Below are 57,671 nucleotides of genomic sequence, written 5' to 3'. Positions count from 1 at the left end.
CCCAGTGACACGCGGGTTTGATTTTCAGCATTCGTTATTAATGTAAACTGCACCCGATTTCCATCAGCGTCTAACAACTGACCTTGATTATTATATTTAAACCCTGCGCTTAATAGTAATTTCTTAGATTTTTCGGGATTATATTCGTATACTTTCAGACCTTCTGCCGAAGTTATATAGTAAGAGCTTTGTACAGAAATTGGTGAATTTTGCATTTCACCCAGACCGCGCAAAGTGTTGTTAATCATCGCTTGCCGATCGATGGCATAAGCAACCGCTTGTCTGAATGATAGATTATTGAACCAGCGAGATTTAACTGGATCGATCAAAGGGCGTCCGTTCCGGCGTCCTTTATTTAGATTAAAAGAAATAAAAGTCGTGCCCGATCGCGGTCCACCTGTATAAACTGTAAATTTTCCGCGCTTTTCTTCTTGCTTTAAAAGTGGAAAATCTTCAGGACGCAATCGCCCCCACCCGTCAGTCGTATCTAAACCATTAGAGCGGAACTGAAGCAGCTGAGTATCCATATTTTCCGTAATTTGCCACACGATCCGATCGATGTAAGGCAACTGATTGCCTTGTACATCTCGTCGCCAGTAATACGGGTTACGCCGAAATACGACCCGTTCGCTAGTGGTGTAACTTTCTATTTTATAAGGGCCATTAACAATTATTTCCGCTGGATTGGTATCCACTCCCCAGATAGACATCAACCTGGGTTTTCCCTCTGAGTTTTTCGACTTTACCGCGTCCTCAAGGGCGTGTTTTGGCAAAATCACGATCGCATCGCTTTTTGAGCCGGTCGTAGTTCGCAAAAAAGGAGCAAAGGGTTCTGGCAAAATAAATTCAACCCGCCGTGCATCTAGCTTTCTGACTTGCGGAAAAGCACCAGATGTACCAATTTTTAGACTATCTCTGGCATCGGTAAGAATCTCTTTATTAAGAACCACATCTTCATACGTGAAGACAACATCATCCGCTGTCAGTGAATGACCATCTGACCATTTCAATCCTTCTCGGAGGGTAAAAACGATTCGCCGTTTATCCTCTGATATTTCCCAAGATTCAGCTAATGCAGGCTCAATTTCACCCGTAACGCTATTTTCAGACGTTAATCCTTCGTAAGTGAATAGAAAAACATGGGGAAATTCTTGATTAAGTACCCAATTAAAAGTTTTGGGATCGCTTAATGTGGCTGTCACCAACTGGGATACTTTCTCAGTTGCCTGAGATTTAAGTAAAGTTGGGTGACAGCCGAATAAAGCAAAAGGGAAAAGCAAAAAGCAAAAAGATAGAAAAAGAGGAAGCAGGAAATTAATCTTTCTTTTCCCTGCGCCCAATTGTTTTTTGCCTTGTTTACGGAATGTTTTTGTTTTCTGCGACTTTGAGTTCATAAAGATTCCAGAAGGCTCCACCAAGGGCAGAGAATTTAACGCCCTGAACGCGATCGCGCACTGCCTCCATTGAAAGCGGATTTACCAGATAAATAAAGGGTAAATTTTCCTGGGTAATGCGTTGGCTTTCGACATATATTTCTCGCCGCTTACTTTCATCAAGTTCGCTGGCACCTTTAATGTAAAGGTTTTCGATTGCCAATTCCCAGTCATCAACCTCCCAACCCTTCAGCGGAGGTTCTCCAGCTTGCGGTCCTAGGTTAAAAGTGTGTAAACCCCCTTTAGTTGTCCAAGTGTTTGCCCCACCATTTGGCTCAATACCGCCACCGCCAATTTTGCCAATATAGCTATCCCATTTCCGTTGGGTATAAACTTTTTCAATCAACGTATTGAAGTTAATCGCATTAAAGTCTACCTGAATCCCAACTGCGCCAAGGTCTTCTTTAATCTGAGCACCGATAGCCTCCCGCAGCTTATTCCCTGAATTGGTCAGCATACTAAAACGAACTCGATTGCCATCTGCATCGAAAAGTTGACCCTGTGGGTTATATTTAAATCCAGCTTTTCGCAGCAATTCTTTCGCCTTTTCTGGATTATAGTCGTAGACTTTGAGACCTTGCTCTGGGGATAAATAGTAAGGACTTTGCTTATAAATCGGTGAGTTTTGCGGTTCTCCCAGCCCTCGATAGAGATTGTTCAGCATTTTCTGACGGTCGATGGCGTGAGCAACCGCTTGGCGAAACTCAAGCTTATTGAACCAGCGAGACTTAATTGGGTCTACGAGAGGCTGATTTTGAGAATTTTTGGCTTTATTTAAATTGAAAACCAAAAAAGTCGTGCTGAGTTCTGGGCCACCCGTGTAAATTTTAAATTTTCCCCGATTTTCTTCTTGCTTAAGGAGAGAATAATATTCCGGCGCGATCCCTAGAGTATCTAAACCGCCAGAACGATATTGGATAAAAGATGTGTCGGTATTTTCGACAATTTGCCAGACAATGCGATCGATATATGGCTGTTGATTACCCTGAGTATCCTTGCGCCAGTAATAGGGATTTCGTCGAAATGTCACCCGCTCGCTAGTTTGATAGTTTTCTAGCTGATACATTCCATTGACAATAATTTTTTTGGGATCGGTGTCGATTCCCCAGCTAGACAGAAACTTGGGTTTTCCATCTGAATCTGTAGTGACAATGGATTCTCGCAGCGCATGAGCAGGTAAAATTGCAAGTCCGGTGTAGCGCAAAAACGGGGCAAAAGGTTCTGGAACTGTAAATTCAACCCGTCGTTCATCAAGTTTACGGACAGTAGGCAGCAGGCGATCTTTGCCAATCTTTAGAATGTCTCTAATATCAGTAGGAATTTTTTCGTTGAAATAGAGTTCATTGTAAGTAAAGATGACATCATCAACGGTCAGTGGTTGACCATCAGACCATTTCAAGCCCTCCCGCATGGTAAAAACAATTCGCTTTTTGTCTGGGGCGACTTCCCAAGATTCAGCTAAGGCGGGTTCAAGTTCACCATTGCCGTTTTCAGTAATTAACCCTTCGTAAATTAAGCTAAAAACGTTGGGTGATTCTTGACTTAGAACATAGTTAAAAGTTTTTGGATCTTGCAGAATACTGTCCACCAACTGCGGCACCTGAGCGGCTTTTGTATTAAATTGATTCAGGCTACAGCTATGGAGCGCGATCGCGCTTATCATTGCCAGCATGACAGCGAACAAACGACGCCAGATTAGGGGAATAGTTGCAGATAATTTCATAATGATTGTCTGTACGAGTATTAATTAAAACTTACTGAGACTCTAACCAACCGAGGAAATCCTGTGTGCGGCTAAAATATTTATCCGCGCCAGCATCACGCAAAGCGGCTTGAACTTCCGGCGGATTAAATTCTTTAACATTGGCGCTGAGGAACACTTTCCTATCTGTGGTATGCAGCCGTGCATGATTAAGAATGCAGTGCAAAATCAAGTTATCCGTTGGGTCTTTGTTGATAAAACGTGTATCTAAGCTTGCCTGAAGCATATCGCCAGTTAAGGGAATTATCTCTGCCTTGGTGTTGAGATGATCGAGGGCTTGAAAGAGACGGTTTTCGACATCATTGAATAGCGCCTGATTCTCAATTAAGGCCTGTTGTAAATGAGAAAGGAGAGACTGGGCGTGGGATGAGGTGATATCTCGACGTAACTGGCTGATTTGTTTTTTTAGTTCATCCATAAAACGATTGCGGCGCTTCAGTTCATCCTCTAATGCAGAGAGAGCTTCCATGCAGCAAATACTTGGTATCGCTATCTGGACTGATGTGGTCGGATTCTCTAGCAAAGTATTCGCTTGGGAGTCGCGTCCTGTGGCAATGCTCATCAAGAAATTTGTCTCAACGTAAAGTATTACCAAGAAGCGCCACCTTCAGAGTAAGTATCTCCATCTTCCAGCACCTGCAACAAACCGATGGTTGCCAATTCTTCCGATCCTGGCGGGGTTTCCGACTTCCAGTGATAGGCTAAGTCTCGCAGCCAAGCTTCAACGAGTGTCTGATGGTATGGCCCAAATATCCGTTTGCTGCTAAATTCGGGGTCGTAATGATTAAGCACTGTAGCAGTCTTAAGTACGCTAACGGGTTCCGATAAATTAGCCCCGTCCCCTTGAAAAATCTCAATGTTTTCAAGGTCAGCCAGCATGGCAAAGGGAATTTTCGTGTTCGCCGCTTGCAGGTAGGATTTTAGTTTCTCGATCGCCCATTGTTTGGCTTTACTATCTTTGAGTTTAGTAGCTTTGACTTCAACTACTAGAACCGTTTGCCCTTCAGGGTTGCAGGCAATAATATCAACAAGAGAATCGCCCTGAGTAAGTTCAAATCTTCCAGCTTCCATTGCCTTAATGCTCCCAGCGCGTTGAGAGTCTCTGTCTTATCCGCCTCTCGTTCATTCCTATCCTAGACATTTTCAACCTTTTGACTCGATAGGTTTGAGCCAAGTTAATCGGAAGCTACCAGTAAGGCTACAGCATAAGCTGCGATACCCTCTTCGCGCCCAACTGAGTCTAATTTTTCATTTGTAGTGGCTTTGATGCCTATTTGGTCGGGTTTTAATTCTAGGACATCGGATAAGCGATCGCGCATCTTCTCAATATGCGGCTTCAGTTTCGGACGTTCTGCCACTACTACTGAGTCAATATTCTCAATTTGCCAACCTCGTTCCCGAATTAGCTGATGCACCTGCTTGAGCAGTTCCAGACTATCAGCCCCTGCCCACTGGGGATCTGTCGGGGGAAAATAATGACCAATATCGCCTAAACTCAGGGCACCGAGCATCGCATCCATAATCGCATGAGTCAGCACATCGGCATCGCTGTGCCCCAGCAATCCTAATTCATGCTCAATCTTCACTCCTCCCAGAATTAAAGGACGCCCAGTAACTAAGCGGTGAATATCGTAACCGTTTCCGATGCGAATCTTAGCCATTTATCCGTTTTCAGCAAAATTTCAGCAAAAATACTTGGCTTGGCGACTCGAAGCCGCAGCTACACAAACGAAGTCCGCGCAACGCGAGACTATAAAATTATTTCGGCTTGAAGCCTGGGTCGGCAGGCTTTGTTTGTATAGCCCCAAACTTACAGTCTGAGGGCATCGAAGGACTTTTGCAAGCGGTAGGACTAAACGCTGCGACTATATCTGCGCCATATCCGTGTATTCAGTTAATAGCTCATCGTAGGTAAGGCTATCGGTTTCCGCTTGGGGACTCCATAGCAGTTCAAACACCATCAGGTAGTCAGGGGAGATGGACGCTACTTTCTCTAAAGCTGACTTCAAAGCTTCAGCGGTGCGAATTTCTTCAAATAACGGCTTGTCATCCGCTGTTCCGACGAGCAACGTGACCACAATATAAGCTGCTGGGCCATCATCCAAGTCAGGCATCGCGGGTTTTTGTTGTCTGACTCTACCACCCACATTTGTAAGGGTTTCCGCACTAAATTTGCTGCGTTCTTGTATAGAAACTTGGTTGAAAATTGCCTCGGCGTCCTCTCGACTTTTCACCGTCTGCGAACTCGCTAGAACATGAGTCCAATTTTCGGGCGATCGCAATAGTGCCAAAGCTGATTCTTGTAGCAGCTGCATCAACCCTTCAGAAGTGTCGGTATCCACATTCAGGCTCAGTTCCGTCAGCTGAGATTGAATACTTCGAGCTTGAGCCAGCAATGCCACCTGTATCTTGCTGACCGTAACCGTATCATTCTCTAGCTCTTGAGCCGCACTCCCACCCTTCTTCTTCAAAAAGATGAAATAAGCCCAAAGCCCAATACTCCCAACTGCCAACAACATCAATAAGAAAAGCCAAGGAAAGTCACTCGATGAGTTACTAGCGGTAGAAGAATAGCCAGAATTGGTTGGTACTTGAGCAGGAACAGAATTTGCAGTTCCCGGCGCAGTTTGAGGGTAGGTTGATTGATTCGCCGGAACGTTATTGGGATAATAATTCGGCGGAACGCTGTTGGGATAGGTATAGACGGGCGGCGGTGCAACGGGAACCGGCACGATGACAGTGCTTCCCGGTTGTCTATAGTAAGGTTCATTCCAAGACGAGTTCGGGCGCGTCGGTTGAGTTCTCACTGAGGACGGCGGGGGAGTGGTTCTTTGAAAAGAGCCGCCGCCTGCTCGCCCACCTGTACTGCCCCTACTGGACTGCGACGGTGTAGAGTTTCTGGGAGAGGAGCTACTACCGCTACTGGAGCGACTGGGGCTGGAACTAGAACGTGACGGTGAAGAGCGAAAAGAGCCGCCACCGCTTCGTCCACCACTACTTCTAGCCTCGGCTTCATTGCCAATCTTCAGCCCGGTTTCTTGATTGCCAATGGGCAGATGAATATTCACACTGTTGACTACCGTGAAACTCAGGACTGTAGCCCAAAGCAACTGAAGTTTTACGTTTCGTAGCATTTTCGCCGTTCCATTCTTCTCCTCTACGCTAGCTTTTTCTTATCGCTATTGTCGAGATTAGAAGATTAAGACGGAAAGGTCGAAGTCAACGTGCGGATATCTTTAGATTAATTTATCAATAGACTGTCGCAGAAATGACGTTTTTCTCTACTCACACCTTCTGGGAAACTGACACAAGCATCCCAAATCTTAAAACTGGGATGTTTTCACGAATGCCCTTCTAAGCGCTTGAAACACTCATCAATAATGTTGAAAACTATCGTACTCCTCAATCAAATCGCACTGAATCAAGAACCGTAAAATAAATTTACAGTTTCATTCCGAAAACCATTTAAAATAGGTTGAAATCATTATCCAGATAGCTTTAGCTAACTTTAGTGATTAGCCCAAAAATTATTTCAGGGCGGATCTACGGATAAAGTTAAACTTAAGTCAGCCCCATTACTCCTAAATGAGTTTTAAGCCTTAATTAACCGTGTTAGCGATCGCTCTCGTGGCGGAAATGTGCTTAGCTTGCATCCGAGTCAGTAAATATTTGAAAATAATGATGCTTTCAAAATTGAAGCAACCTCGAAAAATTCTTATTTTCTCGATTATAGGTTTAGGTCTAGCGGTAGGAGCTTACCATGCTTGGTTTTTTTTGCGAGACTACCAGACCTTATCGCAGGTGCAGGCAGATCAAGAAAAGATTGCTATCTATCGCCAAAAGACTCAAGTGACGCCTACCGATCCTCAAGCCTTTCTCAAACTTGGCGATGCCTACATGACGTTCTGGGAAAGTTCAGGTAAAGGGATTCGGATCGCTAACCAGTTACAACAACAATCTTTGGCATGGCAGTGGCTATTATCCAAACCGAAGATGCTCAGCGAAGCTGTATTAGCTTATAACAAAGCTCTGCAACTTGACCCAAAGTTGGTTGATGCCCGCTATGGTCTGTGTTTTGCGTTAGTTGAACAACGAGAAAGTGCAAAAGCGATCGCGCATTGTCGCTCTTCCGCCGAACAGCAACCCGCAAAAGCCAAGAATCATCTATGGTTGGGGCTTGCCTTAACTTATGAAGGTCAATGGAACGAAGCAGAGGCAAGTTTTCGCAAAGCTCTTGAGCTAGAACCGAAGAACGACGATGCATACTACTTGCTAGGTAACGTCCTGCTGGCAAGCGGAAAAACCAATGAGGCAGTAGCCGCATATCGCCGATCGATTGAGTTAGAACCCAATGCCAACCTGACATACCTGCGTTTAGGTGACGCTTTTACTGTACAAAAAAAACCAGAGGAAGCCATTGCTGCCTACAAAAAATCAATTCAGGTTGTACCTAATTATCATCTGCCTTACGAGGGGCTGGGGTGGATACTGGCTGAACAAAACCGATTAGATGAGGCGATCGCAGCTTACCGCAAAGCGATTGAACTCTATCCTTTCTATACAAATGCTTATCAAGAGTTGGGACAGGTTCTGGTTAAACAAAACAAATTAGATGAAGCAGTTGCTATCTACCGCAGAGGCATTGAACTGAAATCCAAAGATAAAGATAAAGACGGAGACATCTATTATTTTTTGGGGATAGCCTTGATGAAGCAGAAAAAATTACCAGAGGCGATCGCAGCTTTTAAGCAAGCCCTCAAACTTAACCCCAAGGATACAGATACCCGCCAGAAACTGCAACAAGCAGAAATATCCAGAAAATCTCAGCTCGATAAACAGGAAAGGAGTAGAAAGTAACCATTGGGTTATTCATTTAGGTGCAACTGCTTTATTAAATAATAACCCCCGACTAAATATAATTTGGACATTCTAAAAGTGGTTTAAATAATGAGTAGAACGAGTAGATTTTGGTGGAAAGTCCTGGGAACACTCTGTGCCATTGCCGGGATTCATCTCCTGACAAAGATGTTCGATATCCTTCCTGCTTTGCCTCCTGAAAGGCGAGTGGAATCTCTCTTATGGGAAAGTGGATTAATAGGGATATGTTTCATCAGTGCAATCTTGTGTTTTTTCCCGCGCAGCCATTGGATTAGTTTGCGAATTCTGGGTGGATATGGTATCGCAGCTTGCATATTTAATATTGTTGAAGGATTTCGTACCCATGACTATTCCAAACTGGGAATAACTTTGTTTTTTTGGCTACCCGGTTCAATTTACTTGATCTGGAGTGGCAAGATGACTAACTCCAAAAGCGATCGATAATGACGATAGACAAATCTTTTGCATTGAAGAAACTTTTGTGGCAATGGTTAGTTGCCTGTGTCGTGGCTAAACTGCTACAAATTATTTTGGACGGAGTTGCTGGAGCGGTTGCATCAGCGACCGGGGGAGGAACCACTGGCGGTAGCACTACCCTTTTATCGATCCTGATAGTGTTTAGACTAATCGGTGGTGCTTTAGGCGGAACTGCTCAATGGCTGGTTTTAAGGCAGTGGCTCCCCTCTATTCGCTCTTGGGTAGTGGCAACCAGTTTGGGAAGTGCGATCGCCTTGGCGGTAATTAACGGGCTATGGGCAGTGACTCTTATGCCCCCAGCTTCCGGCTTGATAGGTGGCATGATGCCCACGATGTCTGTGCTACCTCAGTTTGTGTTTGATGGCATCTATGGGATCTTGCTGGGGGTAGCACAGTGGCTGGTGTTGAGAACAAAAGTGCCGCAAGCAGGTTGGTGGGTGATAATCAGTGGTGCTGGCGCGATCGCAAGTAGTATCGGTATCGATGTGTTGCAAAGGTTTATCGGCCCGATGGGGATTGATGTCAGCCAGAGTGCTTGGAATCCATTCTTTTGGGCGATCGCATCTGTCAGCGTTGTGCTTTACGCTGCGATCTCAGGCGGGTTTCTGGTCTGGAGTTTGCGTCAGCGGTTCTAGCGAGTAGAAAAGGACTGCACAACACTCTGGACATTGTTTTCTAGCCCGTTACTGCTTAAGAACAAGCGATCGCCATTCAGAACAAATCGATAAATATGGCTTTCACGGAGTGTCGGGGTGTGCCAAAGCACCTGTCCGCTTGTGGCATCGAAGGCATTCACCCGACTATGGTTCTTTGCTGAACCATAGAAACCAAGAGCGCTGACACCTTCGATTTCCATATCAGCCGTGTAAATAATATTGTCTGCCAGAGCGATGGGTCTGGGTTCTTGCCGATCCTGGCGAGATAAGGTAAATTGCCGAAGCATAGCCCCAGTCTGCCGATCCAAAACGACAAATCGCGTACTCGTCTTGGCATCACCATCCCAAATGAAGACTTCGCGATCGCTCGCTAGCTTGGCTTCACCGCCCCGCATCGTATGAGTCCAGCGTTCCTTGCCCGTTTTTAAATCGAGTGCCTTGACCCAACCAGGTTCCTTTCCTGTACGGTCTTTGCTATACACTGCCGGATATACAGTGTCTCCTAAAACTGTGACATCCGTTAGCTCAGCTGAGGTGTTCCAAGTCCAGAGGACTTTGCCTGTAGCGGCATCCAATCCGGTGAGTTGGTATCCTCTTTGCGGTGTACTGGGATTAACTAAGATGGGCAAAAACACTACCCCATTTTGAACCACAGGCGATTTGGAGTCCACGCTCTCAAAGGTAGAAACCATACTGTCTTTGGGGGTGACAAACTTCCAGAGCAGTTTATCTGGAGTCCGGGCAGAAATTTCGTTGCGATCGCTCTCTACTCCCTGTCTGACATAGCTGTTGAGAATGAAGGCTCCCTGAGATACTCCAATCATTCCCGCAAAGTCTGAATTGTCAAGTGGCAATACTGCTTTTGTCTTGCCTGTGTTGGCATCAAGCGTCACCAGGTTTTTGGGATCGTCAACTAGTGGTAGTAGCCCGAAATCGCTGGCATAGATAGTATTAGCCTCTATAGCAAACACCCTGCCAATCGGCTGCTGACTGAGCCATTGCACCTTCCCGGTTGCCGGATCGAGTGATTGAAGTGCTGAGGGCTTTGTATTCCCCGTTGGCACCAGCAATCGGTTCTCTGTGGCGAGTGGTTGTGTACTGGCATGAAGATTTACTGACCATACAGGCTGACGAGTCGATGCCGCACTAATGGCATGAGTAATCGCGTGGTAGCCCAGCACCAGCACGACACCTACCAGTACATATTTGAAAAGCTTTTTAAACACCGGGACGACTCCACTTCAACCTGAGAAAATCATAATTTGGAACAAACTAAACCCGGCTGATTTTCTCCATAATTTAAGCTTTTTAGCCTGCAAGCAGTCAGTTGTAAAACTTGAGATTAAGCGATCGCTACCAGGTCACGGTACTCGCTCAAAAGTTCCTCTTGAGTAAGTGCATCAGTTTCTACCTGAGGACTCCAGAGTAGTTCAAACACCATTAGATAGTCGAGGCTGATGGCTGTAACTTTCTCTAAAGCAAGCTTTACAGTATGTGCAGAATTGAGGTTTTCAAATAACGGCTGATCGTCAGCCGTGCCGATTAGCAATGTTACGACGATGTATGCAGGTTGTTCTTCATCTGGATCGAGTTCAACTTGTTGCTGGGTAACTTTGCCATCTACGTTAGAGAGGGTTTCAGCCGTAAATTTGCTACGTTCTTGTAACGAAAGTTTGTTGAAGACTGTTTCAGCTTCCTCCCGACTAGAAACTGTCTGTGAACTCCCCAACACATGAGTCCAGCATTCGGAATTTTCTAGCAGTGCTTGCACAGATGCTTGTAGTAGCTGCATCAACCCTTCCTGGGTTTGAGTATTCGCCGTAAGACTTAATTCAGACAATTTTGATTGAATCGCACCCGCTTGGGCTGTTAGCGCTATCTGTAGTGTGCTAACGGTGACGATATCATTTTCAAGCTCATTCTGATTCATGGTTTTTGGTTTTTGGTTGGAACTGGAATCTTGCAACCAAGCAGCAAATAAATCGGGACGGCGATCGCGCGTTCTCTCGATTTGTCTGTCTCGCCGCCAGCGTTCAATCTCCGCATGATTCCCCGATAGTAAAACATCCGGCACCTTCCACCCGCGAAAGTCAGCAGGACGGGTGTATTGAGGATAATCTAACAACCCCGCCTCGAAACTTTCTGCTTTTAAAGACTCTTCCTTCCCCACCGTTCCCGGTAGTAGGCGAATGGTGCCGTTGAGTAGTGCCAGCGCCGGGATTTCTCCACAAGTCAAGACAAAATCCCCTAAAGATACCTCCCGTGTCACCAAATTCAGCACCCGCTCATCGACACCTTCATAATGACCGCAAATAATTACCAATTGGTCATAATTGGCTGCCAATTCTCGAAACAGCGGTTGCTTCATCGGTTCTCCCTGCGGCGTCATCAGGATCGTCTCGCGTCTGGCTAGAACTGGCAGTGACTCCACAGCACCAAATATCGGCTCTGGCTTCATCAACATCCCTACTCCGCCGCCGTAAGGCTCATCATCCACGCGGCGGTGTTTATCGGTGGCAAAGTTACGGGGATCGATCAGATGCACAGAAGCAATCTGTTTGGCTAAAGCTTTCCCTAACAGTCCCGAACTCAGAGGAGAGGAGAAAAAATCTGGAAAAAGAGTAACAATATCAAATCGCACAGCAGAAGTCGGTGATAGTTAAGTAGTAGGTTGATTTTACCCATTCCCTACGAATTCCTACCGATTACCCACTACCCGGTATCCCTAATCGCAAGATAATGTTAAATATTTTATAAAAAAAGTTGACTCGATCTGGCATTATGCATATAGGATCTAAGCCCAAAAGCGACAAACTAGGGGCGATCTGTAACGTTTGTTACTCAACAACCTAGAAAAACAATTAAATTGTTTGGTGATGTTGATGGAACGCCTGCCAGTAAAGATTGATAAGGAAATTGAGACGATTGACAAGCGTGAAAGTAGGGATTGTCCTGGTGAGCAAGGGGGTTAGAGAGAGTTGAGCAAGAACCATGCATCAGGATAAATTGGCATTCCTATCAACTGGCAGAACGATAGTATTCGATATCACCCTATGGTCAAGAGCAACATGATGCTTCAGTTAGAACCTCAATCCTTAGTACAGAGGATGCCCCAATCAACAAAAACCGCCATCATGGTGATTGGCGGTGCGGAAGACAAAGTTCACGGACGCGAGATTTTACAAACTTTTTTTAATCGTGCTGGCTCGACTGATGCCTGTATTGCGATTATTCCGTCAGCATCCAGAGAACCTGCGGTGATTGGCGATCGCTACCTCACCATCTTTCAAGAAATGGGTGCGAAAGTCGTGAAAGTGTTAGATATCCGCGAACGGGAGCAGAGTTACGATCCCTTGATGCAGGAGTACATTGAAGAGTGTACAGGGGTTTTCATGACTGGAGGCGATCAACTGCGACTCTGTGGACTGCTTGGCGAGACGCCATTTATGGAAAGAGTCCGATACCGCGCGCAACTGGGAGAGATTACGCTGGCAGGAACCAGTGCAGGAGCGGCGGTGATGGGACATCATATGATTGCGGGAGGCGGTAGCGGCGAGTCTCCCAATCGTTCCCTAGTCGATATGACGCTAGGGTTAGGGATTTTACCGGATGTGATCGTAGATCAACACTTTCACAATCGCAATCGCATGGCGCGTCTGATTAGTGCGATTTCGGCTCATCCAGACAAATTAGGGATTGGGATTGACGAAGATACTTGCGCCTTAGTGGAAGCGGATGGTCTTTTACAGGTAGTCGGTAAAGGCACCGTGTCTATCGTCGATCCTGGGGAGATATCTCACACCAATCAATCTTTAGTGGGAGCAACCGATCCGATTAGTATTTTCAATCTACGGTTGCATATTCTTAGTTATGGCGATCGCTACCATTTACACCAGCGAGTCATCCTGCTACCCGATGGCTGATGAGTGAATATTACTAGCGGTACTTCAATTCCAAATTTAAAACTGGTCATGATTGCCTTTTTGGCAAAAAACTGTTCGTGGAGAACAGTCTAGTGACTTTTTAAAGCTGGAAACTAGGGAATTGCTTAAAGTAGCAGCGGATTCAGTAAGGGCGAAGCCTTTCTGGCAAAGTTTTCTCTTAAAAGCAGCAGATGTGAAATCGCTTGCATCTTCGTCCCTACCCGCGATTCGACAGCCCACATCCTCTGAATCACCCGCAAAAGTAGCCATGAGAATTTTAAAAATCCAGACATTACGGGGTCCCAACTACTGGAGTATTCGACGGCAAAAATTGGTCGTCATGCGCCTAGATTTAGAAGAACTTGCAGAAAAGCCATCCAATCAGATTCCTGGCTTCTACGAGGGATTAATTCAGGTGCTACCAAGTCTGGAAGAACACTTCTGTTCCCCTGGCTGTCGAGGTGGTTTCTTGAGCCGAGTCAAAGAAGGCACGATGATGGGACACATCATCGAACACGTTGCCCTAGAACTTCAGGAACTCGCTGGGATGCCATCTGGCTTTGGTCGTACCCGCGAAACAGCCACCCCAGGCATTTACCAGGTGGTCATTGAGTACCACGATGAACAAGCCGGTCGCTATGCCTCCAGAGCCGCCGTGCGCCTTTGTCAGAGTATTGTAGACACCGGCACCTACTCCGCCCAGGAGTTAGCACAGGATCTTAAAGACCTGAGGGATTTCGCACGGGCTGCTGCCCTCGGTCCCAGCACCGAAACCATTGTCAAAGAAGCCGAAGCGCGGGGAATTCCCTGGATGCCTTTAAGCGTTCGCGCCATGATTCAGATAGGGTATGGCGTCTACCAGAAGCGGATGCAGGCAACTTTGAGCAACCACTCTAGCATTTTGGGTGTCGAACTTGCCTCCGACAAAGAAGGCACCAAAAAAATGTTGCGCCAAGCCGGGGTGCCGGTTCCGCGCGGCACGGTAATTCACTACCTGGACGAACTTGAAGACGCCATTCAAGAGGTGGGGGGATACCCAATCGTCCTCAAGCCCCTCGACGGCAACCACGGACGGGGCATTACTATCAATATCACCGACTTCCAACAAGCAGAAGAAGCCTATGATGCTGCCAAGAGTGCTTCTAAAACTCGCTCGGTGATTGTTGAACGCTACTATACTGGAAGCGACCACCGAGTATTGGTGGTCAACGGCAAATTGGTGGCAGTTGCGGAACGAGTCCCCGCCCATGTGGTAGGAGATGGCACATCCAGCATCGAGCAATTGATTGAGCTAACCAATAGCGATCCCCATCGGGGTGAAGGGCACGATAACATCCTCACCAAAATTGAAGTAGATCGCACCACCTTCACGCTGTTGCAACGGCAGGGGTATACCCTGGAGACCGTGCTACCCGCCGGAGAGATTTGTTATCTGCGGGCAACCGCCAACCTCAGCACTGGCGGGATTGCTGTTGACCGGACTGACGAAATTCATCCCGAAAATATCTGGCTTTGCGAACGAGTCGCCAAGATTATCGGGTTGGATATTGCTGGAATTGATGTGGTGACATCCGATATCAGCAAACCCTTGCGAGAAATGGATGGGGTGATTGTTGAGGTGAACGCCGCCCCCGGATTCCGGATGCACGTTTGTCCCAGCCAGGGTTTGCCGCGAAATGTGGCTGCCCCAGTGCTAGATATGCTCTTTCCGCCTGGAGCGCCCACTCGCGTTCCCATCATTTCCATTACTGGCACCAACGGTAAAACAACAACGACTCGTCTAATTGCCCACATCTTCAAGCAGACAGGGAAAACGATTGGCTACACGACCACCGATGGCACTTACATTGGGGATTATATGGTGGAACCGGGGGATAACACCGGCCCTCAAAGTGCCCAGCTAATTCTTTCAGATCCCACGGTAGAAGTGGCGGTGCTAGAAACGGCGCGGGGAGGGATTCTCCGCTCTGGTTTAGCTTTCAGTGCCTCTGATGTGGGTGTCGTCTTAAACGTGGCTGCCGACCACCTGGGAATTGGTGATATTGAAACGATCGAAGATATGGCTCATCTCAAGAGCGTCGTGGTGGAAGCGGTGATGCCAGAAGGCTATGCCGTCCTGAACGCCGACGATCCCTTGGTAGCAGCGATGGCGCGGCGGGTGCAGGGACAAGTGGCTTATTTCACCATGAATCCAGAAAATGAGCTGGTGCGAGAACATACCCGTCGGGGCGGTTTGGCAGCGGCTTATGAAAATGGCTATTTGTCGATTTTGAAGGGAGATTGGGTACTACGGATTGAACAAGCGGTGAATGTGCCGCTGACGATGGAGGCACGGGCACCTTTTCAGATTGCCAACGCGCTAGCGGCGAGTTTGGCGGCTTTTGCGGAAGGGGTGAAGATCGAGGAAATTCGTCAGGGCTTAAATACGTTCCGCGCTTCAACCGCTCAGACACCAGGACGGATGAATATGTTCGAGATGGGCAAATATAATGCTCTGATCGATTATGCTCACAATGCAGCCAGCTATGAGGCGTTAGGTGGTTTTGTCCGCAACTGGCCTGGTGAGAGAATTGGTGTGGTGGGTGGTCCTGGCGATCGCCGCGACGAAGATTTCGTTACTCTGGGCAAACTCTCGGCAAATATGTTTGACCGCATCATCATCAAGGAAGATGATGATACGCGGGGGCGTCCTCGCGGTGAGGCAGCTGCCTTAATCTCTCAGGGAATTCAGCAAGAAAAGCCAGATTCCCGCTATGAAACCATTCTGGATGAGACGACCGCCATAAATACGGCGCTGGGGCAAGCACCAGAAGGCAGTTTGGTGGTCATTTTGCCGGAAAGCGTCACCCGTGCGATTAGCTTAATTGAGGCGCGTCGCCCTCAAGGGGAAAACGGACATCAGCCGGTTGCACCGTCGATAGAAAATCAAAATAGCTTGAAGGCGTCTGTAGCACAGACCCTTTAAACCCACATCAGTTATGTATTTGTAGGGACACGGCAATGCCGTGTCCCTACCCGTTATTTGAGGTCTTGATTTTCATCTGATGGTTCCTCGTCCACGCCCCTTACTCCGTCCTTGAAGCCGCGTAAAGTCTTACCCAGCGAACTTCCCAGTTCGGGAATCTTTTTGGGACCGAAAATTAAAATCGCTGCGATCGCGATTACTCCCACTTCAGGCCATCCTAAACCAAACATACCCGTTTCCTGCGAACTATCCACAATCAACTATAGGAGACTATCGAGCGGCTGGAGGAAGATAATCTCTTGTAATGGGTATTTCTAACCATTCGCTAAGTTCTTGGGTTAACCATTCGAGTTCCGCTTCATGGATGCCGCCACTCTCAGCGTTAAGTTCATACTGCCTTAATCCTGCCTCAATAATGATTTTGCCTGGAACATCAACCCGGTTTCCTTCTGAGTCTTTTTTATGGTGTTTCGGGATGTATACCAACCTGTTAATATCCTGTCTCAATGCTGGACGAGGACGATGGAATTTAAATCCAAATATTTCCCATGTCAGTGAAATTTGCTTTTGATTGCTATAAAGCTGCGATCGTCCAAATAACGCAAAGAGAATCTGCCAGCTCATACTCACGCCAGCAAACCAAAAGGGTAGTGAAAACAACACCATAAACAAGTTGAAGCCTAGTGGTGCAAATAGGACAGAGCTTGTCCACACGAAGATGAATGAATTCCAAGCGATCGCAAAAAAGCACAACCCTATCGTAGAAGCAGTAAGTCCCTTCGGAGGGATACTAATTTTAATAAAATCTGCATTTTTAGTCAGTGAAATTTTGCTACCAGTTGGTTTCTTGACAACTAGAGGAAAGCTATCTGCTGTTGGATGTTCTTGTTTTAATGCTTGTAGTGCTTCACTAGCAGAAGCCAAGCGTCGATTTAAGCTGGGATGTGTCATCCGCTTTAACCAATTGATTAAAACAGGACTGAGATTGGCAGTTTTTTCAAATTTAATTTGCAGGTTATCTGTTTGAGGTAAATCAGCAGGATGTTGACCTGTTGCCAGATAAATTAAAGTTGCGCCTAGACTGTAAATATCGGATGCGGGAACTGCACGTCCGCCAAATTGTTCTGGCGGCATATAACCATAAGTTCCTACAACTGTAATTGTCCCGCCTTCCCTGGCGGCGAGAGTCTGCACCGCCCCAAAATCAACTAAATAAACTCCGCCAACATTATTACCAGAACGGCTGGTTAATAAAATATTGCTGGGTTTAATATCTCGGTGGATAACTGGAGGTTGACGACTATGCAAATAGTTGAGAATTTCGAGAATTGCAGTGCTAATTTGCTTGATATCTGCTTCGCTGAAAGTTCGTCCTCCTTTGAGATATTCCTCTAGAGATTTCCCTTCCACGTAGGTTTGGACGAGGGCAAATCCTTTGTAGTTCGGTGAATTTAGCTCAAAATAATCCAGGTAGCGCGGAATCGCCGGATGTGTCAAAGATTTTAAAGTTTCCGCTTCCCGTTCAAATAACTTAAGCTCCTCCCACTCAAAATCACTGCCAAAAGTCAATAGTTTGATTATTACTAATTGTTGCGTTGTTTGGTCACGCGCTAGGAGTGTGCGTCTTCCAGCGCGTTTTCCAAGCTGTTGTTCGATTTGGTAGCGATCGCCAAAGACTTCACCCTTCATACTTATCGCCTGCCCCTAGCTATTAGCTGTTGTTATAACTCTGGGTTATCGCGGGTGGCAAGCTGATATCCTTAACCTACCTGCCTTTATTACTGGATTCTTGTACGCTAAAGAAAACAAATTTTAAAAAAATGCTCGAAACTTCTAAGCCTTCCCTACGCGAACAACAACACCCTCTGATTCGCAATTTAGCGGACACTATCGAGGCAGTTTGGCACCGCCATCTCGACCTTTCTCCCTACCACCTGCCAGAAGAGTTGGGGTATGTGGAAGGGCGATTAGAAGGTGAAAAGCTAACGATTGAAAATCGCTGCTACCAGTCGCCGCAGTTCCGCAAAATGCACCTGGAATTGGCAAAAGTCGGCACAATGCTGGATATTTTGCATTGCGTGATGTTTCCGCGTCCAGAATACGCGCTGCCAATGTTTGGCTGCGATTTAGTCGGGGGACGGGGACAGATTAGTGCCGCGATTGCAGATCTTTCTCCTACAAGCAGCGACCGCACCTTACCGGCAAACTATACCGCTGAACTTCAGGCGCTACCTGCCCTTCAATTTTCCCAACCGCGCGAACTACCCGCTTGGGGCGCAATCTTTTCAGAATTCTGCATCTTTATTCGACCCAGTAATCCAGAGGAAGAAACCCAGTTTCTCTCTCGCGTCGAGGCGTTTTTAGAAATTCATTGTGTTAATGCCAAAGCCGCCAAACCCGTTTCTGCCGAACAACAAGCTGAAATTTTGCAGGGTCAACGCAACTACTGCACCCAACAGCAGCAAAACGACAAAACCCGTCGAGTGCTAGAAAAAGCTTTTGGCGAGGAGTGGGCAGAACATTACATGACGACAGTTCTGTTTGACTTACCGAGTGCTTAATCTGCTAGTAAGATTCCCTCGCCAGATTGATGCCTACCTCTTAAGATTAATTAATAAAAATAATTTCCTTAAAGGCTATGGCACAGGAATCTGGCTCCAAGAATCAACCATTCGTAAAACCTGTAGGGCGGTGGGCGATCGCGGTTGTCGTGGCTGGTGCTTTAGCAACCAGCGGCGTTACCGTTTACAACCTCTATGCCTTGCGAGAGGCTGCTCAGCAGCCGGTGCCAGCAGTAGAGCCGAGTACGCCTCCTAAGCTTGCTGTGACTGCCTTGGGGCGTCTGGAACCGCAAGGGGAAGTGATCAAACTCTCTGCTCCTATGTCGGTTCAGGGCGCTGCTCGCGTGGATCAACTTTTGGTCGGTGAGGGAGATAAGGTCACAAAAGGTCAAGTGGTGGCAATTCTCGACAATCGCGATCGCTTACAAGCAGCTTTGGACAAGGCAAAACAACAAGTCAAAGTCGCCCAAGCCGATCTCAATAAAGTTAAGGCTGGAGCGCAAACCGGGGAAATTACCGCTCAGAAGGCAGCGATCGCTCGTACTCAAGAGGAGTTACGCGGGAGAATTGCCTCTCAACAGGCGACGGTAGCTCGCTTAGAAGCCGAACTGCAAGGGGAAAAAAATGCGTCTGTTGCCAAGATTGCCCGCCTGACTGCCCAGATGGATAATGCGAAAAAGGAGTTTGATCGCTATGAGCAGCTATATCAACAAGGTGCAGTTGGAGCTTCTCTCTTTGACACCAAGCGCTTAGAAGTAGAAACGGCACTTCGGCAACTCAACGAAACTCAAGCCACTGCTAACCAGAAAGTAGCCACCCTGGAACAGCAAATTAACGAAGCCAAAGCCACTGCTAAAGAGACAATCGCCACTCTAGAACAGCAAATCAACGAAGCGAAAGCAACGTTAGAAAAAATTGCGGAAATTCGTCCCGTCGATGTCCAAGCAGCGCAAGCCGAAATTGAGAACGCGATCGCATCCGTCAAACAAGCGCAAGCCGACTTGGAATCAGCCTATGTCCGCGTACCCGTTGCTGGTCAAGTTTTGAAAGTTCATACCCGTCCTGGAGAAACCATTGGTAATAATGGAATCGTCGAAATTGGGCAAACCGATTTGATGGTTGCTGTCGCAGAAATCTATGAAAGTGATATTGGAAAAGTGCGGCTAGGGCAGCAAGCGACGATTAACAGCGAGGGCAATGCTTTTGCCGATGAACTCAAAGGAACGGTCAATCAGATTGGCTTGCAAATTGGGAAAAAAGATATTTTAAATACCGATCCAGCCGCAGATGTAGATGCCAGAGTGGTGGAAGTAAAAATTCGCCTAAATGCAGAGTCCAGCCGCCGCGTTGCCGGTTTAACTAACTCTAAAGTCACCGTCAAAATTCATATTTAGCTATCTTTACTAATGGTTTTTGAACAATTAGCCATTAGCCCCTTGCCAACAAGTTTTGTAGAATCATGCCAAAAATTCCTCTAGCCTGGTTACAGCTTACCCGTGAAAAAATGCGGCTGCTGGTGGCACTTGCCGGTATTGGTTTTGCTGACATTTTGATGTTTGTGCAGTTAGGGTTTCGCGATGCCCTTTTTCAAAGCTCCGTAAGCTTGCATGAAAATATGCAGGGGGACGTTTTTTTGGTCAGTTCCCAGTCCACGGCTTTGATTGCCATGAAAAGTTTCCCACAGCGGCGACTGTATCAAGCTCTCAGCTTTGACGGAGTAGAATCGGTCAGTCCAGTATATCTTGGCTTTGGCTTGTGGAAAAATCCAGAAAATCGCCGCACTCGCCAATTGATGGTAATTGGATTTAATCCCGCAGCAGAAATTCTAAATTTACCCGAAGTTAAAAATAACCGAGATAAAATTAAACTTCCAGATGTTGTTTTATTTGATGAAGCGTCTCGTCCAGAATTTGGGGCAGTTGGTGATTGGTTTAAGCAGGGAAAAACTGTTGAAACAGAAGTAGAAAGCCGTCGCGTCAAAGTACAAGGCTTATTCACGCTAGGCGCATCATTTGGAGCCGATGGTAATCTGATAACGAGCGATTTGAACTTTTTTCGGATGTTCCCTAGACGACAGAGAGGATTGATTGATATTGGAGTGGTTAATTTAGAAGCCGGTGCGGATGTAAGTCAAGTTATTCAAAATATGAAGGAGTCCTTTAATTTAAAGAAGAATGATGCGAAATGCCAAGACTTAAAAAATATGGATAAAGATTGTACAGATGTACAAATTTTGTCCCATGAAGAATTTATTGAGTTTGAAAAGACATATTGGCAAACCAGTACATCAATTGGATTCATTTTTGGTTTAGGAACCTTAATGGGATTTGTTGTTGGTACAGTTATTGTCTACCAAATCCTATACACTGATGTTGCCGATCATCTAGCTGAATATGCTACGTTAAAAGCGATAGGCTATACGGATTTATACTTACTAATTGTTGTTTTTCAGGAAGCTTTAATTTTATCAGTTTTAGGTTATATTCCTGGCTTTTCGTTAGCGTCAGGGCTTTATATTTTTATAAAAGGCGGTACAAATTTACCGATTGCAATGACTGTTGTTCGAGCAACCGTAGTGTTGCTTTTAACTATTTTTATGTGCTTGATTTCAGGTGCGATCGCAGTCCGTAAGCTCCGAGCTGCCGACCCCGCTGATATTTTTTAAATGGTATTTTTTAACATAGCTAGTTGCTAATTTTAATGAAATTGAAAAATTATGCTGCAAGAACCGATTGTTGCAATTAAAAATCTCAATTATTACTTTGGCAAAGGTTCGCTCAGAAAACAGATTTTATTTGATATAAATCTGGAAATGCAGCCGGGAGAAATTACAATCATGACTGGGCCATCAGGGTCAGGAAAAACTACATTATTGACTTTAATGGGCAGTTTAAGGTCTCCTCAAGAAGGTAGCCTGAAAGTATTAGGACAAGAACTAATTGGAGCTTCTAAAAGCCAAATGGTGCAGGTACGGCGGCACATAGGCTATATTTTTCAAGCTCACAATTTGCTGAAGTGCCTAACAGCGCGACAGAATGTACAAATGTCGGTGGAACTGCATCGGGATATTCCGTCACAGGAAGCTGCAACCAGGTCAGCCGCGATGTTGGAAGCGGTGGGGTTAGGCGATCGCGTAAATTACTACCCGGAAAATCTTTCTGGGGGACAAAAACAACGGGTAGCGATCGCGCGTGCTTTAGTGAGTCATCCTAAATTAGTATTAGCTGACGAACCTACTGCTGCTTTAGATAGTAAGTCTGGACGCGATGTTGTCGAGCTGATGCAGCGATTGGCAAAGGAACAAGGATGTACGATTTTGATGGTAACTCACGACAATCGTATTTTAGATGTTGCTGACCGAATTATTCACATGGAAGATGGGCGTCTAGTCCGCGATACAATTATTTCCGAAAAAACGCCTGCTTAAGTCAGATTTCTGAGTGGAAAATCTGATTAAAGTGGGTTGATTTCTCTTGATACACTACATAGTTTTTGGCGAATGGCTCATTCTACAAAAGGCAATCTTTTCATTTGCCATCTACACTTCAAGAAAGCCTTTTGTTTAGAGCTGATTGTAACTAAGCTTATATCTTGCATCAAGCTCTCAGAATAGAATTCTGGGACGATTGCATTCCAAATCTAAAAGCGCGGACTAACCGAAAACAAGGGTTTTGTAACCTGCTCTCGGCAGGTTTCGTTTGCGTGCTTCCTATCGTTGTGCGGTTTCAACCGCTCGGAACAAGATGTCACTAAAGGATAACCAAGCAGAATCTACCCTGGTTGCTGATGGAAAAGAACCTTTTTCTCAACATCTTAGCGCTTCGTGCGAATAGTGACATTGCCACCTTCACTCAATTGTTCTAGCACCAATAAAGGTGTCGGTTTGGCTTTTTGATCCCATTGTAGTTTTGCAAGACGACCCTGAATGGTGGGTTGCCAAGTATCGTGGTCTTCCGCTGGACTGAGGAATGTTTCAATACAATCAATAATTTGGCTAATCGTAGCAGAAGTCGCTTGGGTAGGTAATTTCATTAACTTGATTTGAATGCGGAAAAGCACCCGCTTAGAGCGCTTCGTACCCTCTCCCGTCTCATAAATGACATCAAAAATCTCATCAACTTGGCGTCCTGCTGTACTGGCAATGCCCACCGATGCTTGTGATGCTTGAGTAGGACGCAGGGCGATAGTGATTAAGTCTTTTACTCTGACTTTGATTTGATTAACAATGGCAAAGTGAAATACCTCTTCATCCATTCGCATTCTGAGGTAATCCAGGTTGAATTCGCGTGAGTTAACCAAGTCAGGATTGCTTTCCATTCTATGAATAGAGTCAAGCGCCAACTTTAACTTTTTCTGGAGGTCTTTGACTTTAAAATCCTGGATCTTGGCTTTCTTTGCCATCTCATCCTTTTTAAGCTTGACAAATACTGCCCCAGCAATGAGAAGTAACAGCAGTCCTCCGGAAGTGTACATCCAGATGGGCGCAGGTTGAGCGTTGGCGGCTGCGGCTGCTGGTTGGGCGGTTTGAGTTTTTTTTGCAGGGGCTTTAGGTTGAGCCTTCTTGGCAGGGGTTTGAGCCAATCGCAAGTCTACAATAAGGAACGAAGTGGACATAGTCGCTAGCCTAAAAAAAATTCATGTCTATTTTCAGGATGCCCAAAAAAGCAGAAATTACAAAGTAAAAAGTATGAAAGATAAATAATCAAGTGTGAAATTCTGTCAAATCATTTTTCGGAAAGCGGCTTGACTCTTAGTTTAGACCCAAATCATACTTCATTAGACCTGGCTTTAAAGTGCTGTTAGCGCAACGGCGCGATCGCGCGGACTAGGCAAAACTACAGAGACTTTCATCGTCGGTTGTGAACTGCGCTCAGGGGAGCTTTTGCAAAAATACCAATTGGCAAGCCTCTCTAAAACTCTTGAAACCCTTGAAAAGTCGTAGCGATCGCTAAAGTACCTTCTTCAAGGATCGGTAGCCGGAGCTATTGAGCGATCGCCAAACAGCAATCCCTGTGTTATTCAGTTGCTTCACTGGCAAGATATCAGCCAATAGGGAAAGCAGCCCCAGTCTGGGGCTGCTTTCCCTATTGGCTAAGAATGAGAGTATCTAGATTCTGCCCGATCTTATCTTTGGGCGCTGCTGCCAAGCTGATTCCAGGTTTGGATCACCTTCTCTAAAGGTGCAGGCAAACTCCCTTGATTAATCTCGGTGTAGCGAACTGTACCCTTGCGGCTGCTAAGGGTGTAGGTGATGTGATCGGCAGCACCACTGGGTGCTGGGTAACTCAGGTTCTTAAATTGGGCAAATTGCTGCTGTTCTAGCAATTGCTGAAACTGTCGTACCTGTTGCACAGGAATGCGGAGAACGCTACGTTCGGAGTCATTAGCATCGCCGATGCGAACCCGCATCAAGCTTCCGTCATTGAGTAAAACAGTTTCGTAAGTTCTACCAGCAAAACCGCCACTGGCGATCGCTCGAAACACCACATTTTTATCTAAGGATGGTGGTAGTTCGCTAGTCGGGATTGGCATTGGCTTGAGGATGCCAGCATCGCTTAGTTTACTTGCTGCTTGATTGAACTTAATAATGGAACCATCGCTGTTGGTGTGATAAACCAACAGTTGTAGCTTGCTTTGTACAGTTACCTGCCACCCAGGTATTGCATTAGTAAGACAACTCTCGTTAATACCGCCCAAACCCAGACAGCTATCCCAATTGTACTGTTGAGCTTGAACGATGCTGAGTTCGGTAGTGGGGACTTTGAACTGTCTGGATGCTTCCCTTAAGACTGCATCTCGAACGGAATTCGGCAAACTCGCGAGTTGATCCACCTTCACGACAGAACCAGCTGCATTCGTGCGATAGACCAAGCGTTTTCCGCTTGCTTCTACCGTCACCTGCCACCCTTCTACTGTCGCTGGCGCACACAAAATATCAGGTGCGTAAATCCCTAGACACGCATCAGGCCAAGTCTTCTGTTCGGCCTGGACGACGCGAATCTGGTTTACCGGCAAACCCAGCTGCGTGGAGGCATCAGAAATCACAGCATTGGCAACAGATTTGGGGAAGTTTCCTGGGATGTTACTGCCAGGAGTATTCGACTTTTCTTGACGTAAAACTTGCCCTGTAGAATTGGTGCGATAGACCCAAGTTTTGTTATTGCTAGACACGACAACACGCCAACCGGGAACTAATGCTTGAGTACAAAATTCACCCGATTTCGGAAGTCCTAAACAGCCATCAGGCCAAGTTTCCTGGCTAAACTGAGTAATCTTGAGCTTTCCCGGAGCGATGCCAGTTTGACGCGACAAATCTTGACGAACAGCGTTAGCAATTCGAGGCGGTAAGCGATTAGCTTGTTTACGGTCAAGATTTTGCCCCACTTTCTGGTCTTTAACCTTAACCAGTCTGGTGATAGACTCAGAAAGTCCGGCTGGGGCAGCAAATGCGGTTTGTAACAGTGTCAGACCTGCGCCTAAAGACAGGACGCCAGTTAGAACTAAAACGGCAAAAATTCGCTCGGACTGGTGAACTGTTTCACCGGGGTTTACGGCTTTGGAGTGTTTTTTGAAAATCTGTCTCATAGAAACCTCAATAGAGTTGTTTTTGCAAGCGGAGAGCGTGTTAGGTGAGACGAGCGGCACTCCAACGCTCATCGAATGCATATAGCAGATAAAACGCTTGACGCTGCTATCGTGCGAGTTAGTTCCGCTGTTTCGTTCACCTGAATGGGTGATTTTTTACAAGTTTCAGATAGCGATCGCACGCAAAGAAGTTAACTTCTGCAAAAACAGGTTTCTATAATCGTGTAGGTGTGTATTTATTCCAGCAAGGGAGCGATCGCGATGACTGTGTTGGTAGTCGCTACGGGAAATCCAGGCAAGCTGCGAGAGATGCAGAAGTATTTAAGCGGATTTGGCTGGGAATTGACCCTGAAGCCAGAGGAACTGGAGATTGAGGAATCGGGTGACACCTTCATGGCTAACGCTTGTCTGAAGGCATCCCAGGTGGCAGAGGCGACTGGAGAGTGGGCGATCGCAGATGATTCTGGCTTGGAAGTAGACGCCTTAGAGGGCGCACCCGGTATTTATTCCGCTCGTTACGGCAAAACCGACCCCGATCGAATTGAACGCCTGTTGAATGAACTCGGCAACGAACTGAATCGGGAAGCCCAATTTGTGTGTGCGATCGCGATCGCTCGTCCCGATGGCGCGATCGCCCTGCAAGCCGAAGGAGTTTGCCGCGGCGAAATTCTCCACGCCCCTCGCGGTACGGGAGGATTCGGCTACGATCCAATTTTTTACGTTCCCAAAGAGCAAATGACCTTTGCGGAAATGACTCCTGAGTTGAAGCGCCAGTGGAGCCATCGCGGTCAAGCTTTTAAAATTCTCTTACCCCAGCTACAGACTTTAAAGACTGAGGGTTAAGTCCAGAAGTTAGAAGTCCAGTAACCAGAAATCAGAATTTTGCGATCGCCAAAAATTCTAATTTCTGATTTTTAATGACTCCTGACCTCTAACCTTGATGACTCAGTCCTCAGTCCTCAGTCCTCAGCCCTCAGTCCTCAGTCCTCAGCCCTCAGTCCTCAGCCCTCAGTCCTCAGTCCTCAGTCCTCAGTCCTCAGTCCTGACTTAGACAGCTTCCAGATTCTTTTCCCCCGTCCGAATTCTGATGACCTGCTCTACCGGGCTGACAAAAATCTTACCATCACCGATTTCACCCGTTCGGGCAGCGGCAATGATTTTCTCAATCACCATATCAACCTGGCTGTCTTCAACAACGATCTCTACTTTAAGTTTTTGCAGAAACTCAACCGTGTACTCGGAACCGCGATAACGTTCGGTTTGACCTTTCTGCCGTCCAAATCCTCGGACTTCAGAAACGGTCATTCCCACAATTCCCGCATTGACTAGCGCAATTTTAACTTCGTCGAGTTTAAAAGGCCGGATAATCGCTTCAACTTTTTTCAAGCTTCTAACTCCTCAGTTCGTTCTGGATTTGATCTGTACAATCAATTTGTACAACCAAAGGTACTCGTAAAGCGGCGGCTATGTTTTATCACTGCTCAAACAAAGATTTTTGTATTATATGATACATATTGCTCTTCACTCCCACCAGAGGCATCCATTATGCCAACCCTAACTAAGGGGTTTCTCTGGATATCGCTGACTCGTTACCTTGACAGCGTTTGACTTGACAGTACAGTGAAGATGCGCGGGTTTGGAAATATTTTCCCCATTTGTATCAAAGCGGTTGTTCCAGGCAGATGCACCCGGTTCTTCCGACTCCTAGCAGAGTTAATCTTTCAGCCGTCAACCAGCAAGCTCAACGACTATTATTCAAAAGCGGACGCACAATCAAAAAGCCAGTGCCAAACGCTGTCGCCACAATCAAAAAGATGACGATGATTAACCACCAGCCACTCACATCTGCGGAACGCTCTGGCTGAGTTGGGCGACGATACCGACCTTCTTCTTGTTCGATTACCAAGCTTTCTGAAAAATCAGGTAGTGGTGCTGGTTCAGCTTTGGGAGGGGGAGGAGGTAGAACTTCCACTGGCGGAGCGATCGCAGCCGAACGAGGAGGACGAGGAGGCTGCGGAGGACGCCGCTTAGGTGTTGCGTTTGATCCAGTCCGAATTTCCGGTTCAATGGGGGGAGGGGGAACTTCAACTCGGCTCCCGGAGGGGAACGAAGTGACTACCTGTTGTGCGTGCAAAGCTGACTGAACAACTTTTTCGATTTCTTGGCGCAGCTGTTGATTTTCTTTGGCTAACTGCTGATTTTGGGAATTCAGCGAGTCCAGCATCGCTTGCGCTGTTTGTAACTCTGCTGAGAGTTCTTTGTAAACCGAAATTGGCACTGAGGGACGGTAGGTATTCATTGGGCTTTGGGGAGTCTGCTCAGAAATATAAGCATTTTGCATTGGCGAGCGGGTCGAGGGATTAGACATCATGGATTTAGTTTAAGTTTGGTAAGGCAACAATAATGGAAAGTGAGGCGACTCTGACAGCCATTTTTTAACAAATTTGCTATTTAATCAACTAGGAATGTGCCCCAATCGATCTTTACGGTGTCATTGCTATAACCTTTGTATTCTCCGATTGTTTTAATTCTCCGATTGTAGGAGGGGAAAAAAGTGTCCCACTGGCCCTTGACCCTGACCAATGGCTAAAGCGTATTTTAGAGCAGTGGTGACATAATCTTTGGCTTTTTGAACCGCAGACCACCGATCTTTGCCCAAGGCTAGATTAGCCGCGATCGCGCTACTGAGCGTACACCCCGTGCCATGAGTGTTTGTTGTCTCTACAGTAGCGGTTTTCAAGGTTTCCAGATGGTGCCCATCAAACCAGATATCGATGCCGCGTAGATTCCCCTCCATTCCGCCTCCTTTCACTAATACAGCCGCACCACCTCCCAAATGATAAATCCGTTGGGCAGCAGAGTGCATATCATCCAAGGTATGAATCGGCAATCCGCTCAGTAATTGAGCTTCGTAGCGGTTGGGGGTCACAATCGCTGCTTTGGGGATTAAGACATCCCGCAACGTTGCCACAGCGTCATTGTCAATCAGTTGGGCACCCGTGCGCGATACCATGACGGGATCGACGACTAATTTGTCCAGTTTGAAAGCTTCCACAGCTTGCGCTACAGCCGCAATAATCTCCCCATTCAGCAACATCCCCGTTTTCGCTGCTTGGACGCCAATATCCGTCACCACAGCCTCAATCTGGGCGACAATTGCTGCTGTCGGTAAAGCATCCACCCGCGTGACTCCCAGCGTATTCTGCGCTGTCACGCAAGTAATAGCACTGGTGCCGTGAACGCAGTGAAAGGCAAATGTCCGTAAATCGGCCTGAATGCCAGCACCGCCGCCGCTATCAGAACCGGCAATTGTGAGAGCAACAGGTACGCTTGAAGGGTTTTTAACGGTCATAGGAATGAGGAATGGGTAATTAGTTAATACCCGCAAATTAAGGACTACTAACAATTACTTTTACTCTAAATTTTCATGAAACCAATCCCAATCTAAATTGAGTTGAATGATTAGATTTTACAAATCGCTGCAAATCGGGTGCTGCTCAATTTACAATTTGCCGATTTGTCGGCAAATTATTGCAATGCTGCCCTTGAGAAGCGAGTAGAACTGAGTTATGTGCCTAAAGACCTAATTAGAGGAAATATACGATGAGCCGCACTGATTTCCAGTTTAGGAGGGGAAATTCGTGCGGCGTGAGAGCATGGATGTAGCGATCGCTCCTGTAATCAGTCAAGTCTTCCCACTTTTGGGACAGGTAATCATTGAATTCGGAACTTCTACCGAATTCAATCGGCTTCGTGGAAGTTTAGAAGAATTTCGCACCCTGCTAACTAAGGCTGGATTGCCCACGCATCAATTAAAAATTAAAAAGGAAGTGTTCCATTTTTAATTTTTAATTCTTCTAGCGTTGCGGACGCCGTCTTTGGAGAAATTCCGGAATATCCAATCCTCCACCTTGTTGAGGTTTAGGCTCAAACGTGGGGGTAGAAGGCGGAACGGGTGACGGTGCAATGGGTCGCTGTGGCTGTCTAGAAGTGCGTGCCTCCCTCGCCGCCGGTGTAGACTGAGTTTCCCCGCTAAATCCAGTCGCAATGACGGTAATTCTTACCTCACCTTGCATCCGGTCATCAATCACTGCCCCGAAAATGATATTCGCATTCGGATCGACCACTTCATAGATTGTTTCGGCTGCGGCATTCACTTCGTGCAGCGTCAGGTCGCTACCGCCGGTAATGTTAAAGACCACCCCTCTGGCTCCTTCAATCGAAGACTCTAGCAAAGGTGAGGAAATTGCGGCGACGGCGGCTTCTCTGGCTCTCGATTTCCCAGAACCCACACCAATCCCCATCATTGCCGATCCCGCATCTGCCATCACGGCTCGGACATCAGCAAAGTCCACATTGACCAGTCCGGGAATCGTAATAATATCCGATATCCCTTGCACACCTTGACGCAGGATATCATCGGCGACGCGAAAGGCATCTTGAACGGGCATGGTTTCTGGAATCACTGCCAGCAGCTTATCGTTAGGGATGACGATGAGCGTATCTACCCGACCCTGCAAAGCGGCAATGCCTTCATCTGCCTGAGAAGTGCGACGGCGTCCCTCAAAGGTGAAAGGACGAGTGACAACACCCACCGTTAAGGCTCCCATTTCTTTGGCAACTTCTGCCACAATCGGGGCTGCACCCGTACCCGTACCGCCTCCCATCCCAGCGGTAATAAATACGAGATCGGTATTTTCTAAGGCATGAGCGATCTCGTCGCGCGATTCTTCCGCTGCCTTTTGACCAATGGCAGGATTACCTCCAGCACCTAAACCTCGCGTTAACTTCTGTCCCATTTGCAAGCGTTTAGCAGCCGAGGAGTGAGACAGCGATTGAGCATCAGTATTGATTGACCAAAACTCTACGCCACTGACATCACTGGCAATCATGCGGTTCACCGCATTGCCCCCACCCCCACCAACACCAATGACTTTAATTTTGGCGACGCTACCTAGCACGATGTTGTCACTCCTAGATTCTTCCCTGGGTGTTCCGTTAGCATCGTGATTATGGCCTAAATGTAACACGGTGTTATTAAAAGGATTCGCGCCGTCCACTGCGGGTGAACGACCTGCGTTCCCTGAGGGATTTGAGTTTTGGTGGGCAAGCCCTGGTTTACTATTGAGCGTCATTGCAATAGAAAGGGTCAATAAACAACTTTTTAGTTTAGGTAGCGATATGAGTCAACTATAGGGTAAGTTGACCCTTAAAACCAATGAGAGTCATAGTGCATTGACGTTCTTGAAGAGGTCTAGAGTCAACTGTCTGAAGGCTGATCCTACTAAAAGGTGAAGGATATTCGTAAAGTAGATGCGCTCTTGGCAGGATGAAGAATGAATTTAGCTCACAAGACGCCTTCTGTCTAAAGCCAGAACTCGCGTTCCCTCCAAGCTTATAAGGTTTTGGTTTTTTTGGGAGGGTTGCCTTTTTTCATTTGAATTGCTGGGGAATCGGGGTTTTTGAGGTCAATATAGGCAATTTCGCTGGTTGAAAAATGTGCTGGCAAATCTCGCATTCGATCGAGGACGGTGAGCTGATAGGCAAACCGAGAAGTGTAAGCACCACAATGTACCCATCCTTGCTCGGTTTTCAGAATTAAATTGGCTGGGTTTTGCCAATCAATTTCAAATACTTTGACCGGACTGCGGCTAACGGCTTGGTAAAGTGCCGACCAGTAGGGGCGATATTCATCCCGATAGCCAATGATTTTTAAGGTCGGCAAGGGAATGGTGCGCTCTAGTTCGGTGTAGCTTTCTAAGGGCATCCAGACGCCTTGTTCGTCCAACAATCCCAATACCGGCTGCGATCGCGTTTTGCTATTTGAGGAGGTTTGGCTGGAAGCAGGAGTCTGCCGCGTGCGCGTGCGGAGGGCGATCGCGACTGGCTGTCGTTCCGTAACTTGTACGGTGAGTCCTGGCGGCAACATTTGCCGGGTAACAGTAGCTTCCTTGATGGCAGGTTGTAATTCCAACTTATCGGCGATGATTTGCGGCTGTAGCCGCAGCAAATACTGAGGGTAAGATAGAGGCAGCAGCGACCGAATCGCTTGGATTGAAAGCGTTTTATTGCCCTCAATCGCAATTTGATCGGGTTTGCGGATTACCCAAGCGGGTAAAGTTGTCACCCAAACTAAACTGCCTGCTAAACCGGCGACGAAGATCGCTCGCCACATCGCTTGAAAAGATTTTATCCGTCGTTGGCGACGTAGTTTTTGACGCCGTTGGCTCAATTCGGTTTGTGATACTGATGCGATGCTTGTCATCCTAACTTCTCAATCGGGAGTTTGTGGTGCTTGAGGTAGACTGCACTCAACACAGCTTGATGGTGGTTCGCCGTAAGTTTAGGCGCGTCCTTCTTTAACTTAAACAGAGCGCTTGGGAGTTCCGACTATCCCCTCCTGACGGGGCTATCGCCCTATGCTCGCCAATCCGCTGACCGGGGGGAAAGTCACGATCGGTTCGCTCGGCAATTTCATCTAACAGGACGTTAACAGAATCTCTTTCTCTTTTCAGTACGGCTCATCAGGAACTGTAGCGGGAAATTCTAACGTCTAAATATTAACGTGACCGGGTCATTATGAACTCTGTTTAGACTACGGAAAAAGAATTTAAAATCGGGGATCGCTCTTCGCCGCCAAAATCTGGGCTTTTTCCATCGCTTTTTGGCTCACTCGGCACGATTCGGCGAGGCAATCATCGCAATTCGACCTGAATCAAAGCGCATCTGAGAACCAAGCTGAGAGCGATCGCGTTATAGCCGCAAAGTAGCCGGTGGTTAGACGACTCAGGGCGAAGCATTCCTCTCAAATCCCCTCAACTCTACCAGGATGTATCTATCTCAGTGCAAGAGGGGTGCGCCCCTCCAGTCCGACTAGGGTCGCTTTAACGGAAGCTGTCTAGCAGTACAAAAATCAGTACAGGGATTGATCTGCATACTCAAGAGGTCGGCATGAAATTGGATTTGGAGAGATTCTATAAGGCTTGTAACCCTGCGAAGACGCTCATCTTCTCTAGGGCGGAAGATCGTCCCTACTATATCGATTTCTCAGCGGTGCGAGGTGGCAAAATTATTGAGGCGGTGGGGCGAACCATTGCCCGGATTTCACCCGACGATCCCACCAGTCAACTATTTACCGGACACATCGGCTGTGGGAAGTCTACAGAGCTATTTCGCTTGAAAGCCGAGTTAGAACGGCAGCAATTTCATGTGGTTTATTTCGAGTCCAGTCAAGAATTAGACATGGCGAATATCGATATCAGCGATATTTTGCTGGCGATCGCGCGTCAAGTCAGTGAAAGCCTGGAAGAAATTCAGATTCGGCTCAAACCGAGTTACTTTTCCAATCTCTTCAACGAGATCAAAGACATCTTGCAGACTCCGATTGATGTCTCCGCTGAAGCCCAATTGTCTGTGGGGATTGGCAAAATTACCGCCAAAACTAAAGATAGCCCTAAGCTGCGGGATCAGTTGCGGCAGTACCTAGAACCCCGCACCGAAGGCTTTTTAAAAGCGATCAATGAAGAAATCCTGAAACGGGCGAACGAAGAACTGAAGCGACGCGGTCAAAAAGGCTTGGTGGTGATTATCGATAACCTGGATCGGGTCGATCCTCGACCGATGCCTTCGGGAGGCACCCTGCCAGAATACCTGTTTATTGACCGGGGCGCACAGTTACGCCGCTTGAGTTGCCATGTCGTTTACACGATCCCCTTGTCCTTAATTTTTTCCAACGATTACGAAGCTTTGAAGAATCGTTTGGGGGGTGGGGTTGCTCCCAAAGTGTTGCCAATGGTGCCAGTGCGGAACCGCGATGGTCGGGATTGCGAGACAGGAATGACGTTGCTGCGAAAGATGGTGATGGTACGAGCCTTCCCAGAAGCGAACGAACAGCAGCACCTAGAGCTATTGACCAAGGTTTTTGATGCTTCTGAAACGCTGGATCGGTTGTGCCGGGTCAGTGGCGGTCATGTGCGGAACTTACTGGGATTGCTTTACAGCTGTCTTCAGCAAGAAGATCCCCCCTTCTCCCGTGCTTGTTTGGAGAATGTGATTAAAGAATACCGTGATGATTTGGCGCTGGCGATTGATGAAGAGGAGTGGGACTTATTGTTTCGGGTGGTGCAGCAGCAAAATGTGAAGGGAGATAAAGAATATCAGACGCTGCTCAGAAGTATGTTTGTCTTTGAATATCGGGATGAGAATGGGCGCTGGTTTGGGCTGAATCCGGCTTTGATGGAGACGCCAAAATTTAAGTCTTTAGTGGCTCTTCACCCCTTAGAAGCGTGATGTATCTTGGATTGGGTCAGGATCGCGCTCCGATTGTTTTGCGTAGGGGCATGGCAGGGGCATTGCAATGCCACGCCCCTACAGAACGTGAATGCGTGAATGAGTGTAAGTTGATTTGATCCACGTTCCCGCTCGGAGAGATTGACTTAAATCTGGGTACGGAGGAGGCGATCGCTTCCTCAACCTGATTACCAGTAGGGGCACGGTATTGCTGTGCCTCTACTCGACATCGTTTTAGATGCAGCCTGTCTGGATTCCCAGCGCGGTAAACTGTTTAAACTAGCTGGTAACGTTCAGCCCCCGAAGAATTAAAGATAGTGCGCTATGAGTTCATTTTTATTGGAAGTCGGTACAGAAGAATTACCTGCAAGCTTTGTGAATGATGCGATCGCGCAATGGCGATCGCGCATTCCTGCCAGTCTTACCGAAAATAGCTTGGCGCACGAGGCGATTGAAGTTTATGCCACACCCAGACGCCTCGCGGTGCTGATTAAAGGATTGCCCACTCAGCAACCGGATCGAGAAGAAGAAGTCAAAGGGCCACCCGCACAGGCGGCGTTTAAAGATGGGCAACCAACAAAAGCAGCAGAAGGGTTTGCGCGAAAGCTCGGTGTAGAACTCAACGCTTTAGAAATTCGCCCCACCGATAAAGGTGATTTTGTTTTTGTCCGCCAAACTATCCCCGGACGCCCAACTGCTGAAATTCTGACCCAGTTGGTTTCCCAGTGGATTTTTGGATTAGAAGGCAAGCGGTTGATGCGCTGGGGGGATGGGGACATCAAGTTTCCGCGACCGATTGAGTGGTTGGTGGCTTTATTAAATGATGCCGTACTGCCGATAGAGTTAGTCAATGGTTCCGAGACGATTAAGAGCGATCGCATTACCCGCGCTCATCGGGTTTTGCATCCCGAATCTGTGACGATTTCTCAGGCAGATGATTATGTCGATTCTCTGCGTTCTGCTTCGGTGGAAGTGAATCCAGAATCGCGTCAAACCAAAATTCAAGAGCAAGTCCAGGCTGCGGCTCAAAAGATGGATGGATACACCGAAATCTATCCAGATTTGCTGCAAGAAGTCACTCATTTAGTAGAGTTTCCCACAGCAGTTGTCGGAAAATTTGATTCTGAATTTTTGAGCCTCCCAACTGAAGTGATTACTACGGTAATGGTCACTCACCAACGTTATTTTCCAATTTTTAAAGCTGAAAAGTCTAAAGAATTACTTCCCTATTTCATCACAATTTCTAATGGCGACCCGGCGAAGTCGGACATTATCGCTGAAGGAAATGCACGGGTGATTCGGGCACGATTAGCGGATGGTCAGTATTTTTATAAATCTGACTTGTCCCAATCTTTAGAAAACTATTTACCCCAACTGGAAAAAGTAACCTTTCAAGAATCTTTAGGGTCAGTTCGGGAAAAAGTGGAACGGTTGGTTAAAATTGCTGGTCACATTAACGAGCAACTGCAATTAGGAGTGGATGAAAGGAACAATATCGAACGAGCTATCTTGTTATGTAAAGCGGATCTCGTGACCCAAATGGTGGGAGAATTCCCGGAATTGCAAGGCATTATGGGACAGAAATATGCCTTAGCAAGTGGCGAACCGGAGGCTGTAGCAACCGCAATTATTGAGCATTATTTGCCGCGAGGTGCAGGGGATTCTTTACCCCAAACGATAACAGGGCAAGTTGTTGCTTTAGCGGATAGGTTGGATACTTTGGTCAGTATCTTCGGGTTGGGAATGCTACCTACAGGTTCTTCCGATCCCTTTGCTTTACGTCGTGCGGCGAATGCAGTGATTAATATCACTTGGGCAGCAGATTTACCAATTAATTTGCATCAATTGCTGCAAAAAATTGTTGCTGATTTTGTGGCTAAATATCCGAAGACAAAATCGGAGGAATTAGTGCGGCAATTGCAGGAATTTTTCTTGCAACGCATTCGCAATCTCCTCCAAGATGAGCGCAATACTGATTATGACTTGGTGAATGCAGTTCTGGGAGAAAACGATCCGGAGTATACAGAACGAGCGTTAAAAGATTTATTGGATGTACGCGATCGCGCTTTATTCCTCCAGACAATTCGCAATAATGGCAAGCTGAATGAAATCTACGAAACTGTCAACCGTTCGACTCGTTTAGCAGCCCAAGGCGATTTAGATAAAGCTCAGTTACAACCAGAGACGGTGGTGAGTCCAGAACTATTCCAGAAAGCATCAGAGCAAGCTTTTTATGATGCTTTAGTGCAGATAGTTCCGCAAACTCAAGCATCTCAAGAACAGCGAAATTACCAGCTATTAGTGGATGGTTTGGCGCAGATTGCTCCGACTGTTAGCACTTTCTTTGATGGTGCTGAAAGTGTTTTGGTGATGGATGCCGATCCCAATATCAAGCGTAATCGGTTGAATATTCTGGGTTTGCTCCGGAATCATGCCCGCGTGTTAGCTGATTTTGGGGCGATTGTGAAGAGTTAGTCGGAAGTTAATGGGTTTGATTTTAGGGAGTAAGCAGAAATTAGGAAGAAAAAAACCGCGAAGGCGCACTAGCGGAGCCATGCGCGTTAGCGCTATAGGGCGCGAAGGAAGAATCAGGAAGGAGGCTATTGGTGGGAAATGAGTTTTTAAATACCGTTATCGCGGTATGATACAGGATTGCTAAACCAGGGACTTTGCACTGCCATTGAGTTTATGCCCATCGCTCATATTATCGGTCTGGGAAAATCGGGAATTGCCGCTGCACGGTTGTTAAAACGGGAAGGTTGGGCGGTGACGATTAGCGATCGCAACTCTTCCGAAAATCTCCGCCAAGAACAACAGCAGCTTGCCAACGAGGGCATTGACGTGAAGTTGGGCTATTCCTTGGAACTTAACGGTTCCGATTTACCCCAGCTGATTGTCGTCAGTCCCGGCGTTCCTTGGGATGCACCGATATTAATAGAAGCGAGGAAGCTGGGGATCGAGACAATTGGAGAAATAGAACTCGCGTGGCGATATCTCCAATCTTGTCCTTGGGTAGGTATTACTGGTACTAACGGCAAAACCACCACTACAGCTTTAGTGGCTGCGATTTTTCAAGCGGCTGGTTTCCATGCTCCCGCCTGCGGCAATATCGGCTATGCTGCTGGGGAACTAGCGTTGGCGGAAAAGCCTCCAGATTGGGTAATTGCAGAACTCAGCAGCTATCAAATCGAGTCCTCTGCTACAGTTGCTCCGAAAATCGGGGTTTGGACAACCTTTACACCCGATCACCTCAGCCGTCATAAAACCCTAGAAAACTACTACAACATTAAGGCACATCTACTGAGTCAGTCTCAGCAGCAAGTATTGAACGGAGACGATCCCGAACTGCGAAAGACTGCACGCGATCGCTTTCCCAATGCTTACTGGACAAGTGTGAATAAAGCCGATTTGATTGGGGAGAAAGGTTTCTACATCGAAGACGGTTGGGTTGTAGAGACGCAAATGGAATCTCCACAAGCTGAAAAACAAGGTGAAAAAATCGTGCAAGCATCGGCGTTGCGGATGGTGGGAGAACACAATCTGCAAAATCTCCTGATGGCGGTAGCGACGGCGAGACTGGCAGGAATTGAGAAAGAGGCGATCCAAGAAGCGATCGCAAACTTCCCCGGCGTTCCCCATCGCCTGGAACACATCTGCACGCTGGCGGGGATTGACTTTATCAACGACAGCAAAGCCACCAACTACGACGCCGCCCAAGTCGGATTAGCTTCCGTTAACAGTCCCGCGATTTTAATTGCTGGTGGTGAAGCCAAAGCGGGTGATGACACCAGTTGGCTAGAGACGATTCAAACCAAAGCCGCCGCCGTATTACTCATCGGTAACGCCGCCCCTGTTTTTTCCCAGCGACTACAAGACGTTGGCTATTCCAGTTACGAAATTGTACAAACAATGGAGAAGGCTGTCTCTAGAGCGGCTGAATTAGCTCAAGCTCATGGCGCTAAAGTTGTTTTACTTTCTCCAGCCTGTGCCAGTTTCGATCAATACCAAAATTTTGAGCAACGCGGCGACCATTTCCGCCAACTTTGCCTTGAGTTATTGTAGCAATTAGAACTGTAGTATTTAGAACTGTAGCCATTAGACGAGTTCAGCTGCCAATTCTTGAATATATAGCTGATTGCAAGAGATTGTATCCGCTAGACTTGCATCGAATATCATACCCGTATGAATTTCTAGCTGAGCATCCGGTAACGCTTCAAAGAAAAAACGTTCTTTTGGAAAAACAATCCGCTCAAAGTACCAATTTGGGATATTCGCAATCCGAGCGATCTGAATTTGGCTGGTGGAATTGATATAACAGCAGAGAATTCTATCAGACGAATTTGGAGGAAGAGAATCAAGTATCTGAGTCATAACTATCCTACTTCTGTAAGGCTGATGATGAATGAATCTGGCTTTGCCGAAAACTCATACCAATTCGGTTGCTAATTTATAAAGCAGGGAATCGGTAATTTGTAATGTCTTTTCTTTACAGGATAGGGGTAATGCGAAAAGGCTGTCGGGTAAAATCCTGCCTTAACTGGGTGCTTATCCCATCAAGATTAAACTGAGCAACAGTCATTTTGTTATACTCATCTTGCATAAATTCATGCAGCATCCAAAACCATCTATCTCGATAGGGGGTTCCTTCAGTAAATCTTGAAGCAAGTTTGTAAGCATCTCTCATGGATACCAAGAACCCGTATTTATCGATGTCTTCTTCTTTTATACAATTTTTCTGCCAATAGACTGTAAGAGCATTCAGAGTTGCTTCATCAAGTAAATAAATTTCTTCTTTTTGACTCATTTTGTATTGTTCAACAGAATCTGTTGCCCTGAATAAACTGCTGTGAAAAATATCTTAATATTAACCAATTAGATAAATGAAGAAGCAGTATCGCAGATGATTTTTTGAGATCGTTCGCTCAATGTTGGTTGTTTAAGCTTCTTCCCATCTAACGGTCTATGTGAAACCCTGGTTTAGCTTTGACAAGAGTGATTAAATTTGGCATTTCCTGGTAACAATAGCTACAAAACCAGTAAACTTTCCCCAAAGCAGCATGGCGGACTAAGGGCTGGGAACAGCAAGGGCAAGAAGGCATTTTTCTTTTCTATTCAAACGCTTTATCTAAAAGTTAACGCCTAAAAGTGAAGAAGTCGGGAAGAAGGAAAGTTAGATTTTGTCAGCGTAACCATGCTTAAGGTCGGGGCGGGCTGTTTTGGAGACGATAACCTACGCCATAAACGGTTTCAATTAAATCAGCGGGTGCGCCCACTGCTTGCAGTTTCCGCCGTAAATGCTTAATGTGAGCCTTGATGGTCTCTTCATGAGGCATTTCTTCAGGCTGCCAAAGGCGTTGGAGAATCTCATCTCGCTTTAATATGCAGCTACCCTTTTTCAAGAACAGTTCTAGTAAGCAACACTCTTTTGCAGTTAAATTCAGAGGTTGACCGGCATAGGTAGCTTCATGGGTAGCTGGATTGAAGTGTAAGTCTCCCCACTTCAACACCGACTGCAAAGCCGAACCCTCTGAGTCCATTACCGTTTTGGCAGAAGCCAATAGCCTTATCAGTTTTTCTCGCTCTTTTCTTAGTTTTCTTAGGCTATTTCGCTGAGTGATTAGGAGCTTTTGTTGCTCAGTTAGTGCTTTTTGTCGCTTTTCATGGTTATTTTGACATGTAATCAAGTTTTTTTGGCTCCTTATCCTCGCTTGTTGTTGTCTTTCACTGGCTTCTGATTGATTAAGAGAGTTATCTGTATCGCTACTATGTGTGAAATTCATTTGTTTTAGGTGTAAACAAAAACGACACTAGCAGAGTAAAAGTTGCATTACAGCTAGAAGATTTATGGCTGTATGGCTGTAACGAACTTCGATTTTTTTAACTTATCTACGATCTATGACATTAGTGCCAACTATGACGTTAGTGCCAAAAAGTGAAAATCTGAGGTCAGGGTAAGATTCAATCGATAGTTTGGGGGACTTCCCTTCCGATGAAGCGATCGCCCTCGTTTCACTGAACGCTACTTAAACCTGAGACTCTTGTTTCAAGCGATAGCCCAAACCATAAACAGTTTCAATCAAATCACTCGGGGCACCAATCGCTTGCAATTTCTGCCGTAAACGCTTGATGTGGGTCTTGATTGTTTCTTCTTGCGGGATTTCTTCAGTGGGCCAAAGGCGGTCGAGAATCGCACTCCGACTCCACACCCGGCGACCATTTCGCACGAACAGCTCGATTAAGCGATACTCTTTTGCCGTCAATTCCAGAGGATGACCGCCATAGGTGACTTCACAGGTAATCGTGTTACAGCACAAGCCTTCCCAGTTAAGGATGGGTGGTACCGTCAAACTACCCCGACGCAGTAAAGCACGGATGCGAGCAAGTAACTCTTGCTTGTCAAAAGGGTAAACAACATAATCATCTGCGCCTGCATCTAATACCATTACCTTCTGAGCAGCGCTATCCTGAGTCGCCACGATGAGGACAGGGGTGCGATCGCCCATGCACCGCAATTGTCGGCAAAAGTCGATACCGTTCAAGTTCGGCAAGCACAAATTCAAGATAATCAAGTCGTAGGGAAAGGTTTGCGATTGCTCCCATCCGGCTTGACCATCAGGGGAAAAATCAACTACATAATTTTGGTCAACGAGCGCTTGGTTCAGGGTTTTAGCAAGGTATTGCTCATCTTCCACTAGCAGAATTCTCATAGGAGCTTCACTGAAAAAGTGAAAAACTAGGGAAAAGTTGGGTGTTTCCCTAGAGTATCACCGAGAAGCTGATTAAAGCATTGCTCTTTAGCATAGGATATAAAAAACGTCAACTATTTTTGGGCAATGCCAGCCGTTATTGCCCGAAATTGCTGCCAGCAGATGGTGAGGAGGTGGATGGCTCCGATTCCAGGCGATCGCTCTCCAAAAGCCGAGCGATCGCGTTCGCAACGAGCTGGGCGGCTCCTTGGAAGAAGGGTCGATCTAAATTGGTCGGCGTATCGCTGGGCTGATGATAGTGGGGAGTCCGCAGATTCGCTGTATCGGTCAACAGCACTGCACCCACTCCCCGATACCAGAACGGCGCATGATCGCTACGCAACACATCGGGGGTCATGAGACCTTTTAAAGGCACGGGTACGGTGAGAACCAGGGGTAAACCGGGTTGAGCGGACTTTTTAAAAGCGTCTAGCAGTGGCAAGTGTTCGGTGTCGCCGACGACCGCTAGAAAGTCGCCTTTATCGCTGGGTGGAGTGATGGGCAAACCAGGGGGAAGTTTCTGGCAGCCTTGGGTGTAGCAAGCATAGCCCACCATATCCATGACGATGACGCCGCGCAGGTTATCTAAATTTGTCTGCTTTGCGGCAAAGGCAAGACTGCCCCGCAGTCCCAATTCCTCTTGGTCAAAGAATGCCAATTGTAGCGTCCGGGGAGTGGGGAGAGAACCGAAAAGACGAGCCATTTCCAGAATTACGGCAACGCCACTGCCATTGTCATCTGCACCAGGAGAACCGGAAACGGTGTCGTAATGAGCTGCGATGAGAACGGTTCCGGCTTTCTTATCGGTGCCTTTGCGAGTCGCAACAACGTTGACGCCGCCCTCGAAAGGTTGTAGTTTGGGCGACCAGCCCGATTTTTTGAGGGATTGGGTGAGGTATTTGCGAGTGCGATCGCGTTCTGTCTGGGTGTAGCGCTGAAAGTTTAATGCGTTGACGTGCGCCATCAGCCGCTTTGGGTCTACATTCGGAACATTGACGGGTTTCTCAGACGCCACTGCTATGTCGAAATGCTGGACTGGAGGTGCTGGAGTGCTTTCTACCCGGCTTTCAATGACTGGTTGCGATCGCTGCTGGAAGAATTCATGGCTGCTGACGGCGACTGCGATCGCGACCAGTGCTAACACCGAGACTATCCATTTCCTCATTTTTCTACCTAAAATTACCGTTTGTTTATCGCCGCCCCCCGTCCAGACCTAGAATAACGACTGAGGGAGTTGGGTCTATTCCAGCTTTCGACCGAACAAGCCGCTGGAGAGGTTCCTAAGAAACAAACATAATGTTGGATTTGTTGCTAGTCATGGCTCTGGGATTTTTGGGGAGTTTTGGTCACTGTGTAGGAATGTGTGGCCCTCTCACCGTAGCGTTTTCCCTGTCCCATCAGCAAAATACCGCTCCCCGCTGGCAGCAGCAACTGTACTTTCACGGGCTATTAAATTTGGGGCGGATTGTTAGTTATACCCTCACGGGTGTTGGACTTGGGGCGCTGGGTTCTCTATTAATTGCCGGAGGACAATTCGCTGGAATCGGAAGTGACTTGCGCCGCGCGATCGCTATTTTGACCGGACTGATGCTGATCTGGTTTGGCTTGGCACAGATTAAACCAGATTTCCTGCCTCGGCTCCCGATTTTACATCCCCTCAAGCAAGGCATCTGGCACAATCGTCTGAACGCCGCAATGGTCAAGTTGTCGCTGAAATCGAGCCAGCCGCCCGGAGGGGTATCTACAAGCGATCGCCAAAATCGTCCCTCCTTAACACCGGCTTTATTGGGGCTGGTTTGGGGCTTAATTCCCTGCGGATTCTTGTATGCGGCTCAACTCAAAGCAGCGGAAACGGGCAGTCTCTGGATGGGAGCCGCAACTATGCTCGCTTTTGGGCTGGGAACGCTACCGATGATGCTGGGCGTCGGAGTGTCGGCATCTAAATTAAGTGCTGACAAACGCAGCCAGTTGTTTCGGTTGGGCGGTTGGGTAACGCTGACGATTGGTATCCTCACCCTGATGCGAACCGGCGACACAATGGTAGATTACACGGGACACGCGGCGTTACTTTGTTTGATGCTGGCGCTGATTGCCCGTCCGGTTAGCCGCTTCTGGTCGCAATTCTTACATTACCGCCGTGCCTTGGGAGTGGGAGCTTATGTGCTGTCCCTTGCCCACACTTTTCACATGGTAGAGCATACGCTGAACAGGAATTTCAACGCAGTGTTTTTTATGTTGCCAGTGCATCAATGGGGGATGGGTGCGGGAGCGATCGCTTTGGCGTTGATGACTCCAGCCGCGCTTACCAGTTTTGACCGGATACAGAAATCTTTGGGTAAACGCTGGCGACGGATTCATCTGCTGAGCATTCCAGCGTTTCTCCTGTGTGTAATTCATGCGGTGCTAATCGGTTCCCATTATCTCGGTACTTTAGGGGGGACTTGGGCGAATCAGCTGCGGGTAGTCTTACTGGGAATGGTGGCGTTGGCTGTATTGCTGGTGCGAGTTCGCTGGATTTGGTCACTTTTTTCACTTGAAAAATTATATGTCCCTCCTTCCCAGTCTCGGTAAAAGCTCTTTACAAATTGACCAACCGTATCTTCATCAGAAGGGTTGGGGGAATCGCGGATATTTGTTGCAGACAATGGGTGAAACGGTGTTCTTCCTGACACTACTGGTTACACCCGCGACTGCCCATAAGGTACAGATTGCAGAAGATGTCGGCGGTACCCTGCACATTGAACCCAATGACAACCCCAAAGCTGGAGAACCTTCTCTTACCTGGTTTGCACTTACTCGCAAAGGCGGTCAAGTCATCCCCTTACAGCAGTGTAATTGCCAGTTAACCGTCTACTCTGAACCCCGCACCCTAAATGCCTCGCCCATCTTGTCACCCCCGCTAAAAGCCATTTCCGCAGAAGGATATCAAGGCATTCCGGGTGCCGAGATTGTTTTCCCCAAGCCGGGGACTTATCAGGTGCAACTCAGTGGCACACCTGCATCGGGAGCGAATTTCCAGCCGTTTGAGCTAAAATTTCCCGTCACCGTAGCAGCCGGGACGGCGGTGCCAAAAGCCAGTCAATCTAGCCAGCCATCTAGCCAGGAGCCAGTTCCCGCCAATCGCTCGGCTTCCGCTAGCGCGAACAACTTCGTATCCGCTAGCGCGATCGCTTTATTTGTCATTCTCGGACTGGGAATCGCTTGGCTTGTCTGGCTGCGAAGAAAGTAAAGATGCTGGGAGACATTGCGCCGTGCAATTTTCTTGAATGAAAATCCCACCAGATGCTTCTAAAGCAAGTTAGAAGCATCCGGTGGGACTGAAGATTGACTCTCTTAGTGCATACACTTGGAACCTCACCCCCAACCCCTCTCCGTGAACGGAGAGGGGAGAATATTGAACCCCTCCCCGTTTACGGGGAGGGGCTGGGGTGGGGTTCAACGTTCACGGGGAGGGACAGGGACGGAGTTCACCTTAATAGGTGCCGTCTTCGTACTCCGGCGCTTTAGTTTTTTCAGGAATGTTTAGGCGGGGTGCTTTGTAAGGCTCTGGTTCCTCAGCATCTTCCCAAACATCTTTCTCCTCGTATGCGTCTTCTTCGTAGTCCTCTTCGTCATCGTATGGCTCAGATTCCACGTAGGGTCGATCTTCATAGCGAACGCCCCGCGTTTCGGTTGTCGCCTCGCTCCAGTTATCCTCTTCGTCGTCTTCTTCGTAATAAATGGATTCGGCTTGGCGCTTCCGAACTGGCTCTGGTTCTGGTTCGTCCCACTCGTCCTCATCCCAGCGGTTGTCAACAACCGGGGTAGAAGTGCGGAGTGGCGTGACGGTCGGAGTGCGAATGGGGATGCCAGTTCCCAGCTGCTTGTCCGATGCAACCGTCGGCTGAAAGTAAGCTTCCTCGTCTTCCCGTTCCCAAGGTGCTCTGCCAATGCCCAGACGCTCTAAAACGCCCACCGTTAGCTGAACGAGACGCTCTTCGGAGCCTTCAAATACAATTAATCGATTCGGGCCACTGCTGACAATTTCCTCTATCGGCAGCTCATAGGTGCTAATCACCTGGTCGGGAATTTGCGGCAGCCCCAAAGATGCCACGATCAAGGAGTAAACTTTGCCACTGTCAGGATCGAACTTGAAACTCCGGACTCTCCCTAGAAGTTCGCCCGTTTCCGTAATCACTTCGCTGTTGATCAGGGTGCTGTAGGCATCAACGTCGATATCTTCAATAACGTCGTCATCTTCAACCAAGATCACATCGCCCATCTGACGGATGCTATCAAGGAGCATATACCGGGGCATTCCCGCAATCGAGAGCAGATTGTCTCGCAAACCGAGCGCCACAACCTTGCGCTGATCGATGTCTACCAATAGCTCCTTGACAACACCCACGCGCTTACCAGTGTCGCGGGTGATGACTTGGGTATTTAAAATGTCGGAGCGTTGACGGATTTGTTCAGATGTCATTGGAGGCCGAATCCCGATCTCGAATCCTATTAGTTACTAATACTAATTCAAATCATACAGACTCTTTTTGAGACTGCAATTTTAGTCCCAAAACTTGGGTGTAAGCTCCTCGCGCCTGAGTGACGCCGATCGTGCGTTCAGATGACTCAATCATAGGGCGTCGGAGACTCACAACAATAAACTGCGCCTGCATCGCTTGTTGTTTAATCATTCTAGCTAATCGCTCTACGTTTGCCCCATCCAAAAACATATCGACTTCATCAAAAGCATAGAATGGCGAGGGACGGTAGCGTTGCAGGGCAAAGATGAAACTCAGGGCGGTGAGGGATTTTTCGCCGCCGGACATGGAAGCAAGCCGCTGTACGGGTTTGCCTTTGGGGTGTGCAACGAGGTTTAAACCTCCAACGAAAGGATCTTCAGAATCGTCGAGTTGTAAGTAGCCATCGCCATCGGAAAGTTCGGCAAATATTGACTGAAAGTTTTGATTGACTGCGTCGAAGGCTTCTTGGAAGGCGCGGCGTCGGAGAGTGGTGAAATTTTCAATTCGCAATAACAATTCGGTGCGTTCTGCTTCTAATGTTGCTAATTTCTGAGTGAGTTCTTCTAATCGGGTGGTGGTACGTTCGTATTCTTCTAACGCCAGCATATTGACGGGTTCCATTGCTTGCAGGCGTTTGGCGATCGCGCGCATTTCTTTTTGCAATTGTTCGAGTTGAGCGATTAAGGAGTCAAAGGCGATCGCTTCCGTCTCAGTAGAACCCGGATTGACAAGCATGGGCACTTCTGGCAGCGGATCGGGTAATTCTGCTTGTTGTGCTTCTAGCTGCGGTTGCACGGTGGCTAAGGCTTCCCGATGCTGTTGTTGGGTTTCTTGGAGTTTTTGCAGTTGCCATTCCAGCTGCTGTTGGGAAAGATGACGCGATCGCAATTCTTGTTCGGCGCGATCGCGTTGTTGTTTAATTTCCCCTAATTTCTCCTCTTGCTGTTTTAATCCGGCTTGGGTTTGGGCAATTTGAGTGCTGAGTGCTAAGTGTTGAGTGTTGAGTGCTGTTAACTGATTTTGTTGCTCTATTTGTTGGCTGCGATATTCTTGCAAGCGCTGCTGACATTCTTGGATTTTTTCTTGCGATCGCTGGTGCTGATTTTCTAAATCTTTTAATCTTTGTTCCGCAGCCCGCAGCGCTTTTTCCCGTTCTTGTAGTTGTTGTTCGCCGGTTTTAATCGTCGCCTGAATTTGTTGCCACTCGCTAGAAGTTTGGGATTGTTCTAATTCTGCTAAAGCTTGCCGCAATTGTTGCAGTTGCGCTTCCTGCGCCGGTAATTCGGCATCGAGAGAGGCTAAGCGAGACTCAGCGGTGTGGAATTCTTGGGTATTTTTAGAAAGAAGCGATCGCGCTTGTTCTGTTTGTGCAATTAAGTTCTTAATTTCCTTTTGCAACTGTTGGCATTGCAGTTCTTGTTCCCGCCGCTTCGCCTTCGCCTCCGTCAATTCTTGACTCAGATGCTTGGTTTTTGCAGTCAAAGAACTGATAATTTCACCACAGCGATCTAAAATTCGCTCAATCTCTTGCAAGCGATTTCTCAACGCCGCTGCTTCCGCTGATTCTGCCGCGTCAGCCGTCCCAAAATGCAGCCCAGAACGTTGATTGCTACTGCCACCCGTCATCGCCCCGCTGCTTTCTAACAGTTCTCCATCTAGGGTGACAATCCGGTGCTGCCCCAAGTGACGACGTGCATCACTGAGCGTTTCAAAGACAACGGTGCTGCCGAAGACGTAGGCGAAGATATCCCGATACCGCGCCTCACAATCAATCAAATTCACCGCATAGTCAATAAATCCATTCGCATAACTCAGGGCGACGGTTTGAGAAAATCGTGGCGGCTGAATTTTATTTAGGGGTAAGAAGGTGATCCGCCCTGCCCGTTTTTGTTTCAGCAGTTCGATTCCCGCCGCTGCCACGCCGTCATCTTCTACCACCAGATTTCCCAGACGCGCACCGGCGGCGGTTTCCAGTGCCAGCTGATAGCGGGGTTCAACGCGCCCTAGCTGGGCAACTAAGCCGCAGACACCGGGTAATCCTGATTGCAAAATCACTTTGGTGGCGAAGGTGCCTTGCGCTTCTTGCTCGGCTTGGGCTTGCGCTTCGAGTTTATCGAGTTGGCGCTGTTTGTCCCGTTGCTCTTGTAGCAGTCGCTTCTGAGTTTCTTGCTGGATTTGTAACTCGTGTTCGGCGGCTGCCAGAGATTTCGCTAAGGATTGGATTTCTTGGGCATAATCATTGAGTTGTATTTCAAAATCAGCTAATCGAGACTGTTTTGTGGTACATTCTGGCTCAATTGTTTTTAAAAGCTGGTTTTGCTCCTCGATTTGCCGCCCCAAGTTGGCATAACGCTCTCTCAGTTGCGCTTGCTCGGTTCGTTGCGGTTCGACCGTTTGCAGTAAAGTTTCGATTTGGCGATTTAGGGCGGTTTGTTGCTGCACCCAAGCTTCCGAGGCGGCAGCGATCGCGCTGGCTTCTTCCCGTCTTTGCTCTAAAACTTGCTGCGCTTCATCCCGTGCGGCACGTAGAGACGCGATATCGTTGGTTTCGATAACTTGTTGTTCTTGAGCGAACTGTTGCAGCTTTTGCTGGTGTTGTTGGAGACTTCGCTCCTCGTGTTCTATATTCGCTGTAGTATTCCCAATCGCTGTTTCTAACTCGCGCTGCTGGCGTTGTGTCGCACGCCGTTCCGCTTCCTGAGTCGCGAGAACCGATTGCAAAGCCAGAAGTTCTTCTTCCCCCAGCGCTTTCACTTGCGCGTTGAGTTGGTCGAGTTCTGCGGTTGCTTGCTGGATTTGAGCATTGAGGGCAGTTAGTTGGGTAGTTAACTCAACACAAGTGCGATCGCCTGCTGCGATTTGCTCTTTGAGGCGTTGCTCTTGTTGTTGAAGACTGCGCCATTTTAGAACGACTTCCCACTGTTCTTTCTGCTGAAGTTCGGCGCGAAGTTTTTGGTATTTTTCAGCTTTGATGCGATCTTGAGATAAGCGATCGCGTTGGGCAACCAGTTCCGCCTCGACGATGCGACAGCTATCTTCCCGCTCTTTAACGGAATCTAGCGTGTTCTTCGCCTGCACAATTTTCCGGTCAAAGGTCGCCACTCCAGCCAATTCGTCAATTATTTCCCGCCGTTCTCGCGGGTTCATAGAAATAATTCCGGTGACATCCCCTTGCAGCACCACGTTGTAGCCTTCTGGATAAATCCGCAGGCGGTTCATTTGTTCGTGGAGTTCGGTGAGGTTGCAGGATGCACCGTTGATGTAGTAATTCGACGTGTACGTGCCTTGCTGAGTGACTCGCAGTTTCCGCGTCACACTCCAGTCTGAGTTATCATTTCTCCCCCCCTTTTTAAGGGGGGGCAGGGGGGGATCGTCGCCCACTTTTTCCAGGGTGGGATCGTCAGGATTTTCTCCTTGCCCATTGTGCGTCTCCTCTTCCTCATCTGCGAAAGCATCCGGTAGATCGGACAAATCAAACGTCACCGTCACGCTAGTTTCCACCGTGCCGCGATGGGTTTGGTTGTGATTCACCAAATCTGGCAAGCGTTCCGCCCGCATTCCCTTAGAACTGGCGAGTCCGAGGCAAAACAGCAGCGCATCGAGAATATTCGACTTCCCCGAACCATTAGGGCCAGAAACCACGGTAAACCCCGGCAGCAACGGAATTGAGGTGGTGCCACCGAAGGATTTGAAGTTACTGAGTTCCACTCGCTTGACATAGACCATAGGTGCTGGTCAATTAGGCTGTTCGGGTAGGTACAAGTGTATCAGCGTAATGATTCTCAACAGGTTAGCACGGGGAATCAGGTCGATGAAAGATGATCGCATTGCAGAGGCACAGAGGAGGAGAGGGATAGAATAGCGACGAATTTATTTGTGTGAGTATAGTGCGATTATGCCCAGATTGAGGTTGCGATCGCTTGGCATCTAATCCTGGTTATCTCTAAATATGACAACTCCTGACTTGCTTCGGCTACTGCTTTTATTGCTGCTAGGATTACTAGCCGTGATTGGAGGACTTCTGCCTAGCACATTTGATAAACAGAATTCCTTACGTGGCAAGTGCTTCATCTTTGGATTAGGAGTGTTGTGCGGCGTGTTAGCCCTCATTGGCGGCGGGTTCATTACTACGGCACAGGCAGAGCAAAACGCCGATTGGATTCAGAAGGTTTGCTGGACTTTGGGCTTTGGCTACGTTTTTGCGGTGCCAACGACGCTGTATTTGCTCAGAAGTAGGCAAGGCAATAACGCTGAAACTTCTAGCAGCACGCCAGAAGCAATTTTATTGAAATGGCGGCAAGATTTACTAGCGATTATGCTAACTGATGTGAAAGTGCGGATGGAAGACTCTCTGCATGATGATCAGTTGATTCCGCTACTGATGGAAGACCAACGGGAAGAGGTAGGACGACCTCCAGAAGTACCCGTGAATGTTAAACCGTCGCCTGATTGGTGGGAGAAGCTACGAAAATTTACACGAGTAACCGCTAAATCCGAACCGGGCAAAAAGATTATAGGTGTCTTTGAGCAAGATGATATTGCTGGCAGATTACTAATTTTAGGTGCGCCCGGATCTGGCAAAACCACGATGCTGCTGGAACTAGCGCAAGACTTGATTTTATCTGCCCAACAGCAGCTAGAAAAGCCAATCCCGGTAATATTTGAACTTTCTAGCTGGAAAGATGATCGGCAACCTATTACTGACTGGCTGGTAGCTGCCTTGAAGTTCCGCAATAATATCCCAGAGGCAATTTCTCGTGAGTGGTTAGAAACAGGTAAATTATTGCCCCTATTGGATGGTTTGGATGAATTGAAAACTCGTCAGGAAAAATGTATTGACAGAATTAATGAATTTCTGCAAACAACTTCTCGGCTTTCTCAGATTATCGTCTGCTGTCGTGAGGAAGAGTACAAAACAGGTGAGGAAATTTTGACGCTGCGGGGAGCAATTTGTCTAAAACCGCTGGAAGATAATCAGATCAAAGGCTATCTGCAACGGTTAAATTGCGGACATCTCTGGCATGTTATGCAGAATGACCCAGATGGTTTGCTGAAGTTGGCAAAGATGCCGCTGTTTTTACATCTCATTCCGGTAGCTTATCCAAATGGTTTGGAAAGCAAAGCCAAACACTTCGATTCTTCGGCTGAACTTGAAGCATACCAGGAGAAATGCCGGAAAGACTTGTTTGATGCTTATATCAAAAGCCGCTTAGAACTGTCTCACAACTGTCAAGGATATAAACCAGAGGGCAGCAAACGCTGGTTGATTTGGCTAGCTAAAACTTTAAAAGAGCAGAAGCAGACAGAGTTTATTATTGAGAAAATTCAGCCAAGTTTTTTAGGCACTACTCAAGAAAAATTACTTTATAAGCTGAATATTGGGCTGATTGGTGGGCTAATTTTTGGTTTGATTGGTGGGCTGAATATTGGGCTGATTGGTGGGCTGAATAGTGGGTTATTTGCTAATGAGATCAAGCTTGGTGACGACTTAAGCTTTACTTGGAAAAAAGCTCGAAGAGGGCTGATTAGTGGGCTAAATATTGGGCTGTTGATTGGGCTAATTATTGGGTTGGCTATTGGGCTGACTAGTGGGCTGATTATTGGGCTAATTATTGGGTTGGCTATTGGGCTGACTAGTGGGCTAATTATTGGGTTGGCTATTGGGCTGATTGGTGAAGACATTAAGAATCGAAATAAACCCAATCAAGGAATTAAAGATTCAGCCAAAAACACTATAATTATTACTGGAATTATCTTGCCTGCGGGGATGCTAATTCACGCAGTGTTGGTAGCTAGAGGGCAGTCTGTTGAGCCTATCAGTACTGTTATTCCTGGACTTGGTTTCGCATTAATATTTAGCATCATCTTTGCTGGTTTACCTGTCATTCAACACTTCGCCTTGCGCCTAATCTTGTGGAAGAGTGGGGCGATTCCTTGGAACTATGCGCGTTTCCTCAGCTATGCAAATGAGCGTAGGTTGATTAAACAAGTCGGCGGACGCTATCGCTTCATTCACGACTTGCTAAGAGAACACTTTGCCAAAATGTAACTGTATATAGCAATTTTATTTGAGTGGTGAGATGCCAGCGGTTCAGATACCCGACTTCTTGAAGAAGTCGGGTATCTTGCCTTCACGAATTATTGAGGATTACTATATAGCTCAGAGTAACAGTAGTTGCAAGAAGTGAGAGCGCAGCTTCGCCTCAAACTGCGTCCTATACATCTTCATATCCTCTTCAACTGAGCGCGATCGCTCCCAGCTATGATGCTTGTATAGAATCACCAGCAACCAGTAACAGCGTAAACTGAGATGACACCGACGCTCTTAAATAACCGCTATCGCATCATTCGGGCGTTGGGAACAGGTGGGTTTGGCGAAACCTTTTTGGCGGAAGACACCTATATGCCTTCCCGTCGTATTTGTGTCATCAAGCAACTGAAACCTGTAGCCAATAACCCCCAAGTTTATCAACTCGTTCAAGAGCGATTTCAGCGAGAAGCAGCTATCTTAGAGCAACTGGGTGAAGGGAACGAACAAATTCCTCGGTTGCACGCTTATTTTGAAGAAAAAGAGCAGTTTTACTTAGTTCAGGAATGGATTGAAGGTTTTACCCTGAGTCAAAAATTGCAACAGCAGGGACTTCTCAGCGAAAAATTAGTCAAGGAAATGCTAGCAAGTCTCTTGCCAGTTTTGGATTATATCCACACCAAAGGGATTATCCACCGAGATATCAAACCGAGCAATATTATTCTGCGACAACAGGATGACAAGCCTGTTTTAATCGATTTTGGCATCGCCAAGGAAATCATTGATAGGACGGTAGACGCCCAAGGCGATATCAGTCAATCAATTGCTGTCGGGACGCTGGGTTATATGCCCCCAGAACAAGCAGCGGGTAAACCTGTCTACGCAAGCGATATTTATAGTCTAGGATTGACTGCGATTTATCTGCTGACAGGTAAACGTCCTCAAGACTTCCATATCAATCCTCAGACGGGCGAGATGATGTGGGATGCAGACGCCCTAGGATTCAGCCCGAATTTAGTAGAGGTTTTGGATAAGGCAGTGCGATGCCATTCGAGCGATCGCTATCCAGATGCCAAAACCATGCTATCAGCTTTGCAACCTCACGACCAAGCCTTGCCGCACGCCCAAAAGCTTTCTATATCTGATGTAAATACGATTAACTTTGCAGAGATACCAACCTCACCCCTTCCATCTGTTAGACAAGAGAAATCAGAACCTAGAATTCCCCACAGCCGTCAGGAGTATCGCCATCGCCAGATATTGATCAATAAGGTCAAAAATTACTGGATAAAAGGCGTTCTTGAAACTTCCTTACATGGCAAAGCGCTAATAGAACTCGGCTTAGAAAAACGCTTGGATGCAATCGATCGACCTTGGGGGATTGTCTGGGAAACTGCCGACCAACCCAGACAAACTTTATCTAAAAATACTAGAGTCATCGACCTTTTTAATCAGATGGGAGAAGGGCGAACTTTGCTAATTTTAGGCGAACCGGGTGCGGGAAAAACCACAACGCTTCTAGAACTTGCCCGCGATCTCATTGATTTTGCCGAAAAAGATGTCAATCAGCCAATTTCAGTAGTATTTAATCTTTCTGCCTGGACGAATGCCAAAGAAAAAATTGCTGACTGGCTTATTCGGGAACTCAATACTAAATATCAAGTTTCTAAAGAAATTGGTAAGAATTGGATTAAGGAGCAACAACTACTACTGTTACTAGATGGCTTAGATGAAGTCAGTGCGGAACGGCGGGAGCATTGTGTTGAAGCAATTAATCAATTTAGTCAGGAATACGGGCAAACTGAAATTGTTGTTTGTAGCCGCATCAAAGATTATGAATTGTTATCGAACCGTCTCCGATTTCAAGGCGCAGTTTTTATCCAACCGCTCACTTTAGAACAAATTTATCAATATCTAAAAAGTACGGGAACAGAACTAGCAGCACTCAACACCGCACTGCAAGCAGATACGACACTGCAAGAATTAGCCAAATCCCCGCTAATACTCAGTATTATGACCCTCGCTTACCAAGGAATGTCAATTACTGACTTACCCGGTCTAAATTTAGAAGAACGCCGCCAACATTTATTTGATAAATATATTCAAAGAATGTTTGAGCGCAGAAGTGGGAATACTCAGTATTCAAAAGAACAAGCAATACATTGGCTAAGTTGGCTGGCACAAAGGTTAGTTGAAAAGTCACAAACGGTATTTTTAATTGAACGGATTCAGCCTAGTTGGCTGCCAACAAACGGGCAAAGAAGAATATATGCTGTTACGCTGGGTTTGCTGATTGGACTGAGTGCAGCATTGGGGGCTGGTATAATTTCTGGGCACGCGGCGGGACTGCAAGTTGGACTAATTGTTGGACTCATTAGTGGGCTATGTGGTTTTCTAGGTGCAGGATTGATTTTTGGGGTGATTAGTAATCAAATCAACCCAGTTGAAACGCTGAAGTGGTCAAGTGCAAAAGCAAAAGATAACCTGAAATCCGGGCTAGTTGTTGGGTTGATTGCTGGGCTAATTTTGGGGCTAAGTAGTGGGCTAGTTTCTGGATTAGTGGTTAATCTCCAGTCAGGGTTGACTGATAGTTTGATTTCCGGGCTACGAGGCGGTCTGGGTGCGTGGATAATTTTTATATTGATGCGTGGGTTGATGGGGCCAGGAATCGAAACCAGTACAGTTCCGAATCAAGGGATTTGGCAGTCAGCAAGAAATGCAACATTCTTTGCAATTGTAGGAATTCTGGGGTTAGAAATCATTGCTGGATTGATGGGGATTCCCCTATTTTGGGGACTAATTATTGGGTTATTTTTCGGAATGTTTGCAGCAGGTGAAGCTTGCGTGAAACACTTTGCTTTACGAGTTATTCTTTACTCCAACGGTTACATACCTTGGAACTATGCGCGTTTTCTAGACTGGGCGACTGAGCGCATCTTGTTACAGAAAGTTGGCGGTGGTTATATTTTTGTTCACCGATTGTTGTTAGAGCATTTTGCTCATAAATCTAACACTCTTAAATAACTTGTACAACCGAGATACCGGACTTCTTTAAGAAGTCCGGTATCTGAACTGCTGGCGTTGTTTTTCGTTGTTAAAAGCTTAATTATAAAAGGATTAATTTTAAATCATTTATATCTTGACTTCGTAAATAGCGATCGCTTCGTCTTTTCCCTTCACCTTAACTGACTTATCTACTAATTCCAAGGAGAACGATTCGGGATGGTACAAACTATTTACCACTGACTCTGTTACCAAAATATTACAGTTATATTGCTTCGTTAAACCCTCAAGGCGAGAAGCTAGATTCACTGAATCGCCAACTACTGTAGAGTCAATACGGGAAGTAAATCCCACGGTACCCATCACCACCTCACCGCGATGGATACCAATACCGACAGCGATCGCTGGTAAACCTTTTTGCATCCGCGCCTCATTGAACAGGGAAAGCGTCTGTTGCATCAAAATTGCCGCACGCACCGCGGAATCAGTTCCTTCGTCATCGAACAATGCCATGATTGCATCGCCAATATATTTGTCAATAAAGCCACCACTCTCTTCAATCGGCAATCCCATACATTCCAAAAAATCATTCAAAAACGAAAATGTTTGCTGTGGCGTCATTTGTTCCGCCATTGAGCTGTAACCTCGGATATCGCAAAACAAAATCGTCATCGTTCGCGTTGCCGATACACCCACTTGAATGTTTTCAATTCCCTCTGGTGCAATAACTGCAAGAAATTTGTCCGGTACGAAATGTTCAAACGATTTCAAAGTTTTCTGTAACTTACTAAACGATGTCTGCAATGCGACTGACATCTCGTTAAAAGACTTTGCTAAAGCACCAATTTCATCAGACAAGTTAATTTCCGCACGATGATGCAAATCCCCAGCAGCAATTCTGGCAGCACTCACCTGCAAACGCTGCACTGGATCGCTCAACCGCTTTGCCAAAATATACGCATACACTAAACCAACGAAAAGTCCCACCGTACCCACCAGCAACGCCTGATTTACCGCATAGACAACAGCGCGGTTAATTTGTCGTAGCGACATCCCAATCCGCAACGTGCCGATTTTTTCACCAGATACCATTTGGACATCCGAACTTACCTCTATAATTCGTTCGCCACGCTTCGCGCGTATGCTCTCCAAAAACTTGATATCCCGCAAAGCAAATGTTTCTACAGCAGAAGACTTTTGCGATAAATCTAGGGCGGCATTCGTCACTTTTACTGGCACAATATCTGGAATGTACTGGTTTTGGAAATCGCTAGGAGACGACGCGAGGATCTGATTTTTTTTCCGAACATCAGAGACGAGAATGTATAGGAAATCCTGATTTTCTTTCATCAGCAAATCCAGATCCACGCGGATTTGACTCCAGTTATCTTCAGAAAGTTCGTTCGCTAAGGCATAAGCTGATAGCTTGACTAAGGACTTTGCTTGACTCTTCTGCTGCTGGCGGTAGAGGTTACTCTCGGTCTCTGCCCAAACCCAAACGATTGAGCCAACTAGCGTGACTATCAACAGCGTTGTCGCAGTCATAATCTGGGTGCGGATTGAGTGGAAAGCAAACACTTTCATGGTGCTTCAGCGCTCGTGATTCTCATTTTTATTACATCCCACTAGCGTCATCTAGCATCCGGTTTAAGTTTTAAAATTGGTAGGTCAGTTTGAGACACTGATATTCTTGGTGTCTGATGACTGTTAATAAGTTATTCTTTCTAGACTCAAGTAGGTTCGCTCTCTAAGTTAGTCTTCTTTTTGGGTTTATTCAACTCTTTGCACTTAGCTTGAGCCTCGTTATATGCCTCCGAATAGTTTTTCCCGCCCATCATCACATTGCCGTAATACTCATGCGGTAAAGCATCATAAACAGGTAGTGCGTCATCTTCTGGATAATCTTCCTGAGCTTCTTCTACCGCTGCAATCAGTTTTTTTATGGTTAAACGTTGTGCCGGAAAGTAGTAGAGTTCTTGAGGATTTTTATTGAAATGTGGCAGAGTTGGATCGACAATACAATTATCCAGCTCCAGCCAACCATGCTCAATTGGTTTGTATGGCTGATCATCCCAAACTAAAAACCCTTGAACATACATACACCCTTCAGTTAACAAGGCTGCTTTATAGGCATTGTCAAAAGGAGTTTTCGCTTTGCTTTTAATGCGTTTAGACAGTTCTGTTGAAAGAGTTTCATCTAATGGTTTGCTCATATAAAATCCTTAAAAACAGTTGATATCTTCTGGAAATTTGGTTGTGATAGTTGTGTATTAATTTCTATCAAAAATTGGACGAAATTTCAACCACGAATGTCACCCATCTCTGTTTGCTCAAAGAGAAAGATTTCTCTTCCCTATCTTGACACTTAGAACCAAAAGCGAGTGTCAATGGGCCACCCATTTTTGCGGGGATAGATTCTTGGTTATCGCCCCATCTAGTTGCCAGCAAAATGTCGCAGTCGCGCAGGTCGGCGGCTGCCAAGCGGACTGGATTAGAGGGGTCACGGGAAATGGGTGCCTTCCCTTGAACCACAATTTCGCCATTAACGGGCAACTGAACACCCGCGAAGGCTAAAACATCGCGCACGCGCACTCCGTGAAGTTTGACTTTGCCAGTAGGCCAGCCCATTCTATACCCAACATTGTCCGAAATTGTGACTTGGGGCAGTTTGTCAAGAGTCGCTAAATCTAGTTCGCGCTTTCCTACACGTAATCTTACGGGTTCAGTACCAATTATCATGTGGCTAACGTAAAATGCCCAAGATAATTCGTTATACTTCTGTTTCAATTCTGGGTATTGTGTATACGGCAATATTAAATAAATCGGACCGCCTTGAGCGCGAGGAATTGGTTTGCCATTTCTGGCGATCGCTAATGTAATCGGGTAGGCAACCAAATCCTTGACGGCAATTGTCACTTGGTAGCCATCAAAGCAGACAAAGGTAACATCCCTGACATCGGAGGCGATCGCTAATTGTTTTAACAGGGTAGAGACACGAATGCCGTGAAAGTCAAAAATCTCTTTTGGGTTGAGTACAAAATTCGGATCTGTGGTTTTTACACGCTCGGTTGCCAATGCTTGTAGCTGTTGCCAATTCAATTGCACAGGTTCTCTCTGAGCAATTTGCCCCCCGATCTCTAGATTCCATTCAGTTTCCTGTGACTCTTGGGTATTGGCTTTTACCTTCTGGGCATTGAGAGCGATCGCTTCCGTTCGCCATGTTTCCAGTTGCTTGTCTGTTGGCTGATCTGTACAAGCTCCACAAAAGATACTCGCGATCGCTAGCGGCACTAAAGCCAAATTTTTCCCTAGGTTTGGATTCAACCGCATTTAAAAGAATACTTCTTTCGATACTTGGCTGATTAGCGATCACTCTTACAGGTGCAGCGACTTAATTCTTTTTAACACAGTTAGATCCCTTCATCCGGGAAAATATTAGGTCGGGAAAATATCTAAAACTTATCCGGGGGTTCTCACTCTTAGTGAAATATATACACTCGGAATCTCACTTCCAGACCCTCGACCTCCACGGAGCGGGGAGAACATTGATGGGAGGGAGTATTGTACCTTGGGGTGCGGTATGACCGGAAACATCACCTCCAACCCCTGCCTGCTCTTTAGGGAGGCGAGGAAATAGCACCCCATATCACCCAAGGAAATAGCCCCCTCTCCGCCTGCGGAGAAGGGTTGGGGGTGAGGTTCCCCTACTTAAAACTGCCGTAAAAAGCGCAAATCACTGCTGTACATCCGGCGCACATCATCAATTTGATGCAGTACCATCGCAAAGCGCTCAGCACCAAAGCCAGCAGCAAAGCCAGTATAAACTTCTGGGTCGTAACCTACTTTCTTGAGGACATTGGGAT

The 57,671-nt window shown here is 46.9% G+C and carries 44 protein-coding genes and 2 pseudogenes (2 of these 46 cut by a window edge); 17 read left to right on the top strand and 29 right to left on the bottom strand.

Annotated elements, in window-relative coordinates:
• The 6 genes from NC996_RS10855 to NC996_RS10830 all read right to left on the bottom strand — a co-directional run.
• On the bottom strand, positions 1-1,394 hold the 5' portion of the coding sequence (locus NC996_RS10855) for an ABC transporter substrate-binding protein (RefSeq protein ID WP_190685099.1). It extends 475 nt beyond the left edge of the window; the window shows 1,394 of its 1,869 coding nt (coding positions 1-1,394); it begins with the start codon at positions 1,392-1,394; its stop codon lies beyond the left edge, outside the window.
• The gene (locus tag NC996_RS10850; RefSeq protein WP_190528708.1) at positions 1,357-3,156 is read right to left on the bottom strand and encodes an ABC transporter substrate-binding protein; all 1,800 of its coding nucleotides are present in this window, start codon (positions 3,154-3,156) and stop codon (positions 1,357-1,359) included. Before NC996_RS10850 ends, NC996_RS10855 begins: the two co-directional genes overlap by 38 nt.
• A gap of 31 nt (positions 3,157-3,187) precedes the next feature.
• On the bottom strand, positions 3,188-3,790 hold the full coding sequence (locus tag NC996_RS10845; protein ID WP_190678686.1) for a PIN domain-containing protein: 603 nt from the start codon (positions 3,788-3,790) through the stop codon (positions 3,188-3,190).
• Complete coding sequence (locus NC996_RS10840; protein WP_190536337.1) at positions 3,784-4,266, bottom strand: type I restriction enzyme HsdR N-terminal domain-containing protein; 483 nt, start codon at positions 4,264-4,266, stop codon at positions 3,784-3,786. The genes NC996_RS10845 and NC996_RS10840 overlap by 7 nt, the downstream gene beginning before the upstream one ends.
• A gap of 104 nt (positions 4,267-4,370) precedes the next feature.
• Positions 4,371-4,856 (bottom strand): 2-C-methyl-D-erythritol 2,4-cyclodiphosphate synthase, encoded by a 486-nt coding sequence (ispF, locus tag NC996_RS10835; protein WP_190678685.1) that lies wholly within the window; start codon positions 4,854-4,856, stop codon positions 4,371-4,373.
• Between the two features lie 204 nt (positions 4,857-5,060).
• Positions 5,061-6,329 carry a DUF1517 domain-containing protein gene (locus NC996_RS10830; RefSeq protein WP_190685096.1) on the bottom strand — a complete coding sequence of 423 codons (1,269 nt, stop codon included), beginning with the start codon at positions 6,327-6,329 and terminating at the stop codon, positions 5,061-5,063.
• A gap of 544 nt (positions 6,330-6,873) precedes the next feature.
• Here NC996_RS10830 and NC996_RS10825 point away from each other — a divergent pair.
• Positions 6,874-8,052, top strand: coding sequence for a tetratricopeptide repeat protein (locus NC996_RS10825; protein ID WP_190685094.1), 1,179 nt, complete (start codon positions 6,874-6,876; stop codon positions 8,050-8,052).
• Between the two features lie 464 nt (positions 8,053-8,516).
• On the top strand, positions 8,517-9,185 hold the full coding sequence (locus NC996_RS10820; RefSeq protein ID WP_190685092.1) for a hypothetical protein: 669 nt from the start codon (positions 8,517-8,519) through the stop codon (positions 9,183-9,185).
• On the opposite strand, the gene NC996_RS10815 is transcribed toward NC996_RS10820, so the two are convergent.
• From NC996_RS10815 to trmD, 3 genes and pseudogenes are all read right to left on the bottom strand, one after another.
• Positions 9,182-10,432: a PQQ-binding-like beta-propeller repeat protein gene (locus NC996_RS10815; RefSeq protein ID WP_190685088.1), complete on the bottom strand. Its 1,251-nt coding sequence runs from the start codon at positions 10,430-10,432 to the stop codon at positions 9,182-9,184. The two genes, NC996_RS10820 and NC996_RS10815, sit on opposite strands and share 4 nt — an antisense overlap.
• A 116-nt stretch (positions 10,433-10,548) precedes the next feature.
• A complete protein-coding gene (locus NC996_RS10810) occupies positions 10,549-11,136 on the bottom strand; it encodes a DUF1517 domain-containing protein (protein ID WP_242037525.1) in 588 nt (195 codons plus the stop codon).
• Between the two features lie 27 nt (positions 11,137-11,163).
• A pseudogene (gene trmD / locus NC996_RS10805) lies at positions 11,164-11,847 on the bottom strand (tRNA (guanosine(37)-N1)-methyltransferase TrmD); the annotation flags it as partial.
• Between the two features lie 430 nt (positions 11,848-12,277).
• On the opposite strand from trmD, the gene NC996_RS10800 reads away from it, so the two are divergent.
• Together NC996_RS10800 and cphA are read left to right on the top strand one after the other, a co-directional pair.
• The gene (locus NC996_RS10800) at positions 12,278-13,129 is read left to right on the top strand and encodes a cyanophycinase (protein WP_190412853.1); all 852 of its coding nucleotides are present in this window, start codon (positions 12,278-12,280) and stop codon (positions 13,127-13,129) included.
• A gap of 268 nt (positions 13,130-13,397) precedes the next feature.
• On the top strand, positions 13,398-16,094 hold the full coding sequence (gene cphA, locus NC996_RS10795) for a cyanophycin synthetase (RefSeq protein WP_190685083.1): 2,697 nt from the start codon (positions 13,398-13,400) through the stop codon (positions 16,092-16,094).
• A 53-nt stretch (positions 16,095-16,147) separates the two neighbouring features.
• Here cphA and tatA read toward each other — a convergent pair whose 3' ends face one another.
• Together tatA and NC996_RS10785 are read right to left on the bottom strand one after the other, a co-directional pair.
• The gene (tatA, locus tag NC996_RS10790; protein ID WP_190412322.1) at positions 16,148-16,324 is read right to left on the bottom strand and encodes a twin-arginine translocase TatA/TatE family subunit; all 177 of its coding nucleotides are present in this window, start codon (positions 16,322-16,324) and stop codon (positions 16,148-16,150) included.
• 40 nt (positions 16,325-16,364) lie between these two features.
• Positions 16,365-17,783, bottom strand: a complete 1,419-nt coding sequence (locus tag NC996_RS10785; protein WP_190685080.1) for a serine/threonine-protein kinase — start codon at positions 17,781-17,783, stop codon at positions 16,365-16,367.
• A 131-nt stretch (positions 17,784-17,914) separates the two neighbouring features.
• Here NC996_RS10785 and NC996_RS10780 point away from each other — a divergent pair, with 131 nt between their 5' ends.
• The 4 genes from NC996_RS10780 to NC996_RS10765 all read left to right on the top strand — a co-directional run bounded on the left by NC996_RS10780 (position 17,915) and on the right by NC996_RS10765 (position 22,082).
• Positions 17,915-18,655 (top strand): phycocyanobilin:ferredoxin oxidoreductase, encoded by a 741-nt coding sequence (locus NC996_RS10780; RefSeq protein WP_190429440.1) that lies wholly within the window; start codon positions 17,915-17,917, stop codon positions 18,653-18,655.
• 77 nt (positions 18,656-18,732) lie between these two features.
• Positions 18,733-20,049 carry an ABC exporter membrane fusion protein gene (locus NC996_RS10775; protein WP_190685077.1) on the top strand — a complete coding sequence of 439 codons (1,317 nt, stop codon included), beginning with the start codon at positions 18,733-18,735 and terminating at the stop codon, positions 20,047-20,049.
• A gap of 65 nt (positions 20,050-20,114) precedes the next feature.
• On the top strand, positions 20,115-21,320 hold the full coding sequence (gene devC, locus NC996_RS10770; protein WP_190434370.1) for an ABC transporter permease DevC: 1,206 nt from the start codon (positions 20,115-20,117) through the stop codon (positions 21,318-21,320).
• Between the two features lie 51 nt (positions 21,321-21,371).
• Positions 21,372-22,082 (top strand): DevA family ABC transporter ATP-binding protein, encoded by a 711-nt coding sequence (locus NC996_RS10765; RefSeq protein WP_190685075.1) that lies wholly within the window; start codon positions 21,372-21,374, stop codon positions 22,080-22,082.
• A 386-nt stretch (positions 22,083-22,468) separates the two neighbouring features.
• On the opposite strand, the gene NC996_RS10760 is transcribed toward NC996_RS10765, so the two are convergent.
• Positions 22,469-23,269, bottom strand: a complete 801-nt coding sequence (locus NC996_RS10760; protein ID WP_190685072.1) for a hypothetical protein — start codon at positions 23,267-23,269, stop codon at positions 22,469-22,471.
• 510 nt (positions 23,270-23,779) lie between these two features.
• Complete coding sequence (locus NC996_RS10755) at positions 23,780-25,240, bottom strand: hypothetical protein (RefSeq protein WP_199303049.1); 1,461 nt, start codon at positions 25,238-25,240, stop codon at positions 23,780-23,782.
• 261 nt (positions 25,241-25,501) lie between these two features.
• Between NC996_RS10755 and rdgB the strand changes: the two genes are divergently transcribed.
• Positions 25,502-26,083 (top strand): RdgB/HAM1 family non-canonical purine NTP pyrophosphatase, encoded by a 582-nt coding sequence (rdgB, locus tag NC996_RS10750; protein WP_190685070.1) that lies wholly within the window; start codon positions 25,502-25,504, stop codon positions 26,081-26,083.
• Between the two features lie 204 nt (positions 26,084-26,287).
• Here rdgB and NC996_RS10745 read toward each other — a convergent pair whose 3' ends face one another.
• From NC996_RS10745 to thiD, 3 genes are all read right to left on the bottom strand, one after another.
• Positions 26,288-26,626, bottom strand: a complete 339-nt coding sequence (locus NC996_RS10745; protein ID WP_190412314.1) for a P-II family nitrogen regulator — start codon at positions 26,624-26,626, stop codon at positions 26,288-26,290.
• Positions 26,627-26,981: 355 nt separating this feature from the next.
• Positions 26,982-27,539 carry a hypothetical protein gene (locus tag NC996_RS10740; RefSeq protein WP_348259990.1) on the bottom strand — a complete coding sequence of 186 codons (558 nt, stop codon included), beginning with the start codon at positions 27,537-27,539 and terminating at the stop codon, positions 26,982-26,984.
• Positions 27,540-27,764: 225 nt separating this feature from the next.
• Positions 27,765-28,592, bottom strand: coding sequence for a bifunctional hydroxymethylpyrimidine kinase/phosphomethylpyrimidine kinase (thiD, locus tag NC996_RS10735; RefSeq protein ID WP_190685067.1), 828 nt, complete (start codon positions 28,590-28,592; stop codon positions 27,765-27,767).
• Between the two features lie 289 nt (positions 28,593-28,881).
• Here thiD and NC996_RS10730 point away from each other — a divergent pair, with 289 nt between their 5' ends.
• On the top strand, positions 28,882-29,085 hold the full coding sequence (locus NC996_RS10730) for a hypothetical protein (protein ID WP_190685065.1): 204 nt from the start codon (positions 28,882-28,884) through the stop codon (positions 29,083-29,085).
• Between the two features lie 12 nt (positions 29,086-29,097).
• Here NC996_RS10730 and ftsZ read toward each other — a convergent pair whose 3' ends face one another.
• Both ftsZ and NC996_RS10720 read right to left on the bottom strand, forming a co-directional pair.
• The gene (gene ftsZ / locus NC996_RS10725) at positions 29,098-30,375 is read right to left on the bottom strand and encodes a cell division protein FtsZ (RefSeq protein ID WP_190678660.1); all 1,278 of its coding nucleotides are present in this window, start codon (positions 30,373-30,375) and stop codon (positions 29,098-29,100) included.
• A gap of 260 nt (positions 30,376-30,635) precedes the next feature.
• Complete coding sequence (locus NC996_RS10720) at positions 30,636-31,505, bottom strand: FtsQ-type POTRA domain-containing protein (protein WP_190685062.1); 870 nt, start codon at positions 31,503-31,505, stop codon at positions 30,636-30,638.
• 686 nt (positions 31,506-32,191) lie between these two features.
• Between NC996_RS10720 and NC996_RS10715 the strand changes: the two genes are divergently transcribed.
• From NC996_RS10715 to murD, 3 genes are all read left to right on the top strand, one after another.
• On the top strand, positions 32,192-33,529 hold the full coding sequence (locus NC996_RS10715) for a P-loop NTPase fold protein (RefSeq protein WP_190685060.1): 1,338 nt from the start codon (positions 32,192-32,194) through the stop codon (positions 33,527-33,529).
• A gap of 324 nt (positions 33,530-33,853) precedes the next feature.
• Positions 33,854-36,004 (top strand): glycine--tRNA ligase subunit beta, encoded by a 2,151-nt coding sequence (glyS, locus tag NC996_RS10710; protein ID WP_190685057.1) that lies wholly within the window; start codon positions 33,854-33,856, stop codon positions 36,002-36,004.
• A 213-nt stretch (positions 36,005-36,217) separates the two neighbouring features.
• On the top strand, positions 36,218-37,591 hold the full coding sequence (gene murD / locus NC996_RS10705) for a UDP-N-acetylmuramoyl-L-alanine--D-glutamate ligase (RefSeq protein ID WP_190685054.1): 1,374 nt from the start codon (positions 36,218-36,220) through the stop codon (positions 37,589-37,591).
• Between the two features lie 54 nt (positions 37,592-37,645).
• Here the strand turns inward: murD and NC996_RS10700 are convergent.
• The 5 genes and pseudogenes from NC996_RS10700 to NC996_RS10680 all read right to left on the bottom strand — a co-directional run.
• Positions 37,646-37,900: pseudogene (locus NC996_RS10700) on the bottom strand (DUF1830 domain-containing protein); the annotation flags it as partial.
• A 115-nt stretch (positions 37,901-38,015) separates the two neighbouring features.
• Entirely contained in the window at positions 38,016-38,333 is a 318-nt protein-coding gene (locus NC996_RS10695; protein ID WP_190412306.1) for a hypothetical protein, read from the bottom strand.
• 391 nt (positions 38,334-38,724) lie between these two features.
• Positions 38,725-39,087, bottom strand: coding sequence for a winged helix-turn-helix domain-containing protein (locus NC996_RS10690; RefSeq protein ID WP_199302601.1), 363 nt, complete (start codon positions 39,085-39,087; stop codon positions 38,725-38,727).
• Between the two features lie 465 nt (positions 39,088-39,552).
• Complete coding sequence (locus NC996_RS10685) at positions 39,553-40,236, bottom strand: response regulator transcription factor (protein ID WP_190434382.1); 684 nt, start codon at positions 40,234-40,236, stop codon at positions 39,553-39,555.
• Between the two features lie 136 nt (positions 40,237-40,372).
• The gene (locus tag NC996_RS10680; RefSeq protein ID WP_190685048.1) at positions 40,373-41,440 is read right to left on the bottom strand and encodes a M28 family peptidase; all 1,068 of its coding nucleotides are present in this window, start codon (positions 41,438-41,440) and stop codon (positions 40,373-40,375) included.
• Positions 41,441-41,571: 131 nt separating this feature from the next.
• Here NC996_RS10680 and NC996_RS10675 point away from each other — a divergent pair, with 131 nt between their 5' ends.
• The gene (locus tag NC996_RS10675) at positions 41,572-42,846 is read left to right on the top strand and encodes a sulfite exporter TauE/SafE family protein (protein WP_190685045.1); all 1,275 of its coding nucleotides are present in this window, start codon (positions 41,572-41,574) and stop codon (positions 42,844-42,846) included.
• Positions 42,847-42,919: 73 nt separating this feature from the next.
• Positions 42,920-43,504 (top strand): hypothetical protein, encoded by a 585-nt coding sequence (locus NC996_RS10670; protein WP_190685166.1) that lies wholly within the window; start codon positions 42,920-42,922, stop codon positions 43,502-43,504.
• 243 nt (positions 43,505-43,747) lie between these two features.
• Here NC996_RS10670 and NC996_RS10665 read toward each other — a convergent pair whose 3' ends face one another.
• Together NC996_RS10665 and smc are read right to left on the bottom strand one after the other, a co-directional pair.
• Positions 43,748-44,737, bottom strand: a complete 990-nt coding sequence (locus NC996_RS10665; protein ID WP_190434388.1) for a PRC-barrel domain-containing protein — start codon at positions 44,735-44,737, stop codon at positions 43,748-43,750.
• A gap of 52 nt (positions 44,738-44,789) precedes the next feature.
• Entirely contained in the window at positions 44,790-48,503 is a 3,714-nt protein-coding gene (gene smc / locus NC996_RS10660; protein WP_190685042.1) for a chromosome segregation protein SMC, read from the bottom strand.
• A gap of 223 nt (positions 48,504-48,726) precedes the next feature.
• Between smc and NC996_RS10655 the strand changes: the two genes are divergently transcribed.
• The gene (locus NC996_RS10655) at positions 48,727-50,826 is read left to right on the top strand and encodes an NACHT domain-containing protein (RefSeq protein WP_190685040.1); all 2,100 of its coding nucleotides are present in this window, start codon (positions 48,727-48,729) and stop codon (positions 50,824-50,826) included.
• Between the two features lie 261 nt (positions 50,827-51,087).
• On the top strand, positions 51,088-53,829 hold the full coding sequence (locus NC996_RS10650; protein ID WP_190685037.1) for a protein kinase: 2,742 nt from the start codon (positions 51,088-51,090) through the stop codon (positions 53,827-53,829).
• 108 nt (positions 53,830-53,937) lie between these two features.
• Here NC996_RS10650 and NC996_RS10645 read toward each other — a convergent pair whose 3' ends face one another.
• The 4 genes from NC996_RS10645 to pheS form a co-directional block, all read right to left on the bottom strand.
• Positions 53,938-55,392, bottom strand: a complete 1,455-nt coding sequence (locus tag NC996_RS10645) for an adenylate/guanylate cyclase domain-containing protein (RefSeq protein ID WP_190685034.1) — start codon at positions 55,390-55,392, stop codon at positions 53,938-53,940.
• A gap of 146 nt (positions 55,393-55,538) precedes the next feature.
• Positions 55,539-56,021 (bottom strand): hypothetical protein, encoded by a 483-nt coding sequence (locus tag NC996_RS10640; RefSeq protein WP_190415806.1) that lies wholly within the window; start codon positions 56,019-56,021, stop codon positions 55,539-55,541.
• Positions 56,022-56,088: 67 nt separating this feature from the next.
• A complete protein-coding gene (locus NC996_RS10635; protein ID WP_190685031.1) occupies positions 56,089-57,138 on the bottom strand; it encodes a molybdopterin-dependent oxidoreductase in 1,050 nt (349 codons plus the stop codon).
• Between the two features lie 378 nt (positions 57,139-57,516).
• On the bottom strand, positions 57,517-57,671 hold the end of the coding sequence (gene pheS, locus NC996_RS10630) for a phenylalanine--tRNA ligase subunit alpha (protein WP_190415893.1). It continues 841 nt past the right edge of the window; 155 of the gene's 996 nt are visible here — the last part of the coding sequence; its start codon lies beyond the right edge, outside the window — the gene reads right to left on this strand; its stop codon occupies positions 57,517-57,519.

Source organism: Trichocoleus sp. ST-U2, from assembly GCF_039961875.1.
GTDB lineage: Bacteria > Cyanobacteriota > Cyanobacteriia > Cyanobacteriales > FACHB-T130 > FACHB-T130.
Note: the sequence above shows the minus strand (reverse complement) of the source record. Positions and strands in the feature narration are given on the sequence as shown.

Coding starts and splice junctions, on each gene's coding strand:
- NC996_RS10650 (WP_190685037.1), top strand. CDS start 51,088: ATGACACCGACGCTCTTAAATAACCGCTATCGCATCATTCGGGCGTTG.
- NC996_RS10720 (WP_190685062.1), bottom strand. CDS start 31,505: ATGACAAGCATCGCATCAGTATCACAAACCGAATTGAGCCAACGGCGT.
- rdgB (WP_190685070.1), top strand. CDS start 25,502: ATGACTGTGTTGGTAGTCGCTACGGGAAATCCAGGCAAGCTGCGAGAG.
- NC996_RS10780 (WP_190429440.1), top strand. CDS start 17,915: ATGCTCGAAACTTCTAAGCCTTCCCTACGCGAACAACAACACCCTCTG.
- NC996_RS10635 (WP_190685031.1), bottom strand. CDS start 57,138: ATGCGGTTGAATCCAAACCTAGGGAAAAATTTGGCTTTAGTGCCGCTA.
- ftsZ (WP_190678660.1), bottom strand. CDS start 30,375: ATGACGCTCAATAGTAAACCAGGGCTTGCCCACCAAAACTCAAATCCC.
- NC996_RS10830 (WP_190685096.1), bottom strand. CDS start 6,329: ATGCTACGAAACGTAAAACTTCAGTTGCTTTGGGCTACAGTCCTGAGT.
- NC996_RS10800 (WP_190412853.1), top strand. CDS start 12,278: ATGCTTCAGTTAGAACCTCAATCCTTAGTACAGAGGATGCCCCAATCA.
- NC996_RS10695 (WP_190412306.1), bottom strand. CDS start 38,333: ATGAGTCAAAAAGAAGAAATTTATTTACTTGATGAAGCAACTCTGAAT.
- NC996_RS10810 (WP_242037525.1), bottom strand. CDS start 11,136: ATGAATCAGAATGAGCTTGAAAATGATATCGTCACCGTTAGCACACTA.
- cphA (WP_190685083.1), top strand. CDS start 13,398: ATGAGAATTTTAAAAATCCAGACATTACGGGGTCCCAACTACTGGAGT.
- NC996_RS10820 (WP_190685092.1), top strand. CDS start 8,517: ATGACGATAGACAAATCTTTTGCATTGAAGAAACTTTTGTGGCAATGG.
- NC996_RS10840 (WP_190536337.1), bottom strand. CDS start 4,266: ATGGAAGCTGGAAGATTTGAACTTACTCAGGGCGATTCTCTTGTTGAT.
- NC996_RS10850 (WP_190528708.1), bottom strand. CDS start 3,156: ATGAAATTATCTGCAACTATTCCCCTAATCTGGCGTCGTTTGTTCGCT.
- NC996_RS10685 (WP_190434382.1), bottom strand. CDS start 40,236: ATGAGAATTCTGCTAGTGGAAGATGAGCAATACCTTGCTAAAACCCTG.
- NC996_RS10675 (WP_190685045.1), top strand. CDS start 41,572: ATGTTGGATTTGTTGCTAGTCATGGCTCTGGGATTTTTGGGGAGTTTT.
- NC996_RS10760 (WP_190685072.1), bottom strand. CDS start 23,269: ATGTCCACTTCGTTCCTTATTGTAGACTTGCGATTGGCTCAAACCCCT.
- tatA (WP_190412322.1), bottom strand. CDS start 16,324: ATGTTTGGTTTAGGATGGCCTGAAGTGGGAGTAATCGCGATCGCAGCG.
- NC996_RS10645 (WP_190685034.1), bottom strand. CDS start 55,392: ATGAAAGTGTTTGCTTTCCACTCAATCCGCACCCAGATTATGACTGCG.
- glyS (WP_190685057.1), top strand. CDS start 33,854: ATGAGTTCATTTTTATTGGAAGTCGGTACAGAAGAATTACCTGCAAGC.
- murD (WP_190685054.1), top strand. CDS start 36,218: ATGCCCATCGCTCATATTATCGGTCTGGGAAAATCGGGAATTGCCGCT.
- NC996_RS10765 (WP_190685075.1), top strand. CDS start 21,372: ATGCTGCAAGAACCGATTGTTGCAATTAAAAATCTCAATTATTACTTT.
- NC996_RS10640 (WP_190415806.1), bottom strand. CDS start 56,021: ATGAGCAAACCATTAGATGAAACTCTTTCAACAGAACTGTCTAAACGC.
- NC996_RS10670 (WP_190685166.1), top strand. CDS start 42,920: ATGGGTGAAACGGTGTTCTTCCTGACACTACTGGTTACACCCGCGACT.
- NC996_RS10680 (WP_190685048.1), bottom strand. CDS start 41,440: ATGAGGAAATGGATAGTCTCGGTGTTAGCACTGGTCGCGATCGCAGTC.
- NC996_RS10775 (WP_190685077.1), top strand. CDS start 18,733: ATGGCACAGGAATCTGGCTCCAAGAATCAACCATTCGTAAAACCTGTA.
- thiD (WP_190685067.1), bottom strand. CDS start 28,592: ATGACCGTTAAAAACCCTTCAAGCGTACCTGTTGCTCTCACAATTGCC.
- ispF (WP_190678685.1), bottom strand. CDS start 4,856: ATGGCTAAGATTCGCATCGGAAACGGTTACGATATTCACCGCTTAGTT.
- smc (WP_190685042.1), bottom strand. CDS start 48,503: ATGGTCTATGTCAAGCGAGTGGAACTCAGTAACTTCAAATCCTTCGGT.
- NC996_RS10740 (WP_348259990.1), bottom strand. CDS start 27,539: ATGAATACCTACCGTCCCTCAGTGCCAATTTCGGTTTACAAAGAACTC.
- NC996_RS10825 (WP_190685094.1), top strand. CDS start 6,874: ATGATGCTTTCAAAATTGAAGCAACCTCGAAAAATTCTTATTTTCTCG.
- NC996_RS10785 (WP_190685080.1), bottom strand. CDS start 17,783: ATGAAGGGTGAAGTCTTTGGCGATCGCTACCAAATCGAACAACAGCTT.
- devC (WP_190434370.1), top strand. CDS start 20,115: ATGCCAAAAATTCCTCTAGCCTGGTTACAGCTTACCCGTGAAAAAATG.
- NC996_RS10755 (WP_199303049.1), bottom strand. CDS start 25,240: ATGAGACAGATTTTCAAAAAACACTCCAAAGCCGTAAACCCCGGTGAA.
- NC996_RS10665 (WP_190434388.1), bottom strand. CDS start 44,737: ATGACATCTGAACAAATCCGTCAACGCTCCGACATTTTAAATACCCAA.
- NC996_RS10715 (WP_190685060.1), top strand. CDS start 32,192: ATGAAATTGGATTTGGAGAGATTCTATAAGGCTTGTAACCCTGCGAAG.
- NC996_RS10655 (WP_190685040.1), top strand. CDS start 48,727: ATGACAACTCCTGACTTGCTTCGGCTACTGCTTTTATTGCTGCTAGGA.